51 protein-coding genes (2 of these 51 cut by a window edge) are annotated in these 57,092 nt (G+C 69.1%); 16 read left to right on the top strand and 35 right to left on the bottom strand.

Going from position 1 to position 57,092, the window contains the following annotated elements; all coding sequences use genetic code 11:
- Window positions 1-844, bottom strand: partial view of an MFS transporter gene (locus J7E89_RS17950; RefSeq protein WP_214974651.1) — the 5' portion only. It extends 404 nt beyond the left edge of the window; the window shows 844 of its 1,248 coding nt (coding positions 1-844); it begins with the start codon at window positions 842-844; its stop codon lies beyond the left edge, outside the window.
- A gap of 67 nt (window positions 845-911) precedes the next feature.
- Between J7E89_RS17950 and J7E89_RS17945 the strand changes: the two genes are divergently transcribed.
- Window positions 912-1,805 carry a winged helix-turn-helix transcriptional regulator gene (locus J7E89_RS17945; protein ID WP_214974649.1) on the top strand — a complete coding sequence of 298 codons (894 nt, stop codon included), beginning with the start codon at window positions 912-914 and terminating at the stop codon, window positions 1,803-1,805.
- On the opposite strand, the gene J7E89_RS17940 is transcribed toward J7E89_RS17945, so the two are convergent.
- Window positions 1,783-2,331 (bottom strand): TetR/AcrR family transcriptional regulator, encoded by a 549-nt coding sequence (locus tag J7E89_RS17940; protein ID WP_214974647.1) that lies wholly within the window; start codon window positions 2,329-2,331, stop codon window positions 1,783-1,785. The genes J7E89_RS17945 and J7E89_RS17940 overlap by 23 nt on opposite strands.
- Window positions 2,332-2,344: 13 nt before the next feature.
- Complete coding sequence (locus tag J7E89_RS17935; RefSeq protein WP_251060692.1) at window positions 2,345-2,671, bottom strand: multidrug efflux SMR transporter; 327 nt, start codon at window positions 2,669-2,671, stop codon at window positions 2,345-2,347.
- A 227-nt stretch (window positions 2,672-2,898) separates the two neighbouring features.
- On the opposite strand from J7E89_RS17935, the gene J7E89_RS17930 reads away from it, so the two are divergent.
- Window positions 2,899-3,912 (top strand): hypothetical protein, encoded by a 1,014-nt coding sequence (locus J7E89_RS17930; RefSeq protein ID WP_251060691.1) that lies wholly within the window; start codon window positions 2,899-2,901, stop codon window positions 3,910-3,912.
- A 70-nt stretch (window positions 3,913-3,982) separates the two neighbouring features.
- Here J7E89_RS17930 and J7E89_RS17925 read toward each other — a convergent pair whose 3' ends face one another.
- Genes J7E89_RS17925 through J7E89_RS17890 form a run of 8 tightly spaced genes read right to left on the bottom strand, consistent with a single transcriptional unit; the run spans window position 3,983 to window position 10,630 of the window.
- Window positions 3,983-4,360, bottom strand: a complete 378-nt coding sequence (locus tag J7E89_RS17925) for a metal-sulfur cluster assembly factor (RefSeq protein ID WP_214974645.1) — start codon at window positions 4,358-4,360, stop codon at window positions 3,983-3,985.
- Entirely contained in the window at window positions 4,357-4,821 is a 465-nt protein-coding gene (sufU, locus tag J7E89_RS17920) for a Fe-S cluster assembly sulfur transfer protein SufU (RefSeq protein ID WP_214974643.1), read from the bottom strand. Before sufU ends, J7E89_RS17925 begins: the two co-directional genes overlap by 4 nt.
- A 12-nt stretch (window positions 4,822-4,833) precedes the next feature.
- Complete coding sequence (locus J7E89_RS17915; protein ID WP_214974641.1) at window positions 4,834-6,090, bottom strand: cysteine desulfurase; 1,257 nt, start codon at window positions 6,088-6,090, stop codon at window positions 4,834-4,836.
- Window positions 6,087-6,851 carry a Fe-S cluster assembly ATPase SufC gene (sufC, locus tag J7E89_RS17910; RefSeq protein ID WP_214974639.1) on the bottom strand — a complete coding sequence of 255 codons (765 nt, stop codon included), beginning with the start codon at window positions 6,849-6,851 and terminating at the stop codon, window positions 6,087-6,089. The genes J7E89_RS17915 and sufC overlap by 4 nt, the downstream gene beginning before the upstream one ends.
- 7 nt (window positions 6,852-6,858) lie before the next feature.
- Complete coding sequence (locus tag J7E89_RS17905) at window positions 6,859-7,176, bottom strand: bifunctional 3-phenylpropionate/cinnamic acid dioxygenase ferredoxin subunit (protein WP_028813879.1); 318 nt, start codon at window positions 7,174-7,176, stop codon at window positions 6,859-6,861.
- The gene (gene sufD / locus J7E89_RS17900; RefSeq protein WP_214974638.1) at window positions 7,176-8,354 is read right to left on the bottom strand and encodes a Fe-S cluster assembly protein SufD; all 1,179 of its coding nucleotides are present in this window, start codon (window positions 8,352-8,354) and stop codon (window positions 7,176-7,178) included. Before sufD ends, J7E89_RS17905 begins: the two co-directional genes overlap by 1 nt.
- Window positions 8,355-8,411: 57 nt before the next feature.
- Entirely contained in the window at window positions 8,412-9,833 is a 1,422-nt protein-coding gene (gene sufB, locus J7E89_RS17895) for a Fe-S cluster assembly protein SufB (protein WP_214974637.1), read from the bottom strand.
- Entirely contained in the window at window positions 9,830-10,630 is an 801-nt protein-coding gene (locus tag J7E89_RS17890) for an ArsR family transcriptional regulator (RefSeq protein ID WP_251060689.1), read from the bottom strand. Before J7E89_RS17890 ends, sufB begins: the two co-directional genes overlap by 4 nt.
- A 224-nt stretch (window positions 10,631-10,854) precedes the next feature.
- Here J7E89_RS17890 and J7E89_RS17885 point away from each other — a divergent pair, with 224 nt between their 5' ends.
- From J7E89_RS17885 to J7E89_RS17875, 3 genes are read left to right on the top strand one after another with little or no spacing between them, the layout of a single operon-like run.
- Window positions 10,855-11,790, top strand: coding sequence for an ABC transporter ATP-binding protein (locus J7E89_RS17885; RefSeq protein WP_214974635.1), 936 nt, complete (start codon window positions 10,855-10,857; stop codon window positions 11,788-11,790).
- Window positions 11,787-12,554: an ABC transporter permease gene (locus J7E89_RS17880; protein WP_214974633.1), complete on the top strand. Its 768-nt coding sequence runs from the start codon at window positions 11,787-11,789 to the stop codon at window positions 12,552-12,554. Before J7E89_RS17885 ends, J7E89_RS17880 begins: the two co-directional genes overlap by 4 nt.
- A 53-nt stretch (window positions 12,555-12,607) precedes the next feature.
- Complete coding sequence (locus J7E89_RS17875) at window positions 12,608-13,585, top strand: heme A synthase (RefSeq protein WP_214974631.1); 978 nt, start codon at window positions 12,608-12,610, stop codon at window positions 13,583-13,585.
- 3 nt (window positions 13,586-13,588) lie between these two features.
- Here J7E89_RS17875 and J7E89_RS17870 read toward each other — a convergent pair whose 3' ends face one another.
- The 3 genes from J7E89_RS17870 to J7E89_RS17860 form a co-directional block, all read right to left on the bottom strand.
- Window positions 13,589-14,698: an amidohydrolase family protein gene (locus J7E89_RS17870; RefSeq protein ID WP_214974629.1), complete on the bottom strand. Its 1,110-nt coding sequence runs from the start codon at window positions 14,696-14,698 to the stop codon at window positions 13,589-13,591.
- 75 nt (window positions 14,699-14,773) lie between these two features.
- Complete coding sequence (locus J7E89_RS17865; protein ID WP_214974627.1) at window positions 14,774-15,094, bottom strand: hypothetical protein; 321 nt, start codon at window positions 15,092-15,094, stop codon at window positions 14,774-14,776.
- Window positions 15,095-15,141: 47 nt separating this feature from the next.
- Window positions 15,142-16,095 carry a heme o synthase gene (locus tag J7E89_RS17860; protein WP_214974625.1) on the bottom strand — a complete coding sequence of 318 codons (954 nt, stop codon included), beginning with the start codon at window positions 16,093-16,095 and terminating at the stop codon, window positions 15,142-15,144.
- A gap of 331 nt (window positions 16,096-16,426) precedes the next feature.
- On the opposite strand from J7E89_RS17860, the gene tkt reads away from it, so the two are divergent.
- Genes tkt through pgl form a run of 5 tightly spaced genes read left to right on the top strand, consistent with a single transcriptional unit; the run spans window position 16,427 to window position 22,974 of the window.
- Window positions 16,427-18,496 (top strand): transketolase, encoded by a 2,070-nt coding sequence (tkt, locus tag J7E89_RS17855; protein WP_214974622.1) that lies wholly within the window; start codon window positions 16,427-16,429, stop codon window positions 18,494-18,496.
- A gap of 36 nt (window positions 18,497-18,532) precedes the next feature.
- The gene (gene tal / locus J7E89_RS17850) at window positions 18,533-19,651 is read left to right on the top strand and encodes a transaldolase (RefSeq protein WP_214974620.1); all 1,119 of its coding nucleotides are present in this window, start codon (window positions 18,533-18,535) and stop codon (window positions 19,649-19,651) included.
- 4 nt (window positions 19,652-19,655) lie between these two features.
- Window positions 19,656-21,179 (top strand): glucose-6-phosphate dehydrogenase, encoded by a 1,524-nt coding sequence (zwf, locus tag J7E89_RS17845; RefSeq protein WP_214974618.1) that lies wholly within the window; start codon window positions 19,656-19,658, stop codon window positions 21,177-21,179.
- Window positions 21,176-22,195 carry a glucose-6-phosphate dehydrogenase assembly protein OpcA gene (gene opcA, locus J7E89_RS17840; protein ID WP_214974616.1) on the top strand — a complete coding sequence of 340 codons (1,020 nt, stop codon included), beginning with the start codon at window positions 21,176-21,178 and terminating at the stop codon, window positions 22,193-22,195. The genes zwf and opcA overlap by 4 nt, the downstream gene beginning before the upstream one ends.
- Window positions 22,192-22,974 (top strand): 6-phosphogluconolactonase, encoded by a 783-nt coding sequence (gene pgl / locus J7E89_RS17835; RefSeq protein WP_214974614.1) that lies wholly within the window; start codon window positions 22,192-22,194, stop codon window positions 22,972-22,974. The genes opcA and pgl overlap by 4 nt, the downstream gene beginning before the upstream one ends.
- Window positions 22,975-23,238: 264 nt before the next feature.
- Here the strand turns inward: pgl and J7E89_RS17830 are convergent, their stop codons facing one another.
- The 15 genes from J7E89_RS17830 to J7E89_RS17760 form a co-directional block, all read right to left on the bottom strand.
- Window positions 23,239-24,774, bottom strand: coding sequence for a PH domain-containing protein (locus J7E89_RS17830; protein ID WP_308315510.1), 1,536 nt, complete (start codon window positions 24,772-24,774; stop codon window positions 23,239-23,241).
- Entirely contained in the window at window positions 24,771-25,265 is a 495-nt protein-coding gene (locus tag J7E89_RS17825) for a PH domain-containing protein (RefSeq protein ID WP_214974612.1), read from the bottom strand. The genes J7E89_RS17830 and J7E89_RS17825 overlap by 4 nt, the downstream gene beginning before the upstream one ends.
- 5 nt (window positions 25,266-25,270) lie before the next feature.
- Entirely contained in the window at window positions 25,271-26,923 is a 1,653-nt protein-coding gene (gene pgi, locus J7E89_RS17820; protein WP_214974610.1) for a glucose-6-phosphate isomerase, read from the bottom strand.
- Window positions 26,924-26,980: 57 nt separating this feature from the next.
- On the bottom strand, window positions 26,981-28,210 hold the full coding sequence (locus tag J7E89_RS17815; protein ID WP_214974608.1) for an MFS transporter: 1,230 nt from the start codon (window positions 28,208-28,210) through the stop codon (window positions 26,981-26,983).
- Between the two features lie 124 nt (window positions 28,211-28,334).
- Window positions 28,335-28,670 (bottom strand): RNA polymerase-binding protein RbpA, encoded by a 336-nt coding sequence (locus J7E89_RS17810; protein ID WP_214974606.1) that lies wholly within the window; start codon window positions 28,668-28,670, stop codon window positions 28,335-28,337.
- Window positions 28,671-28,875: 205 nt separating this feature from the next.
- Complete coding sequence (gene secG / locus J7E89_RS17805) at window positions 28,876-29,106, bottom strand: preprotein translocase subunit SecG (RefSeq protein WP_214974604.1); 231 nt, start codon at window positions 29,104-29,106, stop codon at window positions 28,876-28,878.
- Window positions 29,107-29,227: 121 nt separating this feature from the next.
- Window positions 29,228-30,016: a triose-phosphate isomerase gene (gene tpiA, locus J7E89_RS17800; protein WP_214974602.1), complete on the bottom strand. Its 789-nt coding sequence runs from the start codon at window positions 30,014-30,016 to the stop codon at window positions 29,228-29,230.
- A gap of 6 nt (window positions 30,017-30,022) precedes the next feature.
- On the bottom strand, window positions 30,023-31,234 hold the full coding sequence (gene pgk / locus J7E89_RS17795; RefSeq protein WP_214974600.1) for a phosphoglycerate kinase: 1,212 nt from the start codon (window positions 31,232-31,234) through the stop codon (window positions 30,023-30,025).
- Window positions 31,235-31,338: 104 nt separating this feature from the next.
- The gene (gene gap, locus J7E89_RS17790; protein ID WP_214974598.1) at window positions 31,339-32,343 is read right to left on the bottom strand and encodes a type I glyceraldehyde-3-phosphate dehydrogenase; all 1,005 of its coding nucleotides are present in this window, start codon (window positions 32,341-32,343) and stop codon (window positions 31,339-31,341) included.
- A 243-nt stretch (window positions 32,344-32,586) separates the two neighbouring features.
- Entirely contained in the window at window positions 32,587-35,550 is a 2,964-nt protein-coding gene (locus tag J7E89_RS17785; protein ID WP_214974596.1) for a M14 family metallopeptidase, read from the bottom strand.
- Between the two features lie 149 nt (window positions 35,551-35,699).
- A complete protein-coding gene (gene whiA, locus J7E89_RS17780) occupies window positions 35,700-36,689 on the bottom strand; it encodes a DNA-binding protein WhiA (RefSeq protein WP_028813910.1) in 990 nt (329 codons plus the stop codon).
- Complete coding sequence (gene yvcK / locus J7E89_RS17775) at window positions 36,680-37,714, bottom strand: uridine diphosphate-N-acetylglucosamine-binding protein YvcK (RefSeq protein WP_214974594.1); 1,035 nt, start codon at window positions 37,712-37,714, stop codon at window positions 36,680-36,682. Before yvcK ends, whiA begins: the two co-directional genes overlap by 10 nt.
- Window positions 37,711-38,646 (bottom strand): RNase adapter RapZ, encoded by a 936-nt coding sequence (gene rapZ, locus J7E89_RS17770; RefSeq protein WP_214974592.1) that lies wholly within the window; start codon window positions 38,644-38,646, stop codon window positions 37,711-37,713. The genes yvcK and rapZ overlap by 4 nt, the downstream gene beginning before the upstream one ends.
- A 32-nt stretch (window positions 38,647-38,678) precedes the next feature.
- Window positions 38,679-40,736, bottom strand: a complete 2,058-nt coding sequence (uvrC, locus tag J7E89_RS17765; protein WP_214974590.1) for an excinuclease ABC subunit UvrC — start codon at window positions 40,734-40,736, stop codon at window positions 38,679-38,681.
- Window positions 40,737-40,792: 56 nt separating this feature from the next.
- Entirely contained in the window at window positions 40,793-41,248 is a 456-nt protein-coding gene (locus tag J7E89_RS17760) for a Rieske (2Fe-2S) protein (protein ID WP_214974588.1), read from the bottom strand.
- Between the two features lie 124 nt (window positions 41,249-41,372).
- Here J7E89_RS17760 and J7E89_RS17755 point away from each other — a divergent pair, with 124 nt between their 5' ends.
- A complete protein-coding gene (locus J7E89_RS17755; protein WP_214974586.1) occupies window positions 41,373-42,281 on the top strand; it encodes a carbohydrate kinase in 909 nt (302 codons plus the stop codon).
- A 299-nt stretch (window positions 42,282-42,580) separates the two neighbouring features.
- Here the strand turns inward: J7E89_RS17755 and uvrA are convergent, their stop codons facing one another.
- Window positions 42,581-45,595 carry an excinuclease ABC subunit UvrA gene (uvrA, locus tag J7E89_RS17750; RefSeq protein WP_214974584.1) on the bottom strand — a complete coding sequence of 1,005 codons (3,015 nt, stop codon included), beginning with the start codon at window positions 45,593-45,595 and terminating at the stop codon, window positions 42,581-42,583.
- Between the two features lie 187 nt (window positions 45,596-45,782).
- Between uvrA and J7E89_RS17745 the strand changes: the two genes are divergently transcribed.
- From J7E89_RS17745 to J7E89_RS17735, 3 genes are all read left to right on the top strand, one after another.
- The gene (locus tag J7E89_RS17745; protein ID WP_214974582.1) at window positions 45,783-46,469 is read left to right on the top strand and encodes a maleylpyruvate isomerase family mycothiol-dependent enzyme; all 687 of its coding nucleotides are present in this window, start codon (window positions 45,783-45,785) and stop codon (window positions 46,467-46,469) included.
- 9 nt (window positions 46,470-46,478) lie between these two features.
- Window positions 46,479-47,135, top strand: a complete 657-nt coding sequence (locus J7E89_RS17740; RefSeq protein ID WP_214974580.1) for an MBL fold metallo-hydrolase — start codon at window positions 46,479-46,481, stop codon at window positions 47,133-47,135.
- Between the two features lie 98 nt (window positions 47,136-47,233).
- Window positions 47,234-48,511, top strand: coding sequence for an MFS transporter (locus J7E89_RS17735; protein WP_214974579.1), 1,278 nt, complete (start codon window positions 47,234-47,236; stop codon window positions 48,509-48,511).
- Between the two features lie 79 nt (window positions 48,512-48,590).
- On the opposite strand, the gene J7E89_RS17730 is transcribed toward J7E89_RS17735, so the two are convergent.
- The 5 genes from J7E89_RS17730 to J7E89_RS17710 all read right to left on the bottom strand — a co-directional run bounded on the left by J7E89_RS17730 (window position 48,591) and on the right by J7E89_RS17710 (window position 55,621).
- Window positions 48,591-49,589 (bottom strand): TerC family protein, encoded by a 999-nt coding sequence (locus tag J7E89_RS17730; RefSeq protein WP_214974578.1) that lies wholly within the window; start codon window positions 49,587-49,589, stop codon window positions 48,591-48,593.
- Between the two features lie 226 nt (window positions 49,590-49,815).
- Entirely contained in the window at window positions 49,816-51,786 is a 1,971-nt protein-coding gene (locus J7E89_RS17725; RefSeq protein ID WP_214974577.1) for a TerD family protein, read from the bottom strand.
- Window positions 51,787-51,877: 91 nt separating this feature from the next.
- Window positions 51,878-52,444: a TerD family protein gene (locus J7E89_RS17720; RefSeq protein ID WP_214974679.1), complete on the bottom strand. Its 567-nt coding sequence runs from the start codon at window positions 52,442-52,444 to the stop codon at window positions 51,878-51,880.
- A gap of 196 nt (window positions 52,445-52,640) precedes the next feature.
- Window positions 52,641-54,770: an excinuclease ABC subunit UvrB gene (gene uvrB / locus J7E89_RS17715; RefSeq protein ID WP_214974576.1), complete on the bottom strand. Its 2,130-nt coding sequence runs from the start codon at window positions 54,768-54,770 to the stop codon at window positions 52,641-52,643.
- A 50-nt stretch (window positions 54,771-54,820) separates the two neighbouring features.
- Window positions 54,821-55,621, bottom strand: a complete 801-nt coding sequence (locus J7E89_RS17710) for an MHYT domain-containing protein (RefSeq protein WP_214974575.1) — start codon at window positions 55,619-55,621, stop codon at window positions 54,821-54,823.
- A gap of 252 nt (window positions 55,622-55,873) precedes the next feature.
- Between J7E89_RS17710 and J7E89_RS17705 the strand changes: the two genes are divergently transcribed.
- Together J7E89_RS17705 and J7E89_RS17700 are read left to right on the top strand one after the other, a co-directional pair.
- The gene (locus tag J7E89_RS17705; RefSeq protein ID WP_308315509.1) at window positions 55,874-56,752 is read left to right on the top strand and encodes a glycerophosphodiester phosphodiesterase family protein; all 879 of its coding nucleotides are present in this window, start codon (window positions 55,874-55,876) and stop codon (window positions 56,750-56,752) included.
- Window positions 56,753-56,806: 54 nt separating this feature from the next.
- Window positions 56,807-57,092, top strand: partial view of a methylated-DNA--[protein]-cysteine S-methyltransferase gene (locus J7E89_RS17700; protein ID WP_214974570.1) — the 5' portion only. Its footprint extends 269 nt past the window's final position; 286 of the gene's 555 nt are visible here — the first part of the coding sequence; its start codon is at window positions 56,807-56,809; its stop codon lies off the right edge, out of view.

Raw genomic sequence — 57,092 nt, 5'->3', positions numbered from 1 at the left:
GGCCGACGCCGATGATCGTCAGGGGTGCGCGCCTGCGCAGGACGACGGCCGTCGGGAGTTCCAGGCAGAGGATCACCGCTCCGTTGATCGCGATCAGCCAGCCGTACGCGCGGGTGTCCGTCCCGTGGTCACCGAGGAAGACCGGGACGGTGGAGAACAACTGCCGGTAGACGATGTCCGCGAAGAAGATCGACACGAGGAGTACGAGCACGGTGGGGCGCGCCCGCAGTTCCCGCCACACACCCGGCGCGGGCCGGCTCTGGGGGTGCTGAACAGTCGGGCGGGCGCCGCCGGGAAGCACCAGAGCCGCGTACAGCGCGAAGAGGAGCGTGCCGATCCCGTCGGCGACGAAGATCACGGTGTACGAGAACTCCGCCGAGACCAGCGCTCCGAGCGGCGCCCCCACGGTGAAGCCCGCGTTCCCGGCCACCCGCATCACGGCGAAGCCCTGACGGCGCGATCCGTCGGGTACGGAGACCGCGATGAGCGCGGAGTTCGCGGCGCGCACGGCGCCCTGCGCGTACTGGGCCAGCGGCAACGCGGCGTACAGCAGCACGTCCGGCACGGCGGGCAGTACGACCAGCCCTGCCCCCGCTAACACCGACGCCGTCAGCAGTGTGCGCCGGTGGCCGAAGCGGTCACCGAACCAGCCCCCGGTGAAGTTTCCCGCGACCAGGCCGACGCCCCCGATGCCGCTGATGACGCCCGCCTGCGCGACGGCGAGGCCGCGCTCGTCCGTCAGATAGACGAAGAGGTAGATGAAGGTGAAGGCGACGGCGCTGTTGAAGAAGATGCCGAATGCCAGGTGCCATACGGCCTTCGGCACATCCCGAAGTGACCCCAACGTGCCCGCCCCCTGTGTGAGTCAAGGTGAGTTCCCTTTGGGAACGGACTATGCCAGCATGAGCCCCATGGCACAACGCACCCGCCTCGACGACGCCGACTGCGCCATCGCCCAGGCCCTCGACGTCGTAGGCGACTGGTGGACGCTGCTGATCGTGCGCGACGCAGCCCGCGGCGTGCACCGCTTCGACGCCCTCCAGGCGGAGACCGGCATGTCGCGCAAAGTGCTCGCCGAGCGGCTGCGGCTGCTGGTCGACGCGGACGTTCTGACGCGCGAGCCGTACCAGGACCGGCCCGTCCGGTACGAGTACCGCCTCACCCGGCGCGGCCGGGCCCTCCTGCCCGTACTCATCGCGCTCCAGGACTGGGGCGACACCTGGCTGCTCGGGGAAGGAGAGACGACGGCAACAGCGGCACAGGCGTCGAGCGAGGCCGGGCGCGTGCACCGGCTCGTCGGCACGCGGCTGCCGGAACTCCAACTCCTCGACGCCGACGGCGACATGCGCGACCCGGTCGCGGAAGGCACGCCGTACACCGTCCTGTACTGCTTCCCGGGCGCGTACGCCCGCCCCGAGGCCTACCCGCCCGGCTGGGCCGAGATCCCCGGCGCGCCCGGCTGCACGCTCGAATCCTGCACCTACCGCGGCCAGTTGGACCGGTTCACCGCCGCCGGCGCGACCGTGCACGGCGTTTCCGTCCAGCGTCCGGACGAGCAGCGGGCGTTCGCCGACAAGGAGGGGCTGCGCTTCCCGCTCCTGTCGGACGCGGATCTGACGCTGGCGGCCGCGCTGCGCCTGCCGACGTTCCGGGCGGCGGGGGTCGGCCGGCTGAAGCGGCTGACGCTGGTGGTCGAGCGGGACCGTACGATCCGCGAGGTCTTCTATCCGATCACGGACATCGCGGCGAGCGTCGAGGCGGCCATAACCACCGTCCGCAGGCTCAGCCCCGGCCCCGGCCGATGACGCGCGCCAGCGCCTCCCGCGCGTACGCCGCGTCGTACTCCGCGCCCGTCAGCAGCACCTGAAGGCAGATCCCGTCCATCAGCGCGACCAGCGCCCGCGCCGTGACCGGATCGGTGCGCCGCGCCAGCAGGTCGGCCAGGCCCGCGCACCACTCGGCGGCGACGGGACGCAGGGCCGGCCGGCGCAGCGCGGCCAGGTAGAGCTCGTACTCCAGCTCCACTCCGGTACGGTCCCCGGCCATCCACTCCCCCAGCAACTGGGCGAGTTCCTCGGCGAGATCGGAGCGCGGATCCTCCAGGGCGCCGCGTGCGCTCACCGCCTTCGCGAAGCCTTCGCCTGCCTGCCGCAGCGCGGCGACCATCAGCTCGTCGAGGGTCTTGAAGTGGTACGTCGTCGAGCCGAGCGGCACATCGGCCTCGGCCGCGGCGGACCGGTGGCTCAGCCCCGCGATGCCCTTGCTCCCCACGACCCGTATCGCGGCGTCGATGATGCGCTGGCGGCGCTCGGGGTCGTAACGGCGGGCCATCAGTAACAGCCCATCAGTGCGCGCCGCCCAGGTTCAGCAGGACGACTCCGACGATGACCAGGCCGATCCCCGCCAGCTTGACGGCGTTCGCCGACTCCCCCAGGAAGAACATGCCGATCGCGGCGACGGCCGCCGTGCCGACGCCCGCCCAGATCGCGTAGGCGGTGCCGACGGACATCGACTTGAGGGTCTGCGCGAGCAGGCCAAAAGCGAGCAGGTAGCCGACGGCCGTGCCCAGCGAGGGCCACAGTTTGGTGAATCCGTCGCTGTACTTCATGGCCGTGGTCCCGGCCACCTCCGCCGCGATGGCCGCGGTCAGCAGTACGTAGGGCGAGGGCATGCGTACGAGGGTACACATCATTGCGTACGGCCGTACACATCGCCGCGCACCAAACTCCGTTCCGCCGGGCGACAGCCACCGGATACGGTGTACCGCCCGGTCAGGGCCTGAATAAACGTAACGGAGTGAATGTGGCGCACGATTCGGGATGGAACGGCCCCCACGCCGGCGGACCGCACGCAGGGCCCCCGCCGCCCCCACCGCCCGGCTGGCCCGGCAGCGGATGGATGCCGCCTCCCCCGCCGCCCAAGCCGGGCGTCATACCGCTCGCCCCGATGTCCCTCTCGGACATCCTGGGCGGCACGTTCACCACGATGGGCCGTTACTGGAAGCAGCTCTTCGGCATAGCCGTGCTGATATACGGCGGCGCACTCCTGCTGGTGGGCGCGACCGTGGCGATCGCCTACTCCGCGACGAGCGACAGCCTGGACAAGCTGGTCCACAACTCCGGGGAGTACGACGACTCCTTCGGCTCCGACCTCGTCGCGCCGCTGGTCATCGCCTTCGGCGTGGTGTGCGTCGTCGCCGTACTGGCGATGGTGATCGCCAACGCGGCCATCATGGCCGCCTGCCCCGCCGTCCTCCAGGACGCGGTTCTCGGCCGCCGTACGACCATCGGCACCGTGTGGCGCCGCGCCTGGCCGCGGGTGCCCGCCGTGATCGGCGCGATGCTGCTGCCCTGGATCGCCTGGGCACTCATCATGGGTGTCTTCATGGCCAGTTACGTCGCGTTGATCGTTTCCTTCGTCTCCGACGACGCGTCCACAGCCTGGGCGGTCCTGGGCTTTCTCCTGATGATCGCGCTCATTCCCGTGGCCGTCTGGGTGTGGGTGCTGTTCAGCCTGGCCCCGGCCGCCGTGGTCTTCGAGTCCCAGGGCCCGGTCGCCGCGCTGCGCCGCTCGGCCCGGCTGGTGAAGGGCGGCTGGTGGCGGGTCTTCGGCATCAGCATGCTGGCGTGGTTCATAGCCATGATCGCGGGATACATCATCCAGTTCCCGCTCACGATCATCGGCATGATGACGAGCATGCCGGGCATGGCCGAGATGGGACCCGACGCGAGTGTCACGGACACCCTCACGGCGATGGCCTCGTACATGGTGTTCATCATGCTGGGCAGCATCATCAGCCAGATCGTCGCCACCACCTTCCCCCAGGTGGTGACCGGCCTCCTGTACGTCGACCAGCGCATCCGCAAGGAGAACCTGGCCCCGGCCCTCGTCGAGGCGGCGGCAGCCCAATAGCACAGGCACCTGCACAGCGAAGAGGCCCCCGGCACACTGCCGGGGGCCTCTCAACTGCCGTCTGCTGATCTCAGACGTTGAAGCCGAGCGCGCGAAGCTGCTCACGGCCGTCGTCCGTGATCTTGTCCGGACCCCACGGCGGCATCCAGACCCAGTTGATCTTCAGCTCGTTGACGATGCCCTCGGTCGCCGACTTCGCCTGGTCCTCGATGACGTCGGTCAGCGGGCAGGCCGCGGACGTCAGCGTCATGTCGAGCGTGGCGATGTTCGAGTCGTCGATGTGGACGCCGTAAATCAGGCCGAGGTTGACGACGTCGATGCCCAGCTCGGGGTCGACCACGTCGTACAGAGCCTCGCGGACCTCCTCCTCGGTGGCCGGCTTGGTCGTCACGACCTCGGTCTCGCCCTCGGTGGATGTCGCAGCGGTGGGTGTCGCGTTCTCGCTCATGCGGTCTTCCTCTCGGCGCTCTCGCCCAGTGCCTGGGCCGTCGCGTCCTTCCATGCCATCCAGCTCAGCAGAGCACATTTCACCCGCGCCGGATACTTCGAGACACCGGCGAACGCGACCGCGTCCTCCAGTACCTCCTCCATCGCGTCGTCCGGCTCGATCTGGCCCTTGGACTGCATCAGCTCCAGGAAGGTCGCCTGGATCTTCTGCGCCTCGGCCAGCTCCTTGCCGACCAGCAGATCGTTCAGCACGGAGGCGCTGGCCTGGCTGATGGAACAGCCCTGGCCCTCGTACGAGACGTCGGCGATGGTCGCACCGTCGTACTTCACGCGAAGCGTGATCTCGTCGCCGCACGTCGGGTTGACGTGGTGCACCTCGGCGTCGCCGTCCCGCAAGCCCCGCCCGTGCGGGTGCTTGTAGTGATCCAGGATGACTTCCTGGTACATCGAATCAAGCTTCACGATCCCCAGCCCTTAACCGAAGAAGTTCCGGACGTGCTCCAGGCCGTCGACCAGGGCGTCAACCTCGGCCGGCGTGGAGTACAGATAGAACGACGCTCGCGTGGTCGCAGGAATTCCGTACCGCAGGCAGACGGGCCGCGCGCAGTGGTGTCCGACCCGGACCGCGATGCCCAGTTCGTCGAGAACCTGGCCCACATCGTGCGGGTGGATGTCTCCCAGCGTGAACGAGATCGTCGCGCCTCGGTCCTCGGCCGTCGTCGGGCCGATGATCCGCAGACCCTCGACCTCGCTGAGCCGCTTGACCGCGTACTCGGTGATCGCGTGCTCGTGTGCGGCAATCTTGTCCATGCCGATCGCGGTGAGGTAGTCCACGGCCGCGCCGAGGCCGACGGCCTGGGCGATCGGGGGCGTACCCGCCTCGAACTTGTGCGGAGCCGGAGCGTACGTCGACGAGCTCATCGACACGGTCTCGATCATCTCGCCGCCGCCGAGGAACGGCGGAAGGTCCTCCAGCAGCTCCTGGCGTCCCCAGAGCACACCGATGCCGGTCGGGCCGACCATCTTGTGTCCGGTGAAGGCCACGAAGTCGGCCTGCAGCGCCTGTACGTCGAGGGGCATGTGCGGCGCCGCCTGCGAGGCGTCGATGCACACCAGCGCGCCGACCTCCTGGGCCCGGCGGATGATCGCGTCGACCGGGTTGATCGTGCCCATGATGTTCGAGACCAGCGTGAAGGAGACGATCTTCGTCTTCTCGGTGATGATCTCGTCGATGTTGGACAGGTCGAGGCGGCCGTCGTCGGTGATGCCGAACCACTTCAGCTTCGCGCCGGTGCGCTGCGAGAGCAGCTGCCACGGCACGATGTTGGAGTGGTGCTCCATCTCCGTGATGACGATCTCGGTCTCGGCGTCCACGCGGTAGGGCTCGTCGGCCCAGCCCAGCATGTTCGCCACGAGGTTGAGCGACTCGGAGGCGTTCTTCGTGAAGATGACCTCGTCGCGGCTCGGCGCGTTGATGAAGGCGGCGACCTTGTCGCGGGCGCCCTCGTACAGCGCCGTGGCCTCCTCGGCGAGCACGTGAACGCCGCGGTGGACGTTGGCGTTGCTCTGCTCGTAGTACGCGTTCAGCGCGTCGAGGACCTGGCGCGGCTTTTGCGAAGTCGCCGCGTTGTCCAGGTAAACGATCTTCTTCCCGTCGTGGACCACACGATCCAGCAGGGGGAAGTCCTTGCGGATCGCCTCGGTGTCGAGAAGGCCCGGCAGCTGTGTCACGCGGTTACGCCACCCTTCGTGTACTTCTCGTAGCCCTCGGCCTCGAGCTCGTCGGCGAGCTCCGGGCCGCCGGACGCCACGATCCTGCCCTTGGCGAAGACGTGCACGAAGTCCGGCTTGATGTAGCGCAGGATGCGCGTGTAGTGCGTGATCAGCAGCGTGCCGACCTCGCCGCTCGCGTGGACGCGGTTGACGCCCTCGGAGACCTGGCGAAGCGCGTCGACGTCGAGGCCGGAGTCGGTCTCGTCGAGGATCGCGATCTTCGGCTTGAGGAGCTCCAGCTGGAGGATCTCGTGGCGCTTCTTCTCACCGCCGGAGAAGCCCTCGTTGACGTTGCGCTCGGCGAAGGCCGGGTCCATCTGGAGGGTCTCCATGGCCGTCTTGACCTCCTTCACCCAAGTACGCAGCTTGGGGGCCTCGCCGCGGATCGCCGTCGCCGACGTACGCAGGAAGTTGGAGACCGAGACGCCGGGGACCTCGACCGGGTACTGCATGGCGAGGAACATGCCGGCGCGGGCACGCTCGTCGACGGTCATCTCCAGCACGTCCTCGCCGTCGAGGGTGACGGTGCCGCTGGTGATCGTGTACTTGGGGTGACCCGCGATCGAGTACGCGAGGGTGGACTTGCCGGAGCCGTTGGGGCCCATGATGGCGTGGGTCTCGCCCTGCTTCACGGTCAGGTCGACGCCCTTGAGGATCTCCTTCGTGGCGTTGTCGGCCTCGACGGAAACGTGCAGGTCGCGGATTTCAAGCGTTGCCATGGGTGTCTCAGGACTCCTGTGTGACGGAGACGAGAACATCGTCCCCTTCGATCTTGACGGGGTATACGGGGACGGGTCGCGTCGCGGGAAGGCCGGAAGGCTTGCCGGTGCGGAGGTCGAAGCTCGAGCCGTGCAGCCAGCACTCGATCATGCAGTCCTCCACCTCGCCCTCCGAGAGGGAGACGTTGGCGTGCGAGCAGATGTCGTTGATCGCGTACACCTCGCCCTCGGTGCGGACGACGGACACCGGAGTGCCGTCGAGCTCCACCCGTTTCGGGGTGTCGTCCTCCAGCTCACTCAGCGCACAGGCTTTGACGAAGGCCATCAGACGGACGCCTCCAGCTCCGCGTCGATCTTGGCGAGGAGGCGTTCCTCGACGTCGGGCAGACCGATCTGCTGGACGAGCTCCGCGAAGAAGCCGCGGACGACGAGGCGGCGGGCCTCTCCGGCCGGGATGCCGCGCGACATGAGGTAGAAGAGCTGCTCGTCGTCGAAGCGGCCGGTCGCCGAGGCGTGGCCGGCGCCGACGATCTCGCCGGTCTCGATCTCCAGGTTCGGCACCGAGTCGACGCGCGCGCCGTCCGTGAGGACGAGGTTGCGGTTCAGCTCGTACGTGTCCGTACCCTCGGCGGCGGCCCGGATCAGCACGTCGCCGATCCACACGGCGTGCGCGCCGTCACCCTGGAGCGCGCCCTTGTAGGCGACGTTCGACTTGCAGTGCGGGGTGTTGTGGTCGACCAGGAGGCGGTGCTCCTGGTGCTGGCCCGCGTCGGTGAAGTACAGGCCGAAGAGCTCGGCCTCGCCGCCGGTGCCGGCGTACTGCACCTGAGGGCTGAGGCGTACGAGATCGCCGCCGAAGGTCACCACGACCGACTTGAACGAGGCATCGCGGCCGATCAGCGCGTTGTGCTGCGAGACGTGCACGGCCGTGTCGTCCCAGTCCTGGACGGACACGACGGTCAGCTTCGCGCCGTCGCCGACGACGAAGTCGACGTTGGCGGCGAGCACGGCGTCACCGGTGTGGTCGATGACGACGACAGCCTCGGCGAAGGCGCCCAGCTCGATGACCTGGTGGCCGTAGGCGGTGCCGCCCTCGCCGTGCACCGCGATGCGGATCGGCTCGGTCAGTACGGCTTCCTTGGGCACCGAGACGACCGAGGCCTTCTCGAAGGAGCTGTACGCCTGGGCGGCCACGCGGTCCACCGGGGTGCCGGCCTTGCCGAGTCGCGCGTCGGCGCGGTCCACCGTCTCGACGGTGACGCCCTCGGGGGCGGTCACCTCGACAGTGAGTACGCCGCCGGACTGGGCGGTGCCGTCGTGCAGCCCGCGCAGGCGCTCCAGCGGCGTGAACCGCCACTCCTCCTCGCGGCCGTGCGGGACCGGGAAGTCCGTCACGTCGAAGGACGGCGGGGCGCTCATGCGCGTGGCGACGGTGGACTCGGCGGCCACCGCGATGGACCCGGCGGTCGTGGAGCCCACCGGAATGTTCTGAGCCTCAGCCATGGCTGTCGTAGTGCTCTCTCTCTGGGTCAAGGAATCTGTCGCTGCGGGGGTCCGGTGCTAACCGACCGAACCCTCCATCTGCAGCTCGATCAGCCGGTTGAGCTCCAGGGCGTACTCCATCGGCAGCTCCTTGGCGATCGGCTCGACAAAGCCGCGGACGATCATCGCCATGGCCTCGAACTCGGTCATGCCGCGGCTCATCAGGTAGAAGAGCTGGTCGTCGGAGACCTTGGAGACGGTCGCCTCGTGGCCCATGGACACGTCGTCCTCGCGCACGTCGACGTACGGGTACGTGTCCGAGCGGGAGATCGTGTCGACGAGCAGCGCGTCGCAGAGCACGTTGGACTTCGAGCCCGCTGCGCCCTCGCCGATCTCGACGAGACCGCGGTAGGAGGTACGGCCGCCGCCTCGCGCCACCGACTTGGAGACGATGTTGGAGGAGGTGTTCGGCGCCATGTGGACCATCTTGGAGCCGGCGTCCTGGTGCTGGCCCTCGCCCGCGAAGGCGATCGACAGGGTCTCGCCCTTGGCGTGCTCGCCCATCAGGTAGACGGCCGGGTACTTCATCGTCACCTTGGAGCCGATGTTGCCGTCGACCCACTCCATGGTCGCGCCCTCGTACGCCACGGCGCGCTTGGTGACCAGGTTGTAGACGTTGTTCGACCAGTTCTGGATGGTCGTGTAGCGGCAGCGGCCGCCCTTCTTCACGATGATCTCCACGACGGCGCTGTGCAGCGAGTCGGAGGAGTAGATCGGGGCGGTGCAGCCCTCGACGTAGTGAACGTAGGCGTCCTCGTCGACGATGATCAGCGTCCGCTCGAACTGGCCCATGTTCTCCGTGTTGATGCGGAAGTAGGCCTGGAGCGGGATGTCGACGTGCACACCCTTGGGTACGTAGATGAACGATCCGCCGGACCACACGGCCGAGTTCAGCGACGCGAACTTGTTGTCGCCGACCGGGATGACCGTGCCGAAGTACTCCTGGAAGAGCTCCGGGTGCGTCTTCAGCGCGGTGTCCGTGTCGAGGAAGATGACGCCCTGCTCCTCCAGGTCCTCACGGATCTGGTGGTAGACGACCTCGGACTCGTACTGGGCCGCGACACCGGCGACGAGGCGCTGCTTCTCCGCCTCGGGGATGCCGAGCTTGTCGTACGTGTTCTTGATGTCCTCGGGCAGGTCCTCCCAGGACTCCGCCTGCTTCTCCGTGGAGCGCACGAAGTACTTGATGTTGTCGAAGTCGATGCCCGACAGGTCGGCGCCCCAGCTCGGCATGGGCTTCTTGCCGAACAGCTTGAGGCCCTTCAGCCGCAGCTTCAGCATCCACTCGGGCTCGTTCTTCTTCGCCGAGATGTCGCGGACGACTTCCTCGGAGAGGCCACGCTTGGCCGTCGCGCCTGCCGTGTCGGAGTCGGCCCAGCCGAATTCGTACGTACCCAGGCCCTCGAGTTCGGGGTGGGCAGTCTCCGTGGGGAGTGTCATGCGGGGTTCCTCCCGGCCGTACTTGCAGAAGATGCTGAATTTGCGGTTTGTGTGCTCTGTGCTGTGCTGCTGCTGCGCGGAATGAACGTCGTGCACACCCCGTCGCCATGGGCGATGGTGGCCAGACGCTGCACATGCGTCCCGAGCAGCTCGGAGAAGAACTCGGTCTCCGCCTCGCACAGCTGCGGATACTGCTCGGCGACATGGGCGACCGGGCAGTGGTGCTGGCAGAGCTGCTCTCCGACCGGTGCGTTACGCGCCGTAGCAGCGTACCCGTCGGCCGACAAGGCCCTGGCAAGCGCCTCGGTCCGCCCCTCGGGGGCGGCCGCCTCTACCACTTCCCGGTAGGCCCCCGCCTGGGCGGCGAATCGCGCGCGGGCAAACGCGGCGACTGCCGCCTCGCCCTTTTCGCCGCCGCCGGCCGCCTGGGAGATCCAGTGCAGGGCGTCGGCCGCGAGCTTGTCGTAGGACTGGTCGAAGGCGTCCCTGCCGCAGTCGGTGAGCGCGAAAACCTTGGCCGGCCTGCCCCGGGTCCTGGTGCCGTACACGCGCTGCTCGCGGGGCTCGACGACATTCTCGGCGACGAGCGAGTCGAGGTGGCGGCGGACGGCGGCCTGGGTGAGACCGAGGCGCTTCGCGAGATCGGCGGCGGTGGACGGGCCGTGGTCCAGGACTGACCGCGCGATCCGGTTGCGCGTCGAGCGCTCACCGGTCGCGAGCTCCTCCTGGGGAGGCTCAGTCGAACTCACACCGTATTTCACAACGCCATTGTTGCGTAATTCCTCAGAGCGTGACAACCCGCGTCCTGATCAAGCCCCGGTGGGCTGCATCACTTAGGCACACCTAACTTGACCTGCGGAAATGATCAAACCGACGGACGCGGGCGGACCCTCACCGATGACGGACGACGCAGGAACAGAACAGACCTTTCGGTCACTCCGGCCGACTTGACCAGCGGCTTTCCGCCGTTGACCGGAGCCCCCGGCCTACCGGCACCGGCGCCCTCTCTAGACTTCCTGGCATGAGAAGCGAGACCGTCCAGGTCGCCGTCCAGGTCTCAGGACTGGTCAAGCGGTACGGAACCAAAACCGCGGTCGACGGCCTCGACCTGGAGGTCCGTCCGGGCGCGGTCACCGCCGTCCTCGGCCCCAACGGCGCCGGCAAGACCACGACCATTGAGACCTGCGAGGGCTACCGCAGGCCGGACGCCGGGACGGTGCGCGTCCTCGGCCTCGACCCGGTCGCCGACGCGGCCGAGCTGCGCCCCCGGATCGGGGTGATGCTCCAGTCCGGCGGCGTGTACTCGGGGGCCAGGGCCGACGAGATGCTGCGCCACGTGGCGAAACTGCACGCCGACCCCCTGGACGTCGACGCGCTCATAGAACGCCTGGGCCTCGACAGCTGCGGCCGTACGACGTACCGGCGACTGTCGGGCGGGCAGCAGCAGCGGCTCGCGCTGGCGATGGCCGTCGTCGGCCGCCCCGAGCTCGTCTTCCTGGACGAACCGACCGCCGGCCTCGACCCGCAGGCCCGCCGCTCCACCTGGGACCTCGTCGGCGAACTCCGTGAGGACGGCGTCACCGTCGTCCTCACCACCCACTTCATGGACGAGGCCGAACAGCTCGCCGACGACGTCGCGATCATCGACGGGGGCCGGGTCATCGCCCAGGGCAGTCCCGAAGAGCTGTGCCGCGGCGGCGCCGAGAACACGTTGCGCTTCACCGGGCGCCCGGGGCTCGACGTCGCGTCCCTGCTCAAGGCGCTGCCCATGGACACCCTGGCGGCCGAGCTGACGCCGGGGACGTACCGGATCACCGGCAAGGTCGACCCCCAGCTGCTGGCCACCGTCACCTCCTGGTGCGCGCAGCACGGCGTGATGCCGGACGGCATCTCTGTCGAGCGGCACTCCCTGGAGGACGTCTTTCTCGAGCTGACCGGTAAGGACCTCCGTTCATGAGCATCGGTACTTACACGCCCCGGCCCGGAGCCGCCCCGCTCCCCCGGATGATCGCGGCGCAGACGGCCTTCGAAACGAAGATGCTGCTGCGCAATGGTGAGCAGCTGCTGCTGACGGTGATCATCCCGGCGCTGCTGCTGGTGCTGTTCTCGGCGGTCGACATCATCGACACAGGCGCCGGCAAGTCCGTCGATTTCCTCGCGCCCGGCATCCTCGCGCTGGCGGTCATGTCCACCGCCTTCACCGGGCAGGCCATCGCGACCGGCTTCGAGCGCCGGTACGGCGTGCTGAAGCTGCTGGGCACCTCTCCGCTGCCCCGCTGGGCGCTGATGACAGCGAAGACGCTGTCGGTGCTCGTCACCGAGGTTCTCCAGGTGGCCCTTCTCACGGTGATCGCCTTCGGCCTCGGCTGGTCCCCGCACGGCAACCCGTTCGCGGTGTTCCTCCTGCTCGTCCTCGGTACGGCGGCCTTCTCCGGCCTCGGCCTGCTGATGGCCGGCACGCTCAAGGCCGAGGCGACGCTGGCCGCCGCCAACCTGGTCTTCCTGCTGCTGCTGGTGGGCGGCGGCGTAATCGTGCCGCTCGACAAGTACCCGGAGGCTGTGCAGTCCGTCCTCGGCCTGCTCCCGATCTCGGCCCTCTCGGACGGCCTGCGCGAGGTACTCCAGCACGGCGCGGCCATCCCCTGGAGCAATCTCGGAATCCTCGCGGTGTGGGCGGTCCTGGGGCTGGGCGCGGCGGCCCGTTTCTTCCGCTGGGAGTGAGAAACACCCCGTTCCGCCCCCCTCGTGAATTCCTGCACAAGCCCCGTCCTACGATGGTTCCCGTGTTGACCCCCCTCGCCCTCATCGCGCGGCGCTGGACGCCCACCCCCCGTACGCTCCAGCGCGCCGCGCTCTCCGCCGTCGTGATGAGCGTCTTCATCATCGTCACGGGCGGCGCGGTACGGCTGACCAGCTCCGGCCTCGGCTGCGACACCTGGCCCAAGTGCACCGACGACAGCCTCTTCGCGACGCCCGAACAGGGCATCAACGGCGCGATCGAATTCGGCAACCGCATGCTGACGTATGTTCTGTCGGCCGCGGTCGGCTGGGCGATCATCGCGGCCAGGTCCACGAAGCCGTGGCGGCGCAGCCTCACCCGTCTCGGCTGGCTTCAGTTCTGGATCGTGATGGGCAACGCCGTCCTCGGCGGCATCACCGTCTGGGCGGGACTCAACCCGTGGACCGTCGCCGGTCACTTCCTCCTCGCCAACGCCCTGCTCACGGTCGCCGTGGTCACCTGGCAGCGCACCCGTGAGGGCGACACCACCCCCCGGCCGCGCGTCCCGCGCCCCGTCCGCAAGCTGTCCTGGGCGATCGCCATCACCTCGGGGCTCCTGATCGCCCTGGGTACGGCGGTGACCGGCTCGGGCAAGCACGCCGGTGACAGCAGCGACGTACCGCGCATGCCGTGGGACTGGATCGACGCCGCCCACGTGCACGCCGTGGCCGCCTGGGTCGTCTGCGCGCTGGCCATCGCCATGTGGTTCGTGCTTCGCGTGGTGGACGCCCCGGACGACACCCGGGCGCGCGCCCGCGTCCTGCTGATCGTCCTGCTCGCGCAGGGCGGCATCGGTTACGTCCAGTTCTTCACCGGGGTCCCCGAGATCCTGGTCGGCATCCACATGCTCGGCTCCTCCCTGATGTGGATCGCGGTACTGCGCCTGGCGCTCAGCCTGCGCGAGCGCCCGCTCGAAGCCCCGGCTTCGCTTCCCGCCCAGCCAGGCTCAACGGCGGTGTCCGCCACCGTCTGACAGTCACTCGGTCAGTCCGTAGACGCGGCGGGCATTGCCCGCCGCGATCATCCCGGCGACCCGCTCGGCGTCCACCCGCGACCAAGCCCCGTCGCCGACCCACCCGCCGAGCACCCTGCTCAGCGCCTCGCGGAACAGCCGCGCGCCCACCACATGCAGTTCCGGCAGGCCGCGCGCGCCGCTGGAGAAGAGCAGCTTGCCGAAGGGCGCGAGCTCCAGGATCTCCGCGAGTACGGCCGCCGCCCGCGCCCCGGTGTGCGCGAGTGCGGGGCCGAGGTCGGCGTACACGTGCGGGAAGACGCTCGCCAGATGTGCGGCGTGACGGTGGTACGGATAGCCGTGCAGCAGCACCAGATCCGTGCCGAGTCCGGCCGTCGCGGCGGCGAAGTCGGTGAGCAGCATCGGATCCGTACGGTCGATGCGCAGCCCGGGACCCGCAGTCCCGGCCTGGAGTTGCAGGGGCAGCCCGGAGGCGACGGCGATCCACAGCAGATGGCGCAGCACCACGGGGTCGGACAGCTTGCCGCCGGCCCGGCGTCCTCCCAGCCAGCGCCCCACCGCCCCGCGCACCTCGCCGGGTCCCGGCGGATGCGGCGCGAGGGCGAGTCCCTGCCGTACGCCTGCCACGGAGGTGAAGGCCACGGCGGATCCTGCCGCGCTGTGCACGGCCTCGGCGAGATTGGCGAGGAAGCTGTCGACGGTGCCCGAAGTGTCGGCGACCTGCTCGGCGAGCAGTTCCAGCCGTACGATCTCCCGCGCCTGGGCCGCGCCGGCTGCCGCGATCTCACCCGGCCCCGTGAGGTCGCCCGGCAGCCCGGTGTCCACCAGATAGGTGGAAATCCCGCTGCCCCTGAGCAGCCGCCGACCGGTCTCCAGTACGCCCAGTTCCCTGCGGCGCGCGAGATAGCGGGCAGGCGGGCAGTGCGGTTCGAGGCCGAGGAGGGGCGGGCACCAGCGGCGTACGGCGAAGCCCGTCTGGGTGTCGAAGAACGTGGTGCCGGGCGCGGGGGGCGCGGGGGTCCTGGCGAGGTAGGTCTCGAACGTGCCGAGGCCAAGCTCCGTACGGAGGACTCCATGGCAGTACTGGTCCACCAGGGAAGGCGTTTCGATCATCCGGGGCTCCTGTGGTGGACGTACTTCCACAGGCTCTAACGGGTGACCCCCGCGTCAGGTGTTGCTTGAGTGCCGCTAGCCGTTCGACGGACCGCCGATCTGGATACCGGCCATCCGGCTCCACTCGTACGGTCCGGTGCGCACCTTGGCCGCGAAGTCGCCGTCGAAGGACTCGTGGAGCGTGATCCCGGCCTTCTCCGCGGCACTCTGCGCGACGGCGTGCGTGGGGGCCACCAGATCGCCCCAGCCACCGTCCTCACCGACGAGCACGATGCGCGTACCCCTCTGTCCGAGGTAGGCGAGCTGTCCCTCGGCGCCGCCGTGCTGCTTGGCGAAGGCGGTTATCTGCTTGGCGAGCTTCGCCACCTTGCGCTCTGCCTGCTTCGTGTCTGCCATGAGAACGATGCTACCCACCAGTAGAACGGCGGTCCATAGCAGGCGGTCTAGCGCAGGAAGGGGTCCACCGCGACCGCGACGAAGAGCAGCGAGACATAGGTGATCGACCAGTGGAACAGCCGCATCTCCTTGAGCTTGGCGCCGGTCACACCGGACTTCGCCCGGGACTGGAGCCCGTGCGCCTCCTTGAGCCACCAGCCGCCGGCCACGACGGCGACCGTCGTGTAGAACCAGCCGGTGTAACCCAGCGGAGTCAGCAGCAGTGAGACGCCGACCATGACCCAGCTGTACGCGACGATCTGGCGGGCCACGACCGTGTTGGTGGCGATGACGGGAAGCATGGGGACGCCCACGCGCGCGTAGTCCTCCTTCACCTTCATCGACAGCGGCCAGTAGTGCGGCGGCGTCCAGAAGAAGATGACCATGAAGAGGACGACGGCGGCCCAGGACATCGAGTTGGTGACGGCGGACCAGCCGATGAGGACCGGCAGGCAGCCCGCGATGCCGCCCCAGACGATGTTCTGCGCGGTGCGCCGCTTGAGGATCATCGTGTAGACGACGACGTAGAAAAGGAGCGCTCCGAGCGACAGTGCGGCGGACAGCCAGTTGACCAGCAGTCCGAACCAGAGCGTCGAGATCACGGCCAGGCTGATGCCGAAGACGAGGCATTCGGCGGGGCTCACCATGCCGGTGACCAGTGGACGCTGCGACGTACGGTCCATCAGCGCGTCGATGTCGCGGTCGATGTACATGTTCAGCGCGTTGGCGCCGCCGGCCGACAGGTAGCCACCGAGGCAGGTCACCAGGACCAGCCACAAATCGGGCACACCCTGCTCGGCCAGGAACATCACCGGGACAGTGGTGATCAGCAGCAGTTCGATGATCCGAGGCTTGGTCAGTGCCACGAACGCTTTGATCCGGGCTCCGAATGGCCGATGGCCCCCCGGGCTGGGAGTCAAGGCGACCCCTGCGGGTCGGGACTCGACGGCCGTCACGCACACCCCTGACAGAGAAATTCCAGCAAGCATCCGGACGTGAAGGCCCGGTAAAGACTTGCGCGTACCACGCCACTCTAGACGTTGCCCAGACGCCGATCTCCGCCGGGGTCCGGTCGTGTTGAGCACCGCCGGGACGGCGTCCGTACATACGAAGGTGGACACCAGGAGGCGAAGTCCTTCACCCGCCCGCACGCTGGGCTGTGTCCGCTTTTATCCAGGGCCGTCCAAGCCCTGGACTCGAAAAGAAGCGCGTTCTCGCGGGGGTAGGCTCGACTACGCCCGGTGCGCTACCAGTCGCCGGGATTCGACATGTGGAGAGGAGCCCTGACTCAGGGTGAGCACCAAGCCGACCACCACAGATCTCGAGTGGACCGAATTGGACCAGCGGGCTGTCGATACCGTCCGCGTCCTGGCCATGGATTCCGTACAGAAGGTCGGCAACGGCCACCCTGGTACGGCCATGAGCCTCGCCCCGGCCGCGTATGTACTGTTCCAGAAGCTGATGCGGCACGACCCCAGTGACGCCAACTGGACCGGTCGCGACCGTTTCGTCCTCTCTCCCGGTCACTCCAGCCTGACGCTCTACATCCAGCTCTACATGGCCGGCTACGGCCTGGAGCTGGACGACCTGAAGGCGTTCCGCACCTGGGGCAGCCTGACGCCGGGTCACCCCGAGCACGGGCACACGACCGGTGTGGAGACGACGACCGGCCCGCTGGGCCAGGGCATCGCCAACGCCGTGGGCATGGCGATGGCCGCCCGCTACGAGCGTGGTCTGTTCGACCCGGAGGCCGCCCCGGGCACCTCCCCGTTCGACCACACCATCTGGTCCATCGTCTCCGACGGCGACCTGGAGGAGGGCATCTCGGCCGAGGCGTCCTCGCTCGCGGGCCACCAGAAGCTCGGCAGCATCGTCGCTCTGTACGACGACAACCACATCTCGATCGAGGGCGACACCGAGACCGCCTTCTCCGAGGACGTACTGAAGCGGTACGAGGCGTACGGCTGGCACGTCCAGCGCATCGAGCAAACTGCCAACGGCGACTTCGACGTCAAGGCCCTGTACACAGCCCTGAAGGCCGCGCAGGACGAGACCGAGCGCCCGTCGATCATCGCGGCGCGCACGATCATCGCCTGGCCCGCCCCGAACGCCCAGGGCACCGAGGCATCGCACGGCTCGGCGCTCGGTGAGGACGAGATCGCGGCCACCAAGCGCGTGCTGGGCTTCGACCCGGAGCAGCACTTCCAGGTCGACGACGACGTCTTCGCGCACGTGCGCAAGGCGGCCGAGCGCGGCCGTGAGGAGCATGCTGCCTGGGACAAGAAGTTCCAGGAGTGGCGCAACGCCAACGCCGAGCGCGCCGCCACGTTCGACCGCATCGCCGCGGGCGAGCTGCCCGAGGGCTGGGAGAAGTCGCTTCCCGTCTTCGAGGCCGGCAAGGCCGTCGCGACCCGTGCCGCCTCCGGCAAGGTCCTCCAGGCTCTCGGCGCGGTCATCCCCGAGCTGTGGGGCGGCTCCGCCGACCTCGCAGGCTCGAACAACACGACGATCGACAAGACGTCGTCGTTCCTGCCGGCCGACAACCCGCTGCCCGAGGCGAACCCGTACGGCCGTACGGTCCACTTCGGCATCCGCGAGCACGCCATGGGCTCGACGATGAACGGCATCGCGCTGCACGGCAACACCCGCATCTACGGCGGCACCTTCCTGGTGTTCTCCGACTACATGCGCCCCGCCGTCCGCCTCGCCGCGCTGATGAAGCTGCCCGTGACGTACGTCTGGACGCACGACTCCATCGGTCTGGGCGAGGACGGCCCGACGCACCAGCCGGTCGAGCACATGGCCGCCCTGCGTGCCATCCCCGGTCTGAACATGGTCCGCCCGGCCGACGCCAACGAGACGGCGATCGCCTGGCGCGAGATCCTCCGGCGCCACGACGCTCCGCACGGTCTGGCGCTGACCCGCCAGGGCGTGCCGACGTACGAGGCGAACGAGGATGCCGCGCGCGGCGGTTACGTCCTTCTCGAGGCCGAGGGCGGTCAGCCGCAGGTCGTGCTGATCGGCACCGGTTCCGAGGTGCAGCTCGCCGTCGAGGCGCGCGAGCAGCTCCAGGCGGCCGGTATTCCGACCCGTGTGGTGTCGATGCCCTCGATCGAGTGGTTCGAGGAGCAGGACCAGGGGTACCGCGACAGCGTGCTGCCGCCGTCCGTCAAGGCCCGAGTCGCGGTCGAGGCGGGCATTGCCCTGACCTGGTACCGGTACGTCGGCGAGGCCGGCCGCATCGTTTCGCTGGAGCACTTCGGCGCTTCCGCGGACGCCAAGGTCCTCTTCCGGGAGTTCGGTTTCACCGCCGACGCGGTCACCGCAGCGGCCCGGGAATCCCTGGCTGCCGCAGCGCGCTGACGCCGGTATATACGACAAGTAGGAGATGCAACTCTCATGACAGACGCACTCAAGCGCCTCTCCGACGAAGGCGTCGCGATCTGGCTTGACGACCTTTCGCGCCAGCGGATCACGTCCGGCAACCTCGCCGAGCTGATCGACCAGCAGCACGTCGTGGGCGTCACGACCAACCCGTCGATCTTCCAGAAGGCGATCTCGGAGGGCCACGGTTACGACCAGCAGCTCAGCGACCTCGCCGCCCGTGAGGTCACCGTCGAAGAAGCCATCCGCATGATCACGACGGCTGACGTGAGGGACGCCGCCGACATCCTGCGGCCGGTGTACGACGCGACCGGCGGCCAGGACGGCCGCGTGTCGATCGAGGTCGACCCGCGCCTGGCGCACAACACCAAGGCGACGACGGCCGAGGCCCGCCAGCTCGCCTGGCTGGTGGACCGTCCGAACACCCTGATCAAGATCCCGGCCACCAAGGCGGGTCTCCCGGCGATCACCGAGACCATCGGTCTCGGCATCAGCGTCAACGTGACGCTGATCTTCTCGCTGGAGCGCTACCGCGAGGTCATGGACGCCTACCTGGCCGGTCTGGAGAAGGCGAAGGCCGCGGGCCTGGACCTCTCCAAGATCCACTCGGTCGCTTCGTTCTTCGTGTCCCGCGTGGACAGCGAGATCGACAAGCGTCTGAACGCCCTGGGCACGGACGAGGCCAAGGCGCTCAAGGGCAAGGCCGCGCTGGCCAACGCCCGGCTGGCGTACGAGGCGTACGAAGAGGTGTTCAGCAGCGACCGCTGGACCGCCCTCGACAAGGCGCAGGCCAACAAGCAGCGTCCGCTGTGGGCCTCGACCGGCGTCAAGGACCCGTCGTACAAGGACACGCTGTACGTCGAGGACCTCGTGGCCCCCGGCACGGTGAACACCATGCCCGAGGCGACCCTCGAAGCGACCGCCGACCACGGCAAGATCACGGGTAACACCATCGCCGGTACGTACGAGCAGGCGCGCGCCGACCTCGACGCCGTCGAGAAGCTCGGGATCTCGTACAACGACGTGGTGCAGCTCCTCGAGGACGAGGGCGTCGACAAGTTCGAGGCGTCCTGGAACGACCTGCTCAAGTCGACCGAGGCGGAGCTCAAGCGCCTCGCCCCTTCGGAGGCCTAAAAAATTGTCCAGCAGCAATCCGCTGCGTGACGCTCAGGACCGACGGCTCCCGCGTATCGCGGGGCCGTCGGGCCTGGTCATCTTTGGCGTCACGGGCGATTTGTCACGTAAAAAGTTGATGCCTGCCGTCTACGACCTGGCCAATCGCGGCCTGCTGCCGCCGGGCTTCTCGCTCATCGGCTTCGCCCGTCGCGACTGGGAACACGAGGACTTCGCGCAGGTCGTCCATGACGCCGTCAAGGAGCATGCCCGTACGCCCTTCCGTGAGGAAGTCTGGCAGCAGCTGATCCAGGGCATGCGTTTCGTCCAGGGCGACTTCGACGACGACAACGCGTTCGAGACGCTGAAGTCGACGATCGCGGAGCTCGACAAGGCGCAGGGCACCGGCGGCAACTTCGCCTTCTACCTGTCCGTACCGCCGAAGTTCTTCCCCGCGGTCGTCCAGCAGCTCAAGAAGCACGGCCTCGCCGACCAGCGCGAGGGCTCCTGGCGACGGGCCGTCATCGAGAAGCCCTTCGGACACGACCTGGCCTCCGCTCAGGAGCTCAACCGGATCGTCCACGAGGTCTTCCCGGCCAACGAGGTCTTCCGGATCGACCACTATCTGGGGAAGGAGACGGTCCAGAACATCATGGCGCTGCGCTTCGCCAACCAGATGTTCGAGCCGCTCTGGAACCGGTCGTACGTCGACCACGTGCAGATCACGATGGCCGAGGACATCGGCATCGGCGGCCGCGCCGGCTACTACGACGGCATCGGCGCCGCCCGCGACGTCATCCAGAACCACCTCCTCCAGCTGCTGGCGCTGACCGCCATGGAGGAGCCCGCCTCCTTCGAGGCCGACGCGCTGGTCGCCGAGAAGACGAAGGTGCTGGGCGCCGTCAGGCTCCCCAAGGATCTGGGCGCGGAGACCGTGCGTGGTCAGTACGCGGCGGGCTGGCAGGGTGGCCAGAAGGCCGTCGGCTATCTCCAGGAAGACGGCATCGACCCCAAGTCGAAGACCGACACCTACGCCGCGATCAAGCTGGGGATCGACAACCGCCGCTGGGCGGGCGTCCCCTTCTATCTCCGTACGGGCAAGCGCCTCGGCCGCCGCGTCACCGAGATCGCGGTCGTCTTCCAGCGCGCCCCGCACTCCCCCTTCGACCACACGGCCACGGAAGAGCTGGGGCAGAACGCCCTGGTCATCCGCGTCCAGCCGGACGAGGGCGTCACGGTCCGTTTCGGCTCCAAGGTGCCGGGCACCTCGATGGAGGTGCGGGACGTGTCGATGGACTTCGCGTACGGCGAGTCCTTCACCGAGTCCAGCCCCGAGGCGTACGAGCGCCTGATCCTGGACGTCCTGCTCGGCGACGCCAACCTCTTCCCGCGCCTGGAAGAGGTAGAGCAGTCCTGGCGCATCCTCGACCCGATCGAGGAGTACTGGGACAACCACGGCAAGCCCGCGCAGTACCCGGCCGGCACCTGGGGCCCGGTCGAGGCGGACGAAATGCTCGCACGAGACGGACGGAGCTGGCGTCGGCCATGAAAATCGACCTGACGGACACCACGTCCAGCAAGATCAACAAGGCTCTGGTGCAGGGCCGCCGTGCGATCGGCACCCCTGCCGTGGGCATGGTGCTGACGCTGGTCATCGTCACCGACGAGGAGAACGCGTACGACGCGCTCAGGGCGGCCAACGAGGCGTCCCGCGAGCACCCGTCGCGCACCCTGGTCGTCATCAAGCGCGTCTCACGCTCTCCGCGCGACCGTTCCAAGGCACGCCTCGACGCCGAGGTACGCGTCGGAGCGGACGCGGGAACGGGCGAGACGGTCGTACTGCGCCTGTACGGCGAGGTCATCAACCACGCGCAGTCGGTAGTGCTGCCGTTGCTCCTGCCCGACGCACCCGTGGTGGTGTGGTGGGCAGTCAACGCGCCCCTCGACCCGGCGAACGACCCGCTGGGCGCACTCGCGCAGCGCCGCGTCACGGACACGTACGCCGCCGAGCACCCGGTCCAGGAGCTCACCTCGCGCGCCGAGGCGTACACCCCGGGCGACACGGACCTGTCCTGGACGCGCATCACGCCGTGGCGCTCGATGCTCGCGGCCGCGCTGGACCAGGTCGAGTGCGAGGTCACCTCGGTGGAGGTGGAGGGCGAGGAGTTCAACCCGAGCGTCGAGCTGCTGGGCATGTGGCTCGCGGACCGGCTGGGCGTACCGGTGAAGCGTTCTGTTTCGTCCGGACCCGGCCTCACGGGCGTAAAGATGGAGACGAACTGCGGGCCGATCAAGCTCGGCCGGTCGGACGGTTCGCTGGCGTCCCTGTCCATTCAGGGGCAGCCGGACCGCGCGGTGGCGCTGAAGCGGCGCGAGACCGCCGAGCTGATCGCCGAGGAGCTGCGCAGGCTCGATCCGGACGACACGTACGCATCGGCGCTGAAGTTCGGTGTCGAGCGGCTGGGTGAGAAGGCCGGCCAGAAGCAGGAGACGCAGCCCGAGGCGCCCCCAGCAACGAAGAAGTCGGCTTCGGCTTCGGCTTCCAAGAAGGCGGCGTCGAAGTGAGAGCACCTCAGCTTGTCGTCCACCACGACAAAGAGCTGATGGCGCAGGCGGCCGCGGCCCGGCTGATCACGAAGCTCGTGGACGCGCAGGCCACGCGCGGCTCGGCGTCGGTGGTGCTGACGGGCGGCCGCAATGGCAACGGCCTGCTGGCCGCGCTGGCCTCGTCGTCGGCCCGGGACGCGGTCGACTGGTCGCGGCTGGACCTGTGGTGGGGCGACGAGCGCTTCCTCCCGGCCGGTGACCCGGAGCGCAACTACACGCAGGCGTGCGAGGCACTGCTGGACTCGGTGCCGCTCGACCCGGCCCGGGTCCACGCGATGCCGGCTTCGGACGGCCGGTTCGGCGACGACGCGGACGCGGCGGCCGCTGCGTACGCCGAGGAACTGGCCTTGGCTTCGGGATCCGAGGACCACGGTCCCGTCCCGACGTTCGACGTCCTGATGCTGGGCGTGGGCCCCGACACTCACGTCGCGTCCCTGTTCCCGGAGCTGCCGGCGGTCCGCGAAACGGACCGCATGGTGGTGGGCGTTCACGGCGCCCCGAAGCCCCCGCCGACCCGCATCACCCTCACGCTGCCCGCGATCCGCGCGGCACGTGAGGTGTGGCTGCTGGCGGCGGGCGAGGACAAGGCGAAGGCCGCGGCCATAGCCCTGTCGGGCGCGGGGGAGATCCAGGCTCCGGCGGCGGGCGCGTACGGGCGCCGCCGAACGCTGTGGCTCCTGGACGACGCAGCAGCCTCCCAGCTCCCGCGAGCCCTGTACCCCCCGGCTTCGCCCTGACCCGGCTGCTCCGGCACAGCCACGGCCCGGTTCGCCCGCACGGCGACCCGGGCTGTGGCTTTTTCCCCTACCCGCAAACGCCGGAGGAGCTGAATGTGCGGCAGCATCCAGGCGCGCGCGGCAAAATCCAGCCCGTCCGGCGTTTGAGGACACGTCCGAAGGGTGTCTGTGTGGTCCGAGGTCTGGGGCTTGCCCCAGTTCGGGAAGGGGCGGGGTTGGGGAAAGGCCCCGCGCAGCGGACCCGGGGGCCGCCGGGGCCCGAGGTTACTCCCCCTGCTCCAGGAACGGCGCCAGCAGCCCCCGCACCGCCGCGTCCCCGAACTCCAGCGCCTCCGACTCACCCGCGTCACAGACGGAGTACGCCCCCGCCCCAGCCGCAGTAGTCGCCGTCAGCGTAATGAGGCCCGCCCGGCGCTGGAAGTACGACTGCTTCGCGGTCCACCCGATCACCCCGCCCCGCTGCAAAGCGACCGTCGTACGCCGCACAGTCCCCGACCGCGCCACCAGGTAATCCCCACTGATGGCGTGCCCCAGCCCCCGATACGCGTCCAGAGCCAAAAGCACCGCCACCGGCAGCAGCACCACTGCGCACGCCCCGGCGACGTACAGCAGGACATCAGTCACCAGCGAACCGAGCACGACGAGGACGAGCACCGGCACCAGCACCGCGCCCACCGCCCACCGCAGCCGCCGCGTGCGTGCCGCCGGCGGATGCGGCGTAAGCCGGGCCGCACTCGTCGGCGAGACGGCCTCGCGCAGGACGTACGCCGCCACATCCTCCGCCGTGGCCCGCGGCGCGGCCGGCAGCAGCGTCTTGTGATCGGCGTGGCTGCTTTCCTCGTCCGTCGCCAGCCCCGTGGCGACCGCGTCCACCCGCGCCGCCCCCAACGTCCGCACGCCGAGCGGCTCGACAAGCTCCACACCGCGCAGCCGGCGCTCCTCGATGGAGACCGACCTGGTGGTAAACAGCCCACGGCGGACTCGCAACGTGCCCCCCGGCTCCCGCTCCAGCCGGTAGTTCCACCACATCTCGACCCACAGGCCGAGCGCGCCCACGACCCCCGCCGCGCACGCCCCGGCGACCAGCACCGCGATCGTCCAGACGACGGGAGTGTCCCGGAACCGGTCCCGCACCCAGTCGATCAACTCCCCCTGCGCACCGAACCATTCGCTGACCTGCATCAGCCCGCCGGCCGCGGCGCCGCCCAGAGCCGGGGCGACGAAGGACACCGGCGCGTACCGGATCCACGCGGGGTCGAGGACCGCCAGTTCGCCCTCACGGTGGGGCCCCGGCTCAGCGGTGGCCGGCCCCCGGTTCAGCAGTTCCCTGCGAAGCCGTTCGCCCTCCTCCCTCGTGACGGGGTCGAGTTCGAGGGTGGACTCGCCACCTCCGGTGTTCTCTCCCGTACGGATACGGACCTTCACCAGCCCAAGGACCCGCAGCAGCACATTCGCCGTCAGGTCGACGCTGCGGATGCGCTCACGCGCCAGCGACCGGCGCTTGACCAGCAACAGGCCCGTGTGAAGTTCGGCGCGCTCGGCACCGATGCGGTAGCGCGTCCTGCGCCACCGTACGTAGTCGAGTGCGGAGCCGCCCGCGATCAGCAGGACCGCCCCACTCAGCACCCAGACGAGCGCCTGCCACACCGGCCTGCCGCCCGCGAGCCCGATGAAGGCCGGCACGCCCGCGCCCGCCGCGATGCCCGCCATGACGAGCGCGGCGACGAGGACGGTACGCGGGGCAAGCCGCCGCCAGCCGTCACCACTCTCCGGCGCGGACCCACCCCCCGATCCACTCACGTCGCGTCCCCCGGGGTGGCCCGCGTTATCAGGGTCAGCCGCTCCGCAAGCTCCGCGGCGAGCTCATGATCCAGCCCCTCGATCTTCACCGCGCCCTTGGAGGACGCGGTGGTAACGATGACCGTGGCCAGCTTGAACGCCTGCTCCAGCGGTCCCCGCACCGTGTCCACGGTCTGGATCCGCGACATCGGCGCGATCCGCCACTCCTGCCAGAAGAAGCCCGTACGCACGTACACCGCGTCGTCCGTGACCTCCCAGCGGTGCACCCGGAACCACCACAGCGGCAGGAACACCGCGACGACAACGCCCAGCACCGCGACCACTCCGGCGGACAGCAGCAGCCACGGCCGTGCGGGCGCGACGAACGCGCCCAGCACGGCCAGTACGGCCACCGGAACCACGGTCAGCAGCAGCCACTGCGTCCGCCACCAGCCGATGACGCGCCGGTCGAGCGTGTTGTTCGGCGGCCTGAGCCGCACCGCGGCTGCCATGGGGTTCAACGACCGTGCAGCGTGCGGTACTTGGCGGCGAGAGTCGCGGTCGAGCTGTCCAGCAGCTCGCCCCCGGCGCCCTCCGTCAGTACCGGCTCGATCTTCTTGGCGAGGACCTTGCCGAGCTCGACACCCCACTGGTCGAACGAGTCGATGTTCCAGATGGCGCCCTGGACGAACACCTTGTGCTCGTACAGCGCGATCAACTGGCCCAGCACGGAGGGCGTGAGCTCGTCCGCGAGGATCGTCGTCGTCGGATGGTTGCCGCGGAACGTCTTGTGCGGCACCAGCTCCTCGGCCACGCCCTCCGCCCGCACCTCGTCGGGCGTCTTGCCGAAGGCCAGCGCCTGCGTCTGGGCGAAGAAGTTCGCCATCAGCAGGTCGTGCTGGGCCGCCAGACCGGGCATCAGGTCGGCGACCGGCCTGGCGAAGCCGATGAAGTCCGCCGGGATGACCTTCGTTCCCTGGTGCAGCAACTGGTAGTAGGCGTGCTGCCCGTTGGTGCCCGGCGTGCCCCACACCACAGGACCCGTCTGCCAGTCGACCGGGTTGCCGTCGCGGTCCACGGACTTGCCGTTGGACTCCATGTCCAGCTGCTGGAGGTACGCCGTGAACTTCGACAGGTAGTGGCTGTACGGAAGGACCGCGTGCGCCTGCGCGTCGAAGAACCCCCCGTACCAGACACCCAGCAGCCCGAGCAGCAGCGGCGCGTTCTCGGCGGCGGGCGCGGTGCGGAAGTGCTCGTCGACCAGGTGGAACCCGTCGAGCATCTCGCGGAAGCGGTCGGGACCTACGGCGATCATCAGCGACAGACCGATGGCCGAGTCGAACGAGTACCGCCCGCCGACCCAGTCCCAGAACTCGAACATGTTGGCCGTGTCGATGCCGAAGTCCGCGACCTTCTCGGCATTCGTGGACAGCGCCACGAAATGCTTGGCGACGGCGCCGCTGTCCGCCCGCAGGTTCGTCAGCAGCCAGTCGCGCGCGGACGTGGCGTTGGTGATGGTCTCGATCGTGGTGAACGTCTTGGACGCGATGATGAACAGCGTCTCGGCCGCGTCCAAGTCCCGCAGGGCCTCGTGCAGATCTGCCCCGTCGACGTTCGACACGAAGCGCACCGTGAGGTCCCGGTCGGTGAACGAGCGCAGCGCCTCGTACGCCATGGCCGGCCCGAGGTCGGATCCGCCGATTCCGACGTTGACGATGTTCTTGATGCGCTTTCCGGTGTGCCCGGTCCACTCCCCGGACCTGATCCGGTCTGCGAAGGCGCCCATCCTGTCGAGAACGGCATGCACGGCGGGGACAACGTTCTCCCCGTCGACCTCGATCACCGCGTCGCGCGGCGCGCGCAGGGCGGTGTGCAGTACCGCGCGGTCCTCGGTGGTGTTGATCTTCTCGCCGCGGAACATCGCGTCCCGAAGTTCCGCGACCCCGGCCGCGCCTGCCAGTTCGCGCAGCAACCCCAGCGTCTCGTCCGTCACCAGATGCTTTGAATAGTCGAGATAGAGGTCGCCGACCTTGAGCGTGTACCCGGTACCTCGTTCGGCATCGGCGGCGAACAGCTCTCGCAGATGCGTCTGGCCCAGCTGCTCACGGTGCTTTACGAGAGCGGCCCACTCGGGCATCTGGTTGAGCCTGGTACAGCTTTCTGCGTTCATCCGGACATCAGCCCACTTCTTCTTGTACGTGCGTGCATGCCCCCTGGCAGCTCCAACCTAATTGATCAGAGTGGCCAGCGATGCTATGGCCGCCGCGAAGAGCGCCGCCGCCAGTAGCGCGGGTGTGTTGAGTCCCCAAGTGGCCGCCACGGCGCCGCCCAACAGAGCGCCGAGCGGTGCGCCGGCGATCGCGAGCGTGCGGAAGGCCGAACTGATCCTGCCCAGCATGGCTTCCGGGCTGCGCTCCTGCATCAGCGTCACCTGGTTCGTGTTCCACACCAGCCCCATGAGTCCGAACAGGGCCATCGCTGCGATCGTTACCCACAACTCGCGGACCAGACCCATCGCGGCCAGGCAGCCGATCTGCACGGCCCCGGCAGCGAACACACTGCGTATCCGCCCTATCCGCGTGGCCAGCCGGCCGGCCAGCAGCCCGCCCGCCACACTGCCTACGCCGTACGCCGTGATGGCCGCCGCGTAACCCCCGTGCCCGGCGTCGAGCCAGCCGGTGACCTGGAGCACCAGAGTGGCGATGAGTGCGGCCATGCCGATGTTGGACAGCGTGGTGGCGACGCAGAGCCCGCGCAGCACCCGGTCCCGCCACAGCGCCCGCAGCCCCTGCGCGATGTCCCCGCGCAGCGTGCTGCCCGCAGGTCTCGGCGCCCGCTCCGGCGCCGTCACCCGCAGCGAGGCGATCAGGACCGCCCCCAGGACGTACGTCGCGGCGTCCGCGGCGTACGGCACGGCCGCGCCCGCCAGCAGCAGCACCGGGACCAGCGGCGCCGCCAGGAAGCCGCCCGCGATCTGCTGCCCGGTCAGCAGCCTGGCGTTCGCGCTGCCGAGCGCGGCCTTCGGCACCAGCGAGGGCAGCAGGGCCGTAGCCGCGTTGTCGAAGAGGGTCTGGAGCGTGGTGAGTGCGAAGGCGAGCGCGATGAGCAACGCGATCGAGGCATGGCCGAGGGCGACCGCCACCGCGAAGGCGGCCATCAGAGCACCCCGCACCAGGTCCACGGCCCACATCGCCCGTCGCTGGTCCACGCGGTCGGCAACCGCGCCGCCCAGCAGCCCGAACAGCAGCCACGGCAGGTAGCCGCACGCCGTCACCAGCGCCACCAGCACCGGGTCGGACGTCAGCGAGGCGGCCAGCAGCGGCATCGCGGCCGTGCGCAGCGAGTCGCCGAACTTCGAGACGACAGCCGCCGTCCACAGTCGGCCGAACCCCCCGCGCCAGGCCCGAGCCCGGACATCCGTCGCGGCTGCTTTCGCGGCCGCGGCCTCGCTCGTCATCACAACTCCCCCTTTCGGTCCTGTGTTTCAAGAACCTTCAAGAACCGTAGAGGGTGCCACTGACAATCGGCCTCGGAAAGCGGTCCGGCCGGACACCCGAAGGTGTCCGGCCGGACCACAATTCCTAGATTTCGCCCCGCAGTTTCGCGAGCGCCTCGGCAAGAATCGCCTCGCCGTCCGCGTCGCTGCGCCGTTCCCGTACGTACGCGAGATGCGTTTTGTACGGCTCGGTGCGCAGCGGGGCCGGCGGATTGTCCCGGTCCTGTCCGGCCGGGAACCCGCAGCGCGGGCAGTCCCAGTTGTCCGGTACCTGCGCGTCACTGGCGAAGCTCGGCTGCGTCTCGTGCCCGTTCGAGCACCAGAAGGAGATGCGGAGACGGGGGGCGGACTCGCCGCGCTCAGCCTCACCCATCGGCCCCGCTCCGACCCGGCTTCCCCGGATCGCGTTGCCACTTGCCACGGTCGTAACTCCCTGCGTGATGGTGCTGCACTGCATCAATCAGCGGCTACCGCCGCGGAGTCGTCGAACAGCTCAGCTGCGAGCGCCCCAGTCTACGTAGGGCCCAACGCGCGTCCAGTGGCTGGAGTTACACCCCTGCCCAGCAAACGCGAGCCGCCGGCCCTCATGATAGGCCGCGTACCCGCCTCCATACCGGGGCGACGGGTCAGCTGTCCAGCTTCATCAGCAGACCGAGCACGATAATGCAGGCAAACCAGATCAGACCGACCACCACTGTGATGCGGTCAAGGTTCCGCTCGGCCACCGAGGACCCACCGACGGACGACTGCATGCCGCCACCGAACATGTCGGAGAGACCGCCGCCCTTCCCCTTGTGCATCAGAACCAGCAGCATCAGCAGCAGGCTGAAGACGATCAGGGCGATCGAGAACCCCATAACCACGGCTGGACCAACTTCCTCGGACTTCGGACTTCGCGAACGGACGACGGGGGCCGGACGGCTGCGAACAGCCGCCACGGCCCCCGCCAGGGTACGACGGATCGGCCCTACGGCCTACTCACTGGTCGCGGAACCGGACGATCTTGACGAACTCGTCCGCGTCCAGCGCCGCGCCGCCCACCAGGGCGCCGTCGACATCCGGCTGCGCCATGATCGCGGCGACGTTCCCGGACTTGACGGAGCCGCCGTACTGGATGCGGACCTTGTCCGCCAGCTCCTGCGAGTACAGCTCGGCGAGACGGCCACGGATCGCTCCGCAGACCTCCTGCGCGTCCTCGGGGGTGGCGACCTCGCCGGTACCGATGGCCCACACGGGCTCGTACGCGATCACGATGGACTCGGCCTGCTCGGCCGGGATGTCCTTCAGGCCGCCGTCGAGCTGGGCGAGCGTGTACTCGACCTGGTTGCCGGCCTTGCGGATTTCGAGACCCTCGCCGACGCACAGGATCGGGGTCAGGCCGTTCTTGTACGCGGCCTTCACCTTGGCGTTGCAGAGCTCGTCGCTCTCGTTGTGGTACTGCCGGCGCTCGGAGTGCCCGACGGCGACGTACGTGCACTTGAGCTTGGCGAGCATCGCGCCCGAGATCTCTCCGGTGTACGCCCCGGAGTCGTGCGCCGAGAGGTCCTGGGCGCCGTACTTGATCTTGAGCTTGTCGCCGTCGACCAGGGTCTGGACGGACCGCAGGTCGGTGAAGGGCGGCAGGACCGCAACCTCGACGGCGTCGTAGTCCTTGTCGGCCAGCGCGAAGGCGAGCTTCTGGGTGTGGGCGATGGCCTCGAGGTGGTTGAGGTTCATCTTCCAGTTGCCCGCCATCAGCGGGGTGCGGCCTTGGGTGGGAGCAGTCATTAAGGGTCAGTCCTCCAGTGCGGCAAGGCCGGGAAGCGTCTTGCCTTCGAGGTATTCGAGGCTCGCGCCGCCACCGGTCGAGATGTGGCCGAATGCGTTCTCGTCGAAGCCCAGGATGCGGACGGCGGCGGCGGAGTCGCCACCACCGACCACCGTGAAGGCGGGGCTGTCGACGAGGGCCTGGGCGACCGCCTTGGTGCCCTGGGCGTAGTCGGGGTGCTCGAAGACGCCCATCGGACCGTTCCAGAAGACGGTGGCCGCGTCGGCGAGCTTCGATGCGTACAGCTTGCGGGTCTCGGGACCGATGTCCAGACCCTCCTGGTCGGCCGGAATGGCGTCCGCGGCGACCGTCGTCGGGTTGGCCGGGGCCTTCGTCTTGAGGTCCGGGAAGTCGGCCGACACGAGGACGTCGACGGGGAGCACGAACTCCACGCCCTTGTCCTTGGCGCGCTTCAGATACTCCAGGACCGTCGGGACCTGGTCCTCCTGGAGCAGCGAGATGCCGACCTCGTGGCCCTGGGCCTTGAGGAAGGTGTACGCCATGCCGCCGCCGACCAGGATGCGGTCGGCCTTCTCCAGCAGGTGGTCGATCACGCCGAGCTTGTCGGAGACCTTGGCGCCGCCGAGGACCACGACGTACGGCCGCTCGACTTCCTCGGTGAGCTTCTTCAGAACGCCGACCTCGGTGGCGATGAGGCCGCCCGCGACGTGCGGCAGGCGGGCCGGAAGGTCGAAGACCGACGCGTGCTTGCGGTGCACGGCGCCGAAGCCGTCGCCGACGTACACATCGGCGAGCTCCGCCAGCCGGTCCGCGAAGGCGCCGCGCTCGGCGTCGTCCTTCGAGGTCTCACCGGCGTTGAAGCGCAGGTTCTCGATGACGGCGACGTCGCCGTCGGCCAGGCCCGCGACGACGGCCTTGGCGGACTCGCCGACCGTGTCGGTCGCGAAGGCGACCTCGGTCTTGAGGAGTTCACCGAGGCGCGCGGCGGCGGGTGCCAGCGAGAAGGCCGGGTCCGGGGCGCCCTTGGGGCGGCCGAGGTGCGAGGCGACGACGACCCGGGCGCCCGCGGCGGCGAGCTTCTCGATCGTCGGCTGGACGGCGCGGATGCGGCCGTCGTCGGTGATGGTGGTGCCTTCGAGCGGCACGTTGAGGTCGGCGCGGACGAATACCCGCTTGCCCGCGACCCCGTCGGCGAGAAGTTCGTCGATCGTCTTCATCTTTTTACTGGACTCCTTGGAGACAAAACACGTGACAAGGCCCGGGCAGCGCCGCGTTGCGCTGCCCGAGCCCTGTGCTCACATCGAGGTGCCTGCCGAACGGATCAGAGCTGGCTGCCGACGAAGACCGTAAGGTCCACGAGGCGGTTCGAGTAGCCCCACTCGTTGTCGTACCAGCCGATGACCTTGACCTGGTTGCCCTCGGCCATGGTCAGCGACGAGTCGAAGGTGCAGGACGCCGGCTCGTTGACGATGTCGGAGGACACGATCGGGTCGGCCGTGTACTCGACGATGCCCTTGAGCTCACCCTCGGCCGCCTTCTGGAAGGCCGCGTTGATCTCGTCCTTGGTGACCTCGCGCTCCAGCGTGATGACCAGGTCGGTGACCGAGCCGGTCGGGACCGGGACGCGCATCGCGATGCCGTCGAGCTTGCCCTTGAGCTGCGGGAGGACCAGCGCGGTGGCCTTGGCGGCACCCGTGGTGGTCGGAATGATGTTCTCAGCGGCGGCGCGGGCGCGACGCAGGTCGGAGTGCGGGAAGTCCAGGATGCGCTGATCGTTGGTGTACGCGTGCACCGTCGTCATCAGGCCCTTGACGATGCCGAAGTTCTCGTCGAGAACCTTGGCCATCGGCGCCACACAGTTGGTGGTGCAGGACGCGTTGGAGATGACGTGGTGGTTGGCCGCGTCGTACTTGTCCTGGTTGACGCCCATCACGATGGTGATGTCCTCGTTCTTGGCCGGAGCCGAGATGAGGACCTTCTTCGCACCACCTGCGATGTGCTTTTCGGCATCGGCCTTCTTGGTGAAGATGCCGGTGGACTCGATCACGATGTCGACGCCGAGCTCGCCCCACGGAATGTCCGCCGGGTTGCGCTCGGAGAGCACCTTGATGGTGTGGTCGTCGACGGTGATGGTGTTCGCCGTGTGCGACACCTCGGCCTTGAGGCGGCCAAGAATGGTGTCGTACTTCAGAAGGTGTGCCGTGGTCGCAGTGTCACCCAGGTCGTTGACAGCCACGATCTCGATGTCCGCACCCTGCTCCAGCAGCGCCCGGAAGTAGTTGCGCCCGATGCGGCCGAAGCCGTTGATGCCTACGCGGATCGTCACGAAACCGATCTCCTCGTTGGTACGCCGGGTTTCGACGCCGGCGAGATGTATGGGATGTCCCCGACCGCTTCCGACCCTACCTCTACGTGGCGCTGTGGGTGACATCGAACGGCCCCGGACGCGGCCCGGCGGTCCGTACTCCCCAGTAGGGACACGGACCGCCGGCCCTGCGGCGCTTCCGGCGGCGGTTATGCAGAGTCAGATCGGAGTCGGTATGGAGTCTGTACGGAGTCGCCGACAGGGTCAGCGCCGCAGCGAACTCAGCGCCTTGCCGAGCAGCGTGGCCCTTTCCGTCGCGCCCGGCACGTGCTCCAGGCCGAAGCCGAACAGAACGGTGTCACGCGTCGTAACCGCCGCGTACGACTTGAACAGCTCTCCCGAGCGGGCCCAGTCGCCTGCGACAGCGGGACTTCCGGCGGGGCTCCCGGGGACGGTCCAGGCACCGAGCGACGTCTCGAAGCCCTCGCTCTCCCGGTCGGCCGCGCCGACGGTCAGGCGCGCGTCGTCCACGAAGACACCGCGTCCGCCGGTGCTGGTGTCGGTGATGGAGCTGAGCGAGAGCTCGACCTTCTTGCCCGCGTAGCCGCTGAGGTCGAAGGAGACCTGCTTCCAGCCGCCGGACGAGCCGGTGAAGCTGTTCCAGGCGCCACTGGTGCCGGTCGGCTTGCAGCCGCCCGCCTCCAGGGTGAGGTAGTGGCGCAGGAAGGGGTGGCCGTTGATGAAGTAGCCCTGATCGCACTCGGCCGGGACGGCGGCCTTGGTGGCGCCGCCCGTCTCGGGAAGCGTCGTCCAGTCCTCGGCGCCCGCGGTGTGTGCCTCAAGAACGGCGTGGTCGTAGGCGTTCTCGGTGTTCCAGTTGAGGGCCAGGCGCAGTTGCGGCTTGTCGGCCGCGCTCACCGCGGTGAGGTCGACCGTACGGGCGAGGCGCTTCCAGTCGCCGTCCTCGTGCGCGGCGGCGGCCATCCACTGGCCCGCGTACGGGGCGTACGGATTGGCGACACCGGTGTAGCGGCCCGCGTGCGCACTCTGGAACTGCGGGAACCGCTCCGCCGGCAGCGTGTCCGAGGTGATGGTGTACGCGCCGGCCGCGTCCAGCGGGTTTCCGGGCGTACCCGTGAGCGGGGCGTCCGTTCCCGGGAGCGTTCCCGCGCCGGTGAAGCCGCTGGGGCCGCCGGCGTTCGTACGTCCGTAGGCGCCGAGGTAGTACTGGCTGAAGTCGTTGGTGACGGCCGGGCCGACGACCGCGTTCCCGCCCGCCAGTTCACCTGCCTCGATCAGCTTGCCGCCCTCATTGAGGAACGCCCGTACGGCCAGCTGGGTCGGTCCTGTGGGCGCCTTGGAGCCGGTGTAGTGGACAGCGGTGCGGAAGTGGGAGAGGACGCCCAGGGCGTGCGGTGCGCCCTGGGTGGCGACGTCCCAGACGGCGGCGCTGCGACCGTTCGCCTTGAGCGCGTCGACGTACGTCTGCGCGTCCGTCGCGGGTGCGCCCTCTTCGGCGATCACCAGCGTGTCCGCACTGGAACGCTCCGCGACGGTGTACGTGAAGTGCTCGCTGGAGGTGCGCTTCCCTGCCTTGGTGCGTCCGCTGAACCACACCTCCACCTTGTCGCCGGGTTCGGCGTCCTCGACCTCGGCGCGGTAATCATCGAACCAGAGGTTGTCGTCACCGCCGTACGTCTCACCGCCCTTCCAGCGCTCCAGGTCATCGTCGTGCGTACGGCCGCCGTTGATGCGGTACTTGAGCTCCTTGTCGCGTACGGACTTGCGGGCCGTTACGGCGACCTTTTGATCGCCCCCGCGCGCGTAGGACGTCGTGAAGGTGTCCGGAGTGAAGTCGGGGGCCGCCATGCCGACGGCCGAGGACGGCTGGTCGGGGTGGGCTGCGGTCTCGGCGACGGAGAGCGCGAAGGGGATGTTCTTGGCGAACTCCGCCTGGATCAGCTTCTCGTCATCGGGGAAGTTGAATCCGGACTGGCACTCCTCGGGCTTCCACTGGTCGCCCGGGTCGATGTTCGACGCGGTCTGACAGGTGGTCATCTCGGGGGTGAACATCATCATGCCGTTGACGTTGGACGCGTGTCCGTCGGCCTCACCGTTGGTGGTGTAGAGCTCGGAGGAGACCTGCGGGTGGTACCCGGGAACGGCGGGCTTTTCGGGCGTTCCCGCGAGCGCTTTGTAGAGCACGTCGTCGGGCGTCGGAGTGGCGACCTGCCAGCCGACTCCGTAAAGGATCAGTTCGGCGGCGGAGTGGTAGTTGATGCCGTACTCGAAGCCGATGCGCTTCTGGAAGCGGTCGAGCACCTGGGTCTCGGGCTCGGACATGGGGGACGCGCCGCGGTAGGTCTGACTGGCGGGATTCGGCGAGGAACCCTCGTTGTCGTAGCCCCACTTGTAGCCGAAGTTGCGGTTGAGGTCGACGCCGTCGCTCGCGGTGTACGTGCCGTCGGCGTCGATGTCGCGCATGTTCTTGCGCCAGAGGCGGTTGCCCGCCGGGTCGTGGGTCCAGTCGTAGCCGTCGGGGTTGGCGGAGAGCACGAACCACAGCTCGGTGGAGTCCACGATCTTCGTGATGCGGCGGTCCTTGCCGTACCGGTCCAGGTAGTGGTGCATCAGCCGCCGGGTCATCTCCGGGGTGATCCACTCACGGGCGTGCTGGTTGGACAGGTACAGCACGGAGGGCCTGGCGCCGTCCTTGGTCTTCTTCGCGCCCTTGGTGAGCTTGAGGGCGAGGATGTCCTTGCCCTGGACGGTCTTGCCGATGGAGACGACCTTGGTGAGGTCCGGGTGCGCCTGGCCGGTCTTGACGATCTCCTCCTGGAGATTGCCCTTGCCGCTGTAGGGGCGGTAGACGCCGTCCCCGGCGGCGGCGAGGCGGGACTCCGTCTTCGCCGAGACCTTGCGCTCAGTGAGGTTTCTGACGCCCTTCGCGGCCAGGTCCTCGGCCTGGGCGTCGGTGAGGAAGAGCTCGACGCGCGCCGTGCCTTTCTCCGGTGCGCGTTCGCCCATCTCGTGGGCGTCCTGGCCGGCCGCCAGGAGCAGGGGGATCTGCTCCTTGGTGACGTCCGCGTTGAACACCTTGACGGCGTCGGCGCCCGCGTCGGCCCCGGCCGCGCCACTGGAGCCCTCGGCCTGGGCCACCGGTGCCACCGCCACACCGCCGAGCAGCAATGTGCACGCTGCGAGGATCGATCTCGCTCTGCGTCTCATGAGCCCCCCTTGCTGTTGTCTGCCACATAAGCGAACAGACGTCAGGCTCATGACAGTTCATGGTCATGTCAATAGCGCCTGGGGTACGCAAACGCGCCGTCGGCGCCCAAGGGGAGCCGACGGCGGCGAGCCGTGCCGAGGTGACGAGGTCAGCCGACCAGGCCGTCGGCCATTTCCTCGGTGATCGTGGACTCGGTACCCGGGATGCCCAGGTCCTGGGCCCGCTTGTCGGCCATCGCCAGCAGACGGCGGATACGGCCGGCGACCGCGTCCTTCGTCAGCGGCGGGTCGGCCAGCGCGCCCAGCTCCTCCAGGGAGGCCTGCTTGTGGTCCATGCGCAGTCGCCCGGCGGCGGCGAGGTGCTCGGGCACCTCCTCGCCGAGGATCTCCAGCGCACGCCCCACCCGGGCGCCCGCGGCGACTGCCGCACGCGCCGAGCGGCGCAGGTTCGCGTCGTCGAAGTTGGCCAGGCGGTTGGCGGTGGCGCGGACCTCGCGGCGCATCCGCCGCTCCTCCCACGCAAGCACGGACTCGTGCGCGCCGAGGCGGGTCAGCAGGGCGCCGATCGCGTCCCCGTCCCGTACGACGACCCGGTCCACGCCGCGCACCTCGCGCGCCTTGGCGCCGATGGAGAGGCGGCGAGCGGCGCCGACGAGGGCGAGGGCGGCCTCCGGCCCCGGGCAGGTGACCTCCAGCGAGGACGAGCGGCCCGGCTCGGTGAGCGAGCCGTGCGCGAGGAACGCGCCGCGCCAGGCGGCCTCGGCGTCACACGTGGCGCCGGAGACGACCTGCGGGGGCAGTCCGCGGATGGGCCGGCCGCGGCCGTCGACCAGCCCGGTCTGGCGCGCCAGCTGGTCACCGCCCGCCACCACCCGTACGAGGTAACGGGAGCCGCGTCGCAGCCCGCTCGGCGCCATCACCACCAGCTCGGAGTGGTGACCGAAAATCTCAAGGATGTCCTTCTTGAGCCTGCGGGCCGCGAAGCTCACGTCCAGCTCCGCCTCGATCACGATCCGGCCGCTCACCAGGTGCAGCCCGCCCGCGAACCGAAGGATCGCCGAGACCTCCGCCTTCCTGCAGCAGGTCCGGGTGACGGGGAGCCGGGAGATTTCGTCCTTCACCGCTGCCGTCATCGCCATGGGCCGATCCTTCCATGCATCCGAAAAATACGGTCGTACGCGGCGGCCAACAGCTCCGGGTCGTGCTTCGGGGAGCCGTTGGGCGCGGCGACCGGCGCCAGCTCGACCGCCGCGCCGAACCGCTTGGCGGCATCGGCGAGAGACTCGCGGTCGGGCACGGCAGCCTCGTCGGCCAACACCACGTCCAGGGCGAGTTTAGGGGCGTGTCGTCCCAAAACCTCCAAATGACGCTGCGGAGAGAACCCATCTGTTTCACCGGGTTGCGGCGCGAGGTTGAGCGACAGGACCCGGCGCGCCTTCGTCTCGACGAGCGCGTCGAGCAGCTCAGGCACCAGAAGGTGCGGAATCACTGACGAGAACCACGAGCCGGGACCGAGCACCACCCAGTCCGCGTCGAGGACGGCGGCGACGGCCTCGGGGACCGCCGGCGGCCCCTGCGGGACGAGGTGTACGGACTGCACCTCGCCGGGGGTGAGCGCCACGGTCGCCTGGCCGCGGACCGTGTCCACGTCGTCGGGGCGCCGGGGATCGTGCCCCCGTACGAGCGCCTGGAGCTCCAGCGGCACGGCGGACATGGGCAGAACCCGGCCGTGCGCGCCGAGGAGCTTGCCGACCAGGTCAAGCGCCTGGACGTGGTCGCCGAGCTGCTCCCACAGGGCGACGATCAGCAAATTGCCGACGGCGTGGTCGTGCAGGTCGCCGCGGCTGGAGAAGCGGTGCTGGATGACGCGCGACCAGGTCTGGCCCCAGTCGTCGTCCCCGCACAGCGCGGCGAGCGCCTTGCGCAGGTCACCCGGCGGCAGTACGCCGAGCTCGTCGCGCAGCCGCCCGCTGGAGCCGCCGTCGTCGGCGACGGTGACCACGGCGGTCAGGTCGCCGGTGATGCGGCGCAGCGCCGTGAGCGACGCGGACAGTCCCATGCCGCCGCCGAGGGCGACGACCTTGGGCTGGGCGCCGCGCTTGCGCTGCGGCCGCGCGGCGTCATTGCCGCGCAGCCGGCGCAGGCGGAAGTTACGTCCGGTCACTCGCGCCCCATGTCCCGGTGGACGAGGACGGTCTCTACGCCTTCGGAGGACAGCCGGGCGGCCAGCTTCTCCGACATGGCTACGCTGCGGTGCTTGCCGCCCGTACAGCCGACGGCGATGGTCACGTAGCGCTTGCCCTCGCGTCGGTAGCCGGCCGCGATGAGCTGGAGCAGCTCGGTGTACTGGTCGAGGAACTCCTTGGCGCCCGGCTGGTTGAAGACGTAGCCGGAGACCTCTTCGTTGAGGCCGGTGAAGGGGCGCAGCTCCGGGACCCAGTGCGGGTTGGGCAGGAAGCGGCAGTCGACGACGAGGTCCGCGTCGACCGGCAGGCCGTACTTGTAGCCGAACGACATGACCGTGGCGCGCAGCTGCGGCTCGTCGTCGCCAGCGAACTGGGCGTCCATCTTGGCGCGCAGCTCGTGGACGTTGAGGCTGGAGGTGTCGATCACCAGGTCGGCGTCGCCGCGCAGCTCGCGCAGAAGGTCGCGTTCGGCCGCGATGCCGTCGGTGATCCGGCCGTCACCCTGGAGGGGGTGGGGGCGGCGTACGGACTCGAAACGGCGTACCAGCGCGTCGTCCGAGGACTCCAGGAAGACGATCCGCCGGGTGACCTCCTTGGCGTCCAGGTCGGCCAGGGACTCACGGAGGTTGTCGAAGAAGCGCCGCCCGCGGACATCCACGACGACCGCGATACGGGCGACATTGCCCTGCGAGCGGGCGCCGAGCTCCACCATGGTGGGGATCAGCGCGGGCGGCAGGTTGTCGACGACGAACCAGCCGAGGTCTTCGAGGCACTTCGCCGCGGTGCTGCGGCCCGCTCCCGACATGCCCGAGATGATCACCAGCTCGGGGATGGCCGGCTCGGCCGCCTCACCGTTGTGGCCGTTCTGACCGTTCTGACCGCTCTCGCCGGTCTCTCCGGTCGCGCCCATACTCACGTGTGCTCCATCTCCGTCGTGCTCAGTCATTCGTGCTGCCCCCGATCCGGCGGGGAGACCACGGGTGCTTCCGCACTCTCCGCGGCTTCCGCAGTGTCCTCGTCGTACTCAATGATCTCTCCTGTCGCCGTGTTCACGGCGGGTGCGGCCGGTGCCGCCTGTGCGAGGAACGCGGCGACGGTCTCGGCCGTCTTGCGGCCTATCCCCGGCACCTCGCAGATCTGGTCGATTGTGGCGGACCGAAGCTTCTTCACCGAACCGAAGTGCTTGACCAGGGCGTGCTTGCGCGTATCGCCCAGGCCGGGGACCTCGTCGAGCGGTCCTGCCTTGAACCGCTTGGCGCGCTTGGTGCGCTGGTAGCGGATGGCGAAGTCGTGCGCCGTGTCACGGACCCGCTGGAGGAGGTAGAGACCCTCGCTGCTGCGGGGCAGGACGACCGGGTCGTCCTCGCCGGGCACCCAGACCTCTTCGAGGCGCTTGGCCAGGCCGCAGACGGCGACGTCGTCGATGCCGAGCTCGTCGAGGGCGCGCTGGGCCGCGGCCACCTGCGGCTGCCCGCCGTCGACGACGACGAGCTGCGGCGGGTACGCGAAACGCTTGGGCCTGCCGTCGTCCTCCGCGTTCGGCTCCGGCTCGGCGGGCACCTCCGTGGCCCCGTTCGCCTCGATCCACTCCCCCGTCTTCTCCTTCTCCTGGAGATAGCGCCTGAAGCGGCGGGTGAGCACCTCGTGCATGGACCGGACGTCGTCCTGACCCTCGAAGGTCTTGATCTGGAAGCGGCGGTACTCGCTCTTGCGCGGCAGGCCGTCCTCGAAGACGACCATGGAGGCCACCACGTCTTCGCCCTGGAGGTGGGAGATGTCGAAGCACTCGATGCGCAGCGGGGCGGAGTCCAGGCCGAGCGCCTGGGAGATCTCCTCCAGGGCGCGGGAGCGAGTGGTCAGATCGGACGCGCGCTTGGTCTTGTGCAGGACGAGGGCCTGCTGGGCGTTGCGCTGGACCGTCGCCATGAGGTCCTTCTTGTCGCCGCGCTGGGGGATGCGCAGCGACACGTTGGAGCCGCGCCGCTCGGCGAGCCACTGGGAGACCGCCGGGGCGTCCTCGGGCATGGCCGGTACGAGGACCTCCTTGGGCACCGCGTCGCCCTGCTCCTCGCCGTACAGCTGCTGGAGGGCGTGCTCGACGAGGCCGGCGGTATCGACGGCCTCGACCTTGTCGGTGACCCAGCCGCGCTGGCCCCGCACCCGTCCGCCACGTACGTGGAAGATCTGCACGGCGGCTTCCAGCTCGTCCTCGGCAACGGCGATCAGGTCGGCGTCGGTGGCGTCGTTGAACACCACCGTGTTCTTCTCCAGGGCGCGGCGCAGCGCCCCTATGTCGTCGCGCAGGCGGGCGGCCTTCTCATACTCCATGTCCTCGGCGGCCTCGTGCATCTGCTGCTCGATGCGCTTGAGGTACTGGCCGGTGCGGCCGGCCATGAAGTCGCAGAACTCCTCGGCCAGTTCGCGGTGCTCATCGGGCGTGACCCGGCCCACACAGGGCGCGGAGCACTTGCCGATGTAGCCCAGGAGGCAGGGGCGGCCGGTCCTGGCGGCGTTCTTGAAGACACCGGCCGAGCAGGTGCGTACGGGAAAGACCCGGAGCATCAGGTCGACGGTCTCGCGGATGGCCCAGGCGTGACCGTACGGGCCGAAGTAGCGCACGCCCTTTTTCTTGGGGCCGCGCATGACCTGGACCCGGGGGAACTCTTCGTTCAGTGTCACGGCGAGGGACGGATAGCTCTTGTCGTCGCGGTACTTGACATTGAAGCGGGGGTCGAACTCCTTGATCCAGGAGTACTCCAGCTGAAGCGCCTCGACCTCGGTGGAGACGACCGTCCACTCGACGGACGCCGCCGTGGTGACCATGGTGCGGGTGCGCGGGTGGAGATTGGCCAGGTCCTGGAAGTACGAGGACAGGCGCGGGCGCAGGCTCTTCGCCTTCCCGACGTAGATCACCCGGCGGTGCTCGTCGCGGAATTTGTAGACCCCCGGCGAGTCGGGGATCTGTCCCGGCTTGGGGCGGTAACTGGAGGGGTCGGCCATGTCAGACACCCTACTTGCGGGCAGTGACAGTGCGGGTGCCCCGCGGCAGTGCCGGGTCAGGCGCCCCGCCCGGCCGTCGCGCTCGCGTCTGCTCCCGCTCCCGCGATGAGCTTGCCGCCCTCGACCTTGACCGGGATGGCGGGCAGCGGCACGGTCGCCGGGCCCTGGAGCACCTCACCCGTGCTGACGTCGAAACGGCTGCCGTGGCACGGACAGTTGCCCTCGTCCTTCTCGATCTTGTCCAGGACACAGCCCGCGTGCGTGCACTGCGCGCTGAACGCCTTGAACTCCCCCTTGGCCGGGCAGCTGACAATGATCCGCTGCTCGCGATAGAGCTTGGCGCCGCCCACCGGGACCTCGTCCGCCGACCCGAGGCTTACTGGCGTGGACGGCAGCGGCTTGGCGTGCCCGAGCTTCGACTCGGTGGAGCAGGCCGCCACACCCAGTCCGGCAGCCCCGGCGAGGACGGCGCCCTTCAGCACGGTACGGCGGGGGGCTGACTGGCCGGGCATGCGAACTCCACTGATCAGGGGGTGCGTGTGTGAGGGACGTGCGACAGACCCGACGATACCGGCGGACATCGGCGGCTCTCGCGCGGGCTGTCCTGGCGGGCGGCGATGGGTTACGTTCGGGCCCGTGATCGTCGTCGCCGGAGAGTCGCTGATCGACCTGGTGCCGCAGGGGACGGGCGCGCTGGCGCCGCTGTTGCCGCGGCTCGGCGGCGGGCCGTACAACACCGCCGTGGCCCTGGGGCGGCTCGGCGCCCGTACATCTTTCTGTTCCCGGATCTCGACCGACGGCTTCGGCGACGCTCTCGTCGAGGGGCTGCGGGCGGCGGGGGTGGACACCGCGCTCGTGCAGCGCGGTCCCGAGCCGACGACGCTGGCTGTGGCGGCGCTGGGCGCGGACGGATCGGCCGGTTACGGCTTCTACGCGGAGGGCAGCGCGGACCGCCTCTTCGCTCTGCCGGCCGCGCCGCTGCCTTCCGGTGTACGGGCGCTGGCGCTCGGTACGTGTTCGCTGGTGCTGGAGCCGGGAGCGAGCGCGTACGAGGCGTTGCTGCGGCGAGAGGCGGAGCGCGGACTGTTCACACTGCTCGACCCGAACATCCGGGGCGGCCTGATCCCGGCCCCGGACGCCTACCGCGCCCGCTTCAGGAACTGGCTGCCGTACGTCTCGCTGCTGAAGCTGTCGCAGGAGGACGCGGCGTGGCTGGGCGGGTCGGTGGAGGAGTGGCTCGCGGCGGGGCCTGCGGCAGTGGTGCTGACGCGGGGCGCGGAGGGGATGACGGTGCGGACGCGGGGCGGGGCGGGCGTGGACGTTCCGGCGGTACGGGTCGGGGTGGCCGACACGATCGGTGCGGGCGACACGGTGAACGCGGCGCTGCACGGACTCGCGGGCCGTGGGGCGCTGTCGTTGCGTTCCCTGCCGGCCCTGAGCAGGGCCGCCTGGACCGACACCCTCGCGTTCGCGGCCCGCGCGGCGGCGATCACCTGCTCGCGCCCGGGCGCGAATCCGCCGTACGCGACGGAACTGGCGCCGTAGGGCGGACGTGTCCTGCGGAGCTTTCCCCTGCCCGCCCCTCCCCGAGCTGTGAGCAAGCCCCCAGACCCCAGACAACACAGACGCCCTACGGACGCGTCCTCAATCGCCGGACGGGCTGGACTCGCCCGCACCACCCAGCCCCTGCCCCTGCCCGGCACCCTCCAGCCCGTCCGGCGTTTGAGGACCGGGGTCCGGGGCAGCGCCCCGGTTCGGGAAGGGGCGGGTAGGGGAAAGGAGCTCCGGCCACGCCAGCGACCCCTCACCCACGGTGGGTAAGGGGCCGCACTTGAACGCGAACGTCACGCCTTGCGCGCGCGTGCCGCCTTTGCGGGAGCGGTCGTGCCCGGGGCCTTCTTCGCGGTGGCCGTCTTGGCCGTCGCCGTCTTCCTGGCCGGGGCCGACTTCGCCGCCGCCACCGCCTTCTTCACCGGGGCCTTCTTCACCGGCTTCTTCACCGGCGTCGCGTCGCTCACCCGGTCGCCCAGGATGTCCCGCAGGAACTTGCCGGTGTGGCTGGTCGTCACCGCGGCCACCTGCTCGGGCGTGCCCTCGGCGATGACGAGGCCACCGCCGCTGCCACCCTCGGGACCCATGTCGATCACCCAGTCAGCGGTCTTGATGACGTCCATGTTGTGCTCGATGACGATCACCGAGTTGCCCTTGTCGACCAGGCCCGACAGGACCGAGATGAGCTTGGAGATGTCCTCGAAGTGCAGACCCGTGGTCGGCTCGTCCAGGACGTACACCGTGCGCCCCGTGGAACGCTTCTGGAGCTCAGAAGCGAGCTTCACGCGCTGTGCCTCACCACCCGACAGAGTCGGCGCCGACTGACCGAGGCGGACGTACCCGAGACCCACCTCGGTGAGTGTCCTGAGGTGACGGGCGATCGTCGGGACGGCCTCGAAGAAGTCCAGCGCCTCCTCGATCGGCATGTCCAGCACCTCGGCGATGGACTTGCCCTTGTAGTGGACCTCCAGGGTCTCCCGGTTGTAGCGCGCCCCGTGGCAGACCTCACACGGGACGTATACGTCCGGCAGGAAGTTCATCTCGATCTTGATGGTGCCGTCGCCCGAGCAGTTCTCGCAGCGCCCGCCCTTGACGTTGAAGGAGAAGCGGCCCGGCAGATAGCCGCGCACCTTCGCCTCCATCGTCTCCGCGAACAGCTTGCGCACGTTGTCGAAGACACCGGTGTACGTCGCCGGGTTGGACCGGGGTGTCCGGCCGATCGGCGACTGGTCGACGTGGACCACCTTGTCGACGAAATCGTCGCCCTCCACGCGCGTGTGGCGCCCCGGCACCGTGCGGGCGTTGTTCAGTTCGCGCGCCAAGTGCGTGTAGAGGATGTCGTTGACCAGCGTCGACTTTCCGGATCCGGAGACGCCGGTGACGGCCGTCAGCACGCCGAGCGGGAACGACACGTCGATGTCGCGCAGGTTGTTCTCGCGGGCGCCGTGGACGGTGAGCTGCCGCGTGGGGTCCGCGGGACGGCGGATGTCCGGCATGGCGATGGACCGCTTTCCGGCCAGGTACTGACCGGTGACGGACGCCTTGTTGGCCAGCAGGTCCTTGAGGGAGCCGCTGTGGACGACCTTGCCGCCGTGTTCGCCCGCGCCGGGGCCGATGTCGACGATCCAGTCGGCCACCTTGATGGTGTCCTCGTCGTGCTCGACGACGATCAGGGTGTTGCCCATGTCGCGCAGCCGGACCAGCGTCTCGATGAGGCGGTGGTTGTCGCGCTGGTGCAGACCGATGGACGGCTCGTCCAGGACGTACAGCACTCCGACGAGGCCGGAGCCGATCTGGGTGGCCAGCCGGATGCGCTGCGCCTCGCCGCCGGACAGCGTGCCGGCCGCGCGGTTGAGCGACAGGTAGTCGAGGCCTACGTCGACCAGGAACTTCAGCCGCTCGTTGACCTCCTTGAGCACGCGCTCGGCGATCTTCTTGTCGCGGGCGTTCAGCGTCAGCCGGCCGAGGAAGTCCGCGCAGTCGCTGATCGACATCGCGGCGACCTCGGCGATGGACTTCTCCATGACCGTGACCGCGAGGACCAGGGGCTTGAGGCGGGTGCCGTTACAGGTCGGGCAGTGCACCTCGCGCATGTAGCCCTCGAAGCGCTCCCTGCTGGAGTCGCTCTCCGCCTCGGAGTGCCGCCGCTTGACGAACGGAACCGCGCCCTCGAAGGAGGTGGTGTACGCCCGCTCGCGGCCGTACCTGTTGCGGTAGCGGACCTCGATCTGAGTCTTGTGGCCGTTCAGCAGGGCCTTCTTGGCGCGCTGCGGCAGCCCCGCCCAGGGGATGTCCGTACGGAAGCCGAGCGCGTCGGCGAGCGCGCCGACGAGGCGTGCGAAGTAGTCCTTGGTGTGGCCGTGCGACCAGGGGTTGATCGCGCCCTCGTCGAGGGACTTGTCCTCGTCCGGGACGATCAGCTCCGGGTCGACCTCCATGCGCGTACCGATGCCGGTGCAGTCGGGGCAGGCGCCGAAGGGCGAGTTGAAGGAGAAGGACCGGGGCTCCAGCTCCTCGAACGACAGGTCGTCGTACGTGCAGTAGAGGTGCTCGGAGTACATCCGCTCACGGTCGGGGTCGTCTGCGGGGAGGTCGACGAAGTCGAGGATGACCATGCCGCCGGCCAGGCCGAGGGCGGTCTCCACCGAGTCGGTGAGCCGGCGCTTGGCGCTGTCCTTCACCGTCAGGCGGTCGATGACCACCTCGATGGTGTGCTTCTCCTGCTTCTTGAGCTTGGGCGGCTCGCTCAGCTGGATGGTCTCGCCGTCGACCCTTGCCCGGCTGTAGCCCTTGGTCTGAAGGTCGGCGAAGAGGTCGACGAACTCGCCCTTGCGCTCGCGGACCAGCGGCGACAGGACCTGGAAGCGGCTGCCCTCGGGCAGCTCCAGCACCTTGTCGACGATGGCCTGCGGCGACTGGCGCGCGATCGGCCGGCCGCACTCGGGACAGTGCGGCTTGCCGATACGGGCGAACAGCAGACGGAGGTAGTCGTAGACCTCGGTGATCGTGCCGACCGTCGAGCGCGGGTTGCGCGAGGTCGACTTCTGGTCGATGGACACCGCGGGCGACAGGCCCTCGATGAAGTCCACGTCGGGCTTGTCCATCTGGCCCAGGAACTGCCGGGCGTAGGAGGAGAGCGACTCGACGTACCGGCGCTGCCCCTCGGCGAAGATCGTGTCGAACGCGAGGGAGGACTTGCCCGACCCCGAGAGCCCGGTGAACACGATGAGGGAGTCACGCGGGAGGTCGAGCGAGACGTTCTTGAGGTTGTGCTCGCGAGCGCCACGAACGATGAGACGGTCGGCCACGCCGGTCCGCACCTTTCTTGAGAGAGGCAGAGGGGACTGAGCCCCCCGGTTCTCAGACTATGGGGGCAACCAGAGCGATGTTGTAAGGATTCCTGGTGCCTCTGACGAGCGTATAGCACGTGCATTCGAATTACGGCCTAGCCTGAACGGCTTCACCCGATCGTGTGACCGGACTATCGTCGACGCCATGAACGATCACGTGCGCGACCTGGGCTCTGTACGCGAAGCGACCGACCGGCTCCTCGCCGCGACCGACAAGCTGGACAACGCCGCTGTGACGCAACCGTCACGGCTGCCGGGATGGACCCGCGGCCACGTGCTGGCGCACGTCGCCCGTAACGCGGACGCTCTCGTGAACGTCCTGGCCGGCCGTCCCATGTACGCCAACGCCGAAGTCCGCGACGCCGACATCGAGCGCGACGCCCCGCGCCCCCTCGCCGTACAGCTGGAGGACGTGCGCGACAGTGCGGCTCGCTTCGACGAAGCGGCCGCCGTTCCCGCCGACTGGTCCCGTACGGTCGCCCTGCGCAACGGCGTCACCGACTCGGCCTCCCGCATTCCCTTCCGCCGCCTCGTCGAGGTCGAGCTGCACCACGTCGATCTGGGCATCGGCTATGAGCTGGAGGACCTGCCGGAGGAGTTCACGGGACGCGAGATCGCGTTCCTCGCGGAGCGCTTCGCGGGGAACCCGGGCGTTCCCGCGACCGTGCTGACGGCCGCCGACGGGAGGCAGTGGCGTACGGGAAGCACCGAAGGCAATCCCGTGAACGTCACCGGCACCGCCCCCGACCTCCTGGGCTGGCTCGCGGGCCGCCGCGTCGGAGCCACTCTCGACACCGCGGGGGCCCCGCTGCCCGCGCTGCCGCCGCTATAGGCTGACTCCATGACGTACAGCGGAGCGGTCAAAGTCGGCGGTCCTGCGAACGTTCACGAGCTCACTGACCTGATGATCTCCAAGGTCGCGGTCGGCGCCATGAACAACAACGCGTATCTGCTGCGCTGCCGGGACACGGGAGAACAGCTGTTGATCGACGCGGCCGCCGAGCCGCACACGCTTCTGAGGCTGATCGGTGACGACGGCATCGCGTCCGTCGTCACCACCCACCGCCACGGCGATCACTGGCAGGCCCTGCCGGAGGTCGTGGCGGCGACCGGGGCGCGTACGTACGCGGGCCGCTACGACGCGGAGGGCATCCCCGTCACCACCGACGTGCTGCTGGAAGACGGCGACACCGTCCGCGTCGGACGTGTCGAGCTCACCGCCCGCCACCTCGTCGGCCACACCCCGGGGTCCATCGCCCTCGTCTACGACGACCCGCACGGGCACCCGCACGTCTTCACCGGGGACTGCCTCTTCCCCGGCGGCGTGGGCAACACGTGGAAGGACCCGGAGGCCTTCGCGAGCCTCATCGGTGACGTCGAGGAGAAGCTCTTCGGACAGCTTCCGGACGAAACCTGGGTCTATCCCGGCCACGGCAACGACACCACGCTCGGCAAGGAGCGCCCGCACCTGCCCGAGTGGCGCGAGCGCGGCTGGTAGATCAGCTTCGCGAGCCGGTGGGACTGCTTCTGTGCGCCCCGTAACCGGAGTCCGGGTGGGGTAGTTGTGGCCGCATGCACCAAGAACGACCTCCCTCCATGGCCCGCCTCGCTGCCGCGTCGCTCGCCGGAACAGCCATCGAGTTCTACGACTTCTTTGTCTACGGAACAGCCGCCGCGCTCGTTCTCGGGCCGCTCTTCTTCCCGACCTTTTCGCCGCTCGCGGGAACGCTCGCGGCGTTCGGGACCTTCGCGGTCGGTTTCATTTCACGGCCGCTCGGTTCTGTCATCTTCGGGCACATCGGCGACCGTTACGGGCGCCGTCCTGTCCTGTTCGCCTCACTGTTGCTCACGGGAATCGCGACCGTCGCGGTCGGCTGCGTACCGACGTACGGGTCAATCGGCGTAGCAGCGCCCGTACTCCTTCTGGTGCTGCGCTTCCTGCAGGGGCTCGGGCTCGGCGGCGAGTGGGGCGGTGCGGTTCTGCTGACCGCCGAACACGCTCCCGCCAACCGGCGCGGACTGTGGGCGAGTTTCCCGCAGATCGGCCCCCCGGTCGGCTTCCTCCTGGCCAACGGCATCATGCTCGCCCTCTCCGCCTCGCTGACCGACGCACAGTTCGCGGCGTGGGGATGGCGGGTGCCGTTCTGGGTGGCGGGCCTGCTGGCCGCGGCAGGACTGTTGCTGCGTACGTCCCTGGCGGAGACCCCGCAGTTCAAGCAGCTGGCCGAGACGGACAAGCGGGCGACCGTCCCCCTCGCCGAGGTCGTACGCGACCACTGGCGGCTCGTCCTGCTGACGGCCGGCGCGCTCGCCGTCGGGTACGCCGTCTTCTACGCCGTGACGACCTGGTCCCTCGCGTACGCCACGGAACAACTGGGCGTCAGCCGTACGGTGATGCTGGCCTGCATCATGGGGGCCGTGGCGATCTCGGGCGTGGTCACCCCGTTCGCCGCGATGCTCGGTGACCACTACGGGCGCAGGCCGCTGTGTCTGCTCGGCTGCGCGGCGGCAGCGCTGTGGATGTTCCCGATGGTCGCGCTGTTGCAGACCGCCGAGCCGCTGCTGATGTTTCTCGGCTTCGTGGGAGCGCTGCTGTCGTTCATCACCATGTTCGCTGTGATCGCTGCCTATCTCCCGGAGCTGTACGAGCCGAGGGTGCGCTGCACGGGCGCGGCCGTCGGCTACAACCTCGGCGGGCTCGTCGGAGGTGCGCTGACCCCGATCGTCGCGACGGCGGTGGCGAACGGCGACGGACCGCCGTGGGGTGTCGCCGTCTACCTCACTGCCATCGCGCTGCTGAGCCTGGGGTGCTTCGCACTGCTGCCGGAGACGAGGCCGGCGCCCCGCCCCGTGGCGGAAGCCGCCCCTGCCTGATCCAGGCCCGCACAAACAAGAACCGGCCGGTGCGAGCGGTATTGCTCCGCTCGCACCGGCCGGTGAATCCGTTACGGGGTCAGGACTCGACGCTCTCCTTGTCGCCGGCCTTGGCGACCTCGGCCGCCGCGCGCTGTTCCGTCTTCTTGTTGGCGATGAGGCTGGTGATCGTGGTGACGATCAGCACTCCGCAGATGACGGTCAGCGAGAAGGGGATGGAGATCTCGGGGACGTGCACCCCGGACTCGTGCAGAGCGTGGAGCACCAGCTTGACGCCGATGAAGCCCAGGATGACCGACAGGCCGTAACTCAGGTGAACCAGCTTCTTGAGCAGTCCGCCGATGAGGAAGTACAGCTGCCGCAGACCCATGAGGGCGAAGGCGTTGGCGGTGAAGACGATGTACGGGTCCTGGGTGAGGCCGAAGATCGCCGGGATCGAGTCCAGCGCGAACAGCACATCGGTGGTGCCGATGGCGAGCATGACGACCATCAGCGGCGTCAGGACGCGCTTGCCGTTATTCTGGATGAAGAGCTTGGTGCCGTGGTACTTGTCCGCGACGCCGAAGCGGCTCTCGATCGACTTGAGGAGACGGTTCTCCTCGAACGCCTCTTCCTCCTCCTCGGCCCGCGCCTCCTGGATGAGCTTCCAGGCGGTGTAGATCAGGAACGCGCCGAAGATGTAGAAGACCCACGAGAAGTTGGCGATGACCGCAGCGCCGGCCGCGATGAAGATCGCACGCAGTACCAGGGCTATCAGCACACCCACGAGCAGCACACGCTGCTGGAGGTGGGACGGCACCGAGAACTTCGCCATGATCAGGACGAAGACAAAGAGGTTGTCCACGCTGAGCGATTTCTCGGTGATGAAGCCGGCGAAGAACTCGCCCGATGCCTGCGCGGTGCCGAAGATCAGCAGTCCGAGGCCGAACAGCACGGCCAGGACGATCCAGACGACCGTCCAGATTCCGGCTTCCTTGATCGACACGTCATGCGGCTTGCGCCCGATGAGGAAGTCGACTGCGATCAGGGCGATCAGACCAAGAATGGTCAGTGCCCAAAGGGTCATTGAAACGTCCACTGCGCCTCCGGCAGATAGCTACGGCAACTCACTCAGCGTCGTCGCTGCCGGAGGTCTCTTCCACCCGGGCGCGTATCCGCGCGCCGCGGGCCGACGCCCCGGGACCGATGGCGGTCCGTATTGACGGGTACGTCGCAGCCGGGAGTACTCCCCTCCGCTCATCGAAGGGTACAGGAACACCCAAGAAAAGGTAAAGGGATGGGTAAAGTCGCACCAAAAGCGCTGGTCAGCGAGGCAGTTGCCGCCTCGCTGCCGCCACCTGCGCGAGCACCTGCCGCACGACCTGGCTGCCCGGTGGCGGCAGCAGCGGCTCGTACGTCCAGGTATGGCCGACCCACGGGTCGATGAGGTGGTCGTCGGGCACGGGAGTGACCCGCAGCAGCGACCGCCACAGTGGGTCGAGCACCGGACCGTACGCACTCGCGTCCTCGCGGTCCGCGACCATCATCAGGTGCACGCCGACCGACGGGCCCTCGTCTGCGAGGTAGCGGAGCTGGGTGACGGCGCGGTCGTCGAAGCCGTGCGGGAAGTCGTTGACGATCAGGAGCTGCTCGGCCGTGTCCAGCTCCGGCGGGAGCGAGTCGACGACCCCGCCACGGACTGCCATCTGTACCAGTTCCACGCGCTGGGTGAGCTTGGCCAGCACGGCCGCCACGCCCTGGGCGCCGGCCGCGGGCGGCGCGTCGAGCACGCCGGACCCGGTCAGCGCGGCGAGCGCGGCCGCGCCCGTGCCCGCCGGGTCGATGACATGGACGGTGAACTCACCGGCGGGATAGACCGCCAGCAGGCGGGCGGCGTGCGCCGCGGCACTTTCCATGGCCGCTCGGCGCAGCTGGTCGGACTCCATCATCAGCGCGGCCTCGGAGCCGGAACGGCCGCTGTCGATCCACAGGCCTCGCTCCAGCGGCAGGCGCACCAGCATGGGGATGCGCAGATCCGGGCGCTCGGGCAGGTGCAGGTCCCCGACGCGCAGGGCCATCGGGATCTCCATGGGAACCCGGTAACCGTGCCAGGCCGGGTTGTGCCAGGAGGCGAAGGCGGGGGGCAGGGCCGGCTCGACGACGTCGGCCTCGGCGGCGAGCTGGGCCAGGTCGCGGTCCAGTACGTCGCGGGCCTGGCCGACGAGCTGGTCGTGCTTGGCCCGGGCGTTCGCGCGGGCGGTGTCGCCCGCGGCGCCGATCCGGCTGCGCGGGTCGGAGAGCGCCTTGTCGAGCTCCTGCTCCATCCGGGACTCGGCGAAGTCGACCGCGCTGCGGTACGCCGAGACGGTGCGGGCCAGGTCTTCGAACATGCCCCACACCTGGTTGTACAGCCGCTCCTCCATGGACCAGCCGGTCGCGTCACCGGCGACGGGCTGTGGGTACTGTCCGGGCGGGGCGGGCGGCGCGGTGGGCGGCGGGGACGGGGGCGCGGTGCTCTGGCGGCGCGGGTGCGCGTAGTCGATGGGGCCGCCGGGGGCGGCCTGTCGAGCGCCACTGTCCGGACCACTCGGCGCCACGGGTGCGGGGGCACCGGCTGTGGGTGTTGCTGTGGGCGCCACGGCGTCGGTCTGCGCGTCGCGTCCGCCGTTCGTCGCGTGGGACGTCGTACGCCGCGACCGGTCGCCGTCCTCGCTACGGGGCGGGGGCGCCGCGACGGAGCGGGCCATGCCGCTGCTCACCGCGTCCTGGATGGCGGCGGCGAGTTCACGGGCCTGCGGCAGTCCCTGGTCGCCGAGCATCTCGGCGAGGCCACCGGCGTAACCCTGCCCGACGGCGCGCACCTTCCAGATGCCCTGTCGGCGGTAGAGCTCCAGGGCGACTACGGCGGACTCGCTGTCCAGCCCGGTAACGGTGTAGTTGGCGACCTCGGAGCCGTCGAGCCCGGTGACGGAGACGAAGGGGGCCGCGACGGCGCCGAAGCGGGCCGGACCGCCCACGCCCAGCGGGAGAGCGAGCAGGACGTTCACCCGGTGCACCGTCTCGGGCAGTGCCTCGAGGTCCACGGCGAGCCGGTGGTCGGCGGCGGCCTGCTTGGACACTTCGAGCCCGGGGAGGTTCGGCGAGCCGGGGTGGGCGACCCACTCCGTACCGCGCACGGTGCCCTGCTCGTCGCCGAGGGTGGCACCGGCCACGACCGGCTTGCCGGCCGATACCCGGATCTCCAAACGGGCCTGGGGCAAGGGGTGGTTCTGCCCCCGGACCAGCTCGGCCGTCATCGCCTGTCTCCCCCGCGTCGCAATCGTGGATGTGGTGCAGCTCCCGGCGGCCGATGCCTCCGGGAGCTGCGCGTACTGCGTCAGTCGTCTGCTACAGGTGCGGCAGGATCGACGGCATCAGGTCCTGGAAGGTCCGGCCGTTGGCAGGGGTGCCGATGGCCGTCATCTTCCAGCCGGCGCCGTCGCGGTGCACCTTGGCCATGATCTGGGCGGTGTACTGGCCGCCACCGTCGAGCGTGTAACGGGCCATCTCCTGGCCGTTGGTCTCGTCGACGATGCGGCAGAACGCGTTCTGCACTTCCTGGAACGTCTGGCCGGTGAAGGAGTTCACCGTGAAGACGATCTGGTCGATGTGCACCGGCACGCGCTGGAGGTCGACGAGGATCGCCTCGTCGTCCCCGCCCTGGCCCGCGCCGCCGACCAGGTTGTCACCGGTGTGCTTCACAGAGCCGTCGTCGCTGACGAGGTGACGGAAGAAGACGACGTCGACCGGCTGCTTGTCCGCGAACAGGACCGCCGAGGCGTCGAGGTCGACCTCCCGGGTGCGCGAGCCGAAGAGACCACGACGCGGCGCCGCCTGCCAGCCCAGCCCCATACGGACGGCGGTCAGCGTGCCGCCGCCCTTCTTCTCCAGGCTGATGGCCTGACCCTTGGTCAGATTGACGCCAGGTCCCCCGGGCGCGCTGCCCTTGGATACATCCACCACGCGCTGTCCCCTCTCATTGCTTACCCCGCGGCCCGCCCGTTGCGTGCGGCTGCCCAGAACCCTACGCAGTCACGCCTGGGCCGCCACAGTCGCGTCGCACTTTGTGTCGGTGTTGCAACACACCAGGTGCCGGGTGGGTACCGGGCCGTCAGGCCTGCCCCGCCTCCCTCATCTGCCTCAGTTCCTTCTTCAGCTCGCCCACTTCGTCGCGCAGCCGCGCGGCCACTTCGAACTGCAGCTCGGCGGCCGCTCCGCGCATCTGCTCCGTCATCTCCTCGATGAGCGCTGCCAGTTCGGCGGCGGGGCGGTCGGTGAGCACATCGCCCTTCTTCCCCACCCTGGCTGCCTTGCCCGCCTTGCCGCCGAGCACGGGCACCGGGGCCTTGGCGCCCTTGCCGTCCTTCGCCTGCCGGAAGCCGGAGCCGAGGAGCTGTTCGGTGTCGACCTGCTCGCGCGCGATGGAAGCGACGATGTCGTTGATCTTCTTGCGCAGCGGCTGCGGATCGACCCCGTGCGCCGTGTTGTACGCGATCTGCTTCTCCCGGCGCCGGTTGGTCTCGTCGATGGCCTTCTCCATCGCCGGGGTGATCTTGTCGGCGTACATGTGGACCTGGCCGGAGACATTGCGCGCCGCTCGGCCGATGGTCTGGATCAGGGAGGTGCCCGAGCGCAGGAAGCCCTGCTTGTCGGCGTCGAGGATGGCTACGAGCGACACCTCGGGCAGGTCGAGGCCCTCTCGCAGCAGGTTGATGCCGACCAGGACGTCGTACTCACCGGATCGCAGCTCGCGCAGCAGCTCCACGCGGCGCAGCGTGTCGACGTCGCTGTGCAGATAGCGGACCTGGATGCCCAGTTCGAGGAAGTACTCGGTGAGGTCCTCGGACATCTTCTTGGTGAGGGTGGTGACCAGTACGCGCTCGTCCCGCTCCGTGCGCTTCCTGATCTCGTGCACCAGGTCGTCGATCTGACCCTCGGTGGGCTTGACGACGACCTCGGGGTCGATGAGACCGGTGGGGCGGATGATCTGCTCCACGAAGCCGTCGGAGCGCGAGAGTTCGTACGCACCGGGGGTGGCGGAGAGATAGACCGCCTGACCCACGCGCTGCTGGAACTCCTCCCACTTCAGGGGGCGGTTGTCCAGGGCGGAAGGCAGCCGGAAGCCGTGGTCGACGAGAGTCCGCTTGCGGGACGCGTCGCCCTCGTACATCGCGCCGATCTGCGGCACGGTGACATGCGACTCGTCGATGACCAACAGGAAGTCCTCGGGGAAGTAGTCGAGGAGAGTGTGCGGCGCGGTGCCGGGGGCGCGGTCGTCCATGTGCATCGAATAGTTCTCGATGCCGGAGCAGCTGCCGATCTGGCGCATCATTTCGAGGTCGTAGGTGGTGCGCATGCGCAGACGCTGGGCCTCCAGCATCTTGCCCTGCTTCTCCATCTCGGCGAGCCGGTCCTCCAGCTCCTTCTCGATGCCCCTGATCGCCTTCTCCATGCGCTCGGGTCCGGCGACGTAGTGGCTGGCGGGGAAGACGTACAGCTGGTCGTCCTCGCTGATGATCTCGCCGGTGAGCGGGTGGAGGGTCGACAGCGCCTCGATCTCGTCGCCGAACATCTCGATGCGTACGGCCAGCTCCTCGTAGACCGGGAAGATCTCGATGGTGTCGCCGCGGACCCGGAACGTACCGCGCGCGAAAGCCACGTCGTTGCGCGTGTACTGGATGTCGACGAAGCGGCGCAGCAGCTGGTCGCGGTCGATCTCCTCGCCGACCTTCAGCGGCACCATGCGGTCCACGTACTCCTGCGGCGTACCGAGGCCGTAGATGCAGGAGACCGAGGCGACCACGACGACGTCGCGGCGGGTGAGCAGCGAGTTCGTCGCGGAGTGCCGCAGCCGCTCGACCTCTTCGTTGATCGAGGAGTCCTTCTCGATGTACGTGTCCGACTGCGGGACGTACGCCTCGGGCTGGTAGTAGTCGTAGTAGGAGACGAAGTACTCGACGGCGTTGTTCGGCAGGAGCTCGCGGAACTCGTTCGCCAGCTGGGCCGCCAGCGTTTTGTTCGGCGCCATGACGAGCGTGGGGCGCTGGAGCTTCTCGATCATCCAGGCGGTGGTCGCCGACTTGCCGGTGCCGGTCGCGCCGAGCAGGACGACATCCTTCTCACCTGCGCGAATGCGCCGCTCCAGCTCGGCGATGGCCGCCGGCTGGTCACCGCTGGGCTGGTAGGAACTGACGACCTCGAAGGGCGCCACCGTACGTTCGATGCTTGAAACGGGCCGCATGCATCAACCGTACGACCCGGCACTGACACTCACGCAGTGATCGCGCCGGGTCACCGGCGCCGCGAGGTTCCCGGGGCCGGGCGCGGGACGCCCGGACCGGCCGGCCGCTGCCAGTCGGTGCGGCCCATGACCAGCAAGGGGTCGAACATCACGACCACGCCCGCCAGGAACAGGAAGATCACCGGGCCGATCAGCATCGGGGCGAGAAGCAGGGTGGACGTCTCGCCGCCGGTGGCGGTCGCGGGCCCGTGGAGGTGGACGCTGAGCGCCGCCATGCCGGTGTAGTGCATGCCGCTCACCGCGACGCCCATGACGAGGCTGGCGCCCAGGCTCGGCAGGAAGCCACGTATCGACACGGCCGCCCAGAGCGCGGCGGTCGCGGCGACCACCGCGATCACCACGGAGAGCGCGACGGTGAGGGTGTCGTACTGGAGCTGGCCGCGCAGTCGCATTCCGGCCATACCGAGGTAGTGCATGGAGGCAACCCCCAGGCCGGTTATCGTGCCGCCCGTGACCAGGGCCATCGGGGTGACTCCCCGGTATCCGACGATGAAGACGCCGATGCCGACCATGACGACGGCGACGCCGAGACTGGCGTACGTCAGGGTCGCGTCGTAACTGATGGGGGTCTCCTTCACCGTGAAACCCATCATCGCGATGAAGTGCATGGTCCAGATTCCCGAGGCGATGGCGGTCGCACCGAGCGCGAGCCAGCCGGTCTTCCAGCCGTGCTCGTTCCTGAGTGACCTCGCGGTGCAGCGCAGCCCGAGCGCGCCGCCGAGGCACGCCATGAGGTACGCCGCTACCGGGGTGACGAGACCGTAGCTGAATCCGTCGACAGTGCCCTGCATTCCCTTTGAGCCCTTCAGCTTCGGTCGCCGGGTGACGAGGGCCCACTCGTGGTACGGAGGCCCGTTTCGGGCGACAGTAGGCCGAGCTGGGTGATCCGCACACGTTTTCTCGGCAATTCATCGGCAGAGGCAGTGACACGTGACGCGCCCCGGGCGGTTTCGTCCACTTCGTGGCCATCCTTCGCCTGTCCATCGTTGACTATTCGCTGTCACTCTCGGACCGTCCGTGATCACTCCATGCGAGGAGTCCTTGTGTACGCACGCACCGTCTCGGCCACGGCCGCAGCGCTCCTGGGCGCCACCGCACTGCTGCTGCCCGCCTCGGCCACCCAGGCAGCCAGTCCCAGCGGCACCGACGAGCCCGCCATCATCGCCCACAGGGGCGCGTCCGCATACGCACCCGAGAACACACTGGCGGCGATCGACCTGGCCGACCGGATGGGCTTCGCCTGGGTGGAGAACGACGTACAGCGCACCAAGGACGGCGAACTGGTGGTCGTCCACGACGACAGCCTCGCCAGAACGACAAACGTGGAGCAGGTCTTCCCCGGCCGGTCGCCGTGGAGGATCAAGGACTTCACCGCGGCGGAGATCGCCACACTCGACGCCGGCAGCTGGTTCGGCCCCCAGTTCACGGGCGCGCGTGTGCCGACCCTCAAGCAGTACGTGAACCGGGTCGATCGCAACCACCAGAAGCTGCTCCTGGAGATCAAGAAGCCCGAGCTCTACCCGGGCATCGAGAAGGACACTCTGCGCGTGCTGCGCGAGGAGGGCTGGCTGAACCGCCACCACGTCAAGCACAAGCTCGTCATCCAGAGCTTCGGCGCGGACAGTGTGAAGGCCGTGCACGAGCAGCGGCCCGACGTCACGACCGGCTTCCTCGGGACGCCCCCGGTTGCCGACCTGCCGAAGTACGCCCGGTTCACGGACCAGATCAATCCGACGCACACGTCGCTGACGGCCGACTACGTCGCGGCCGTCCACCGGCAGAAGGGCGCGCACGGCAAGCAGCTCCAGGTCAACACCTGGACGGTGAACACGGCGGCGGCAGCGACACGGGTGAACGACTTCGGCGTGGACGGGATCATCACCAACAACCCCGACATCGTCCGGGACGCCGTCAGCGAGTAGCGGCCGGCCGTTGTCAGCGCCCGGTTGTCAGTGCCCGGTCGTACCGTGGTGCGCATGGACAGCGACGGGCAGTTCGTGGAGTGGGCGGTCATCGGCAGCGGCGACAGCGGCATCGGGCCGCTGCTGGTGGCCGCCACCGATGCCGGCCTGGTGTGCGTGGTCTTCCACGCCGGTCCTGCGGTACGGGAGAAGGCGCTCGCCCAGCTGCGGACGCGGCTGGGCGCCGAGCTGACCGAGGCGCCCGGCTCCGCGCGGCTGGCCGAGCCCATACGGCAGCTCAGGGCGTACTTCGCGGGCGAGCTGCGTGACTTCACCCTGTCGCTGGACTGGTCGCTCACCT

The sequence above is a fragment of the Streptomyces sp. ISL-100 genome, from assembly GCF_018614615.1.
Lineage (GTDB): Bacteria > Actinomycetota > Actinomycetes > Streptomycetales > Streptomycetaceae > Streptomyces.
Note: the sequence above shows the minus strand (reverse complement) of the source record. Positions and strands in the feature narration are given on the sequence as shown.

What these genes read in the sequence shown, in the direction of transcription:
- J7E89_RS17945 (WP_214974649.1), top strand. Translation starts at nt 912, where the DNA reads ATGGCACAACGCACCCGCCTCGACGACGCCGACTGCGCCATCGCCCAG.
- J7E89_RS17940 (WP_214974647.1), bottom strand. Translation starts at nt 2,331, where the DNA reads ATGGCCCGCCGTTACGACCCCGAGCGCCGCCAGCGCATCATCGACGCC.
- J7E89_RS17935 (WP_251060692.1), bottom strand. Translation starts at nt 2,671, where the DNA reads ATGCCCTCGCCCTACGTACTGCTGACCGCGGCCATCGCGGCGGAGGTG.
- J7E89_RS17930 (WP_251060691.1), top strand. Translation starts at nt 2,899, where the DNA reads ATGCCGCCTCCCCCGCCGCCCAAGCCGGGCGTCATACCGCTCGCCCCG.
- J7E89_RS17925 (WP_214974645.1), bottom strand. Translation starts at nt 4,360, where the DNA reads ATGAGCGAGAACGCGACACCCACCGCTGCGACATCCACCGAGGGCGAG.
- sufC (WP_214974639.1), bottom strand. Translation starts at nt 6,851, where the DNA reads ATGGCAACGCTTGAAATCCGCGACCTGCACGTTTCCGTCGAGGCCGAC.
- J7E89_RS17905 (WP_028813879.1), bottom strand. Translation starts at nt 7,176, where the DNA reads ATGGCCTTCGTCAAAGCCTGTGCGCTGAGTGAGCTGGAGGACGACACC.
- sufD (WP_214974638.1), bottom strand. Translation starts at nt 8,354, where the DNA reads ATGGCTGAGGCTCAGAACATTCCGGTGGGCTCCACGACCGCCGGGTCC.
- sufB (WP_214974637.1), bottom strand. Translation starts at nt 9,833, where the DNA reads ATGACACTCCCCACGGAGACTGCCCACCCCGAACTCGAGGGCCTGGGT.
- J7E89_RS17885 (WP_214974635.1), top strand. Translation starts at nt 10,855, where the DNA reads ATGAGAAGCGAGACCGTCCAGGTCGCCGTCCAGGTCTCAGGACTGGTC.
- J7E89_RS17880 (WP_214974633.1), top strand. Translation starts at nt 11,787, where the DNA reads ATGAGCATCGGTACTTACACGCCCCGGCCCGGAGCCGCCCCGCTCCCC.
- J7E89_RS17875 (WP_214974631.1), top strand. Translation starts at nt 12,608, where the DNA reads ATGGTTCCCGTGTTGACCCCCCTCGCCCTCATCGCGCGGCGCTGGACG.
- J7E89_RS17870 (WP_214974629.1), bottom strand. Translation starts at nt 14,698, where the DNA reads ATGATCGAAACGCCTTCCCTGGTGGACCAGTACTGCCATGGAGTCCTC.
- J7E89_RS17865 (WP_214974627.1), bottom strand. Translation starts at nt 15,094, where the DNA reads ATGGCAGACACGAAGCAGGCAGAGCGCAAGGTGGCGAAGCTCGCCAAG.
- tal (WP_214974620.1), top strand. Translation starts at nt 18,533, where the DNA reads ATGACAGACGCACTCAAGCGCCTCTCCGACGAAGGCGTCGCGATCTGG.
- opcA (WP_214974616.1), top strand. Translation starts at nt 21,176, where the DNA reads ATGAAAATCGACCTGACGGACACCACGTCCAGCAAGATCAACAAGGCT.
- J7E89_RS17825 (WP_214974612.1), bottom strand. Translation starts at nt 25,265, where the DNA reads ATGGCAGCCGCGGTGCGGCTCAGGCCGCCGAACAACACGCTCGACCGG.
- pgi (WP_214974610.1), bottom strand. Translation starts at nt 26,923, where the DNA reads ATGAACGCAGAAAGCTGTACCAGGCTCAACCAGATGCCCGAGTGGGCC.
- J7E89_RS17815 (WP_214974608.1), bottom strand. Translation starts at nt 28,210, where the DNA reads ATGACGAGCGAGGCCGCGGCCGCGAAAGCAGCCGCGACGGATGTCCGG.
- secG (WP_214974604.1), bottom strand. Translation starts at nt 29,106, where the DNA reads ATGGGGTTCTCGATCGCCCTGATCGTCTTCAGCCTGCTGCTGATGCTG.
- tpiA (WP_214974602.1), bottom strand. Translation starts at nt 30,016, where the DNA reads ATGACTGCTCCCACCCAAGGCCGCACCCCGCTGATGGCGGGCAACTGG.
- pgk (WP_214974600.1), bottom strand. Translation starts at nt 31,234, where the DNA reads ATGAAGACGATCGACGAACTTCTCGCCGACGGGGTCGCGGGCAAGCGG.
- J7E89_RS17785 (WP_214974596.1), bottom strand. Translation starts at nt 35,550, where the DNA reads ATGAGACGCAGAGCGAGATCGATCCTCGCAGCGTGCACATTGCTGCTC.
- whiA (WP_028813910.1), bottom strand. Translation starts at nt 36,689, where the DNA reads ATGGCGATGACGGCAGCGGTGAAGGACGAAATCTCCCGGCTCCCCGTC.
- rapZ (WP_214974592.1), bottom strand. Translation starts at nt 38,646, where the DNA reads ATGGGCGCGACCGGAGAGACCGGCGAGAGCGGTCAGAACGGTCAGAAC.
- uvrC (WP_214974590.1), bottom strand. Translation starts at nt 40,736, where the DNA reads ATGGCCGACCCCTCCAGTTACCGCCCCAAGCCGGGACAGATCCCCGAC.
- J7E89_RS17760 (WP_214974588.1), bottom strand. Translation starts at nt 41,248, where the DNA reads ATGCCCGGCCAGTCAGCCCCCCGCCGTACCGTGCTGAAGGGCGCCGTC.
- J7E89_RS17745 (WP_214974582.1), top strand. Translation starts at nt 45,783, where the DNA reads ATGAACGATCACGTGCGCGACCTGGGCTCTGTACGCGAAGCGACCGAC.
- J7E89_RS17740 (WP_214974580.1), top strand. Translation starts at nt 46,479, where the DNA reads ATGACGTACAGCGGAGCGGTCAAAGTCGGCGGTCCTGCGAACGTTCAC.
- J7E89_RS17735 (WP_214974579.1), top strand. Translation starts at nt 47,234, where the DNA reads ATGGCCCGCCTCGCTGCCGCGTCGCTCGCCGGAACAGCCATCGAGTTC.
- J7E89_RS17725 (WP_214974577.1), bottom strand. Translation starts at nt 51,786, where the DNA reads ATGACGGCCGAGCTGGTCCGGGGGCAGAACCACCCCTTGCCCCAGGCC.
- uvrB (WP_214974576.1), bottom strand. Translation starts at nt 54,770, where the DNA reads ATGCGGCCCGTTTCAAGCATCGAACGTACGGTGGCGCCCTTCGAGGTC.
- J7E89_RS17710 (WP_214974575.1), bottom strand. Translation starts at nt 55,621, where the DNA reads ATGCAGGGCACTGTCGACGGATTCAGCTACGGTCTCGTCACCCCGGTA.